The sequence below is a fragment of the Paenibacillus enshidis genome, from assembly GCF_042136365.1.
Taxonomy (GTDB): domain Bacteria; phylum Bacillota; class Bacilli; order Paenibacillales; family Paenibacillaceae; genus Paenibacillus; species Paenibacillus enshidis.
In genome coordinates this window covers 1-57671 of sequence record NZ_JBHHMI010000002.1, presented here as the reverse complement: position 1 = coordinate 57671, position 57671 = coordinate 1, and the positions used below count along the sequence as shown (strand labels likewise).

The 57671-nt window shown below is 49.9% G+C and carries 50 protein-coding genes and 4 pseudogenes (1 of these 54 running past the window's edge); 42 read left to right on the top strand and 12 right to left on the bottom strand.

From position 1 onward, the window contains the following. The 13 genes and pseudogenes from ACE41H_RS02830 to ACE41H_RS02770 all read left to right on the top strand — a co-directional run. On the top strand, positions 1-432 hold the 3' portion of the coding sequence (locus ACE41H_RS02830) for an ABC transporter ATP-binding protein (protein ID WP_375353246.1). Its footprint begins 582 nt before the window's first position; 432 of the gene's 1014 nt are visible here — the last part of the coding sequence; the start codon falls outside the window, past its left edge; the stop codon is at positions 430-432. A 16-nt stretch (positions 433-448) separates the two neighbouring features. Continuing rightward, on the top strand, positions 449-1594 hold the full coding sequence (locus tag ACE41H_RS02825) for a M20 family metallopeptidase (protein ID WP_375353244.1): 1146 nt from the start codon (positions 449-451) through the stop codon (positions 1592-1594). A gap of 12 nt (positions 1595-1606) precedes the next feature. Beyond that, positions 1607-2553, top strand: a pseudogene (locus ACE41H_RS02820) (ATP-grasp domain-containing protein). Positions 2554-2676: 123 nt separating this feature from the next. After that, entirely contained in the window at positions 2677-3222 is a 546-nt protein-coding gene (locus tag ACE41H_RS02815) for a GNAT family N-acetyltransferase (RefSeq protein ID WP_375353243.1), read from the top strand. Between the two features lie 52 nt (positions 3223-3274). After that, positions 3275-4129, top strand: coding sequence for a transporter substrate-binding domain-containing protein (locus ACE41H_RS02810; RefSeq protein WP_375353241.1), 855 nt, complete (start codon positions 3275-3277; stop codon positions 4127-4129). A 39-nt stretch (positions 4130-4168) separates the two neighbouring features. Continuing rightward, positions 4169-4957, top strand: a complete 789-nt coding sequence (locus ACE41H_RS02805; protein WP_375353240.1) for an amino acid ABC transporter permease — start codon at positions 4169-4171, stop codon at positions 4955-4957. Further along, on the top strand, positions 4954-5664 hold the full coding sequence (locus tag ACE41H_RS02800; RefSeq protein ID WP_375353238.1) for an amino acid ABC transporter permease: 711 nt from the start codon (positions 4954-4956) through the stop codon (positions 5662-5664). The genes ACE41H_RS02805 and ACE41H_RS02800 overlap by 4 nt, the downstream gene beginning before the upstream one ends. Then, positions 5661-6413, top strand: coding sequence for an amino acid ABC transporter ATP-binding protein (locus ACE41H_RS02795; RefSeq protein ID WP_375353236.1), 753 nt, complete (start codon positions 5661-5663; stop codon positions 6411-6413). Before ACE41H_RS02800 ends, ACE41H_RS02795 begins: the two co-directional genes overlap by 4 nt. A 13-nt stretch (positions 6414-6426) precedes the next feature. Further along, positions 6427-7437, top strand: a complete 1011-nt coding sequence (locus ACE41H_RS02790; RefSeq protein ID WP_375353235.1) for an LLM class flavin-dependent oxidoreductase — start codon at positions 6427-6429, stop codon at positions 7435-7437. Positions 7438-7458: 21 nt separating this feature from the next. Further along, a complete protein-coding gene (locus tag ACE41H_RS02785) occupies positions 7459-8646 on the top strand; it encodes a M20 peptidase aminoacylase family protein (RefSeq protein WP_375353233.1) in 1188 nt (395 codons plus the stop codon). Positions 8647-8702: 56 nt separating this feature from the next. Beyond that, entirely contained in the window at positions 8703-10049 is a 1347-nt protein-coding gene (locus ACE41H_RS02780; RefSeq protein ID WP_375353232.1) for an LLM class flavin-dependent oxidoreductase, read from the top strand. Continuing rightward, positions 10046-10603, top strand: a complete 558-nt coding sequence (gene ssuE, locus ACE41H_RS02775; RefSeq protein ID WP_375353230.1) for an NADPH-dependent FMN reductase — start codon at positions 10046-10048, stop codon at positions 10601-10603. Before ACE41H_RS02780 ends, ssuE begins: the two co-directional genes overlap by 4 nt. 142 nt (positions 10604-10745) lie before the next feature. After that, positions 10746-10934: pseudogene (locus ACE41H_RS02770) on the top strand (transposase domain-containing protein); the annotation flags it as partial. Here ACE41H_RS02770 and ACE41H_RS02765 read toward each other — a convergent pair. Beyond that, positions 10893-11555 (bottom strand): nitroreductase family protein, encoded by a 663-nt coding sequence (locus ACE41H_RS02765; protein ID WP_375353228.1) that lies wholly within the window; start codon positions 11553-11555, stop codon positions 10893-10895. The pseudogene ACE41H_RS02770 and the gene ACE41H_RS02765 sit on opposite strands and share 42 nt — an antisense overlap. Before the next feature lie 239 nt (positions 11556-11794). Between ACE41H_RS02765 and ACE41H_RS02760 the strand changes: the two genes are divergently transcribed. Further along, a complete protein-coding gene (locus ACE41H_RS02760; protein ID WP_375353227.1) occupies positions 11795-12667 on the top strand; it encodes a helix-turn-helix transcriptional regulator in 873 nt (290 codons plus the stop codon). Between the two features lie 118 nt (positions 12668-12785). On the opposite strand, the gene ACE41H_RS02755 is transcribed toward ACE41H_RS02760, so the two are convergent. The 5 genes from ACE41H_RS02755 to ACE41H_RS02735 are packed head-to-tail and all read right to left on the bottom strand — an operon-like array spanning position 12786 to position 17882. Beyond that, positions 12786-14015: an aminotransferase-like domain-containing protein gene (locus tag ACE41H_RS02755; RefSeq protein ID WP_375353225.1), complete on the bottom strand. Its 1230-nt coding sequence runs from the start codon at positions 14013-14015 to the stop codon at positions 12786-12788. Between the two features lie 28 nt (positions 14016-14043). After that, complete coding sequence (locus ACE41H_RS02750) at positions 14044-14820, bottom strand: ATP-binding cassette domain-containing protein (protein ID WP_375353223.1); 777 nt, start codon at positions 14818-14820, stop codon at positions 14044-14046. A 19-nt stretch (positions 14821-14839) separates the two neighbouring features. After that, positions 14840-15616 (bottom strand): ABC transporter permease subunit, encoded by a 777-nt coding sequence (locus ACE41H_RS02745; protein WP_375353591.1) that lies wholly within the window; start codon positions 15614-15616, stop codon positions 14840-14842. Between the two features lie 39 nt (positions 15617-15655). Beyond that, complete coding sequence (locus tag ACE41H_RS02740; protein ID WP_375353221.1) at positions 15656-16738, bottom strand: ABC transporter substrate-binding protein; 1083 nt, start codon at positions 16736-16738, stop codon at positions 15656-15658. 31 nt (positions 16739-16769) lie between these two features. Then, complete coding sequence (locus ACE41H_RS02735; protein ID WP_375353219.1) at positions 16770-17882, bottom strand: iron-containing alcohol dehydrogenase family protein; 1113 nt, start codon at positions 17880-17882, stop codon at positions 16770-16772. 271 nt (positions 17883-18153) lie between these two features. Here ACE41H_RS02735 and ACE41H_RS02730 point away from each other — a divergent pair, with 271 nt between their 5' ends. From ACE41H_RS02730 to ACE41H_RS02705, 6 genes and pseudogenes are all read left to right on the top strand, one after another. Then, a complete protein-coding gene (locus tag ACE41H_RS02730; RefSeq protein WP_375353218.1) occupies positions 18154-18639 on the top strand; it encodes a DinB family protein in 486 nt (161 codons plus the stop codon). 1 nt (position 18640) lies between these two features. Next, positions 18641-19183, top strand: coding sequence for a GNAT family N-acetyltransferase (locus ACE41H_RS02725; RefSeq protein WP_375353216.1), 543 nt, complete (start codon positions 18641-18643; stop codon positions 19181-19183). A gap of 42 nt (positions 19184-19225) precedes the next feature. After that, a pseudogene (locus ACE41H_RS02720) lies at positions 19226-19847 on the top strand (LLM class flavin-dependent oxidoreductase). A gap of 163 nt (positions 19848-20010) precedes the next feature. Further along, on the top strand, positions 20011-20916 hold the full coding sequence (locus tag ACE41H_RS02715) for a LysR family transcriptional regulator (RefSeq protein ID WP_375353214.1): 906 nt from the start codon (positions 20011-20013) through the stop codon (positions 20914-20916). Between the two features lie 210 nt (positions 20917-21126). Beyond that, a complete protein-coding gene (gene cdaS, locus ACE41H_RS02710; protein WP_375353212.1) occupies positions 21127-21759 on the top strand; it encodes a sporulation-specific diadenylate cyclase CdaS in 633 nt (210 codons plus the stop codon). Positions 21760-21782: 23 nt separating this feature from the next. Further along, on the top strand, positions 21783-22346 hold the full coding sequence (locus ACE41H_RS02705) for a patatin-like phospholipase family protein (RefSeq protein ID WP_375353210.1): 564 nt from the start codon (positions 21783-21785) through the stop codon (positions 22344-22346). A gap of 100 nt (positions 22347-22446) precedes the next feature. Here ACE41H_RS02705 and ACE41H_RS02700 read toward each other — a convergent pair whose 3' ends face one another. From ACE41H_RS02700 to ACE41H_RS02685, 4 genes are all read right to left on the bottom strand, one after another. Beyond that, the gene (locus ACE41H_RS02700) at positions 22447-23319 is read right to left on the bottom strand and encodes a TetR/AcrR family transcriptional regulator (RefSeq protein ID WP_375353209.1); all 873 of its coding nucleotides are present in this window, start codon (positions 23317-23319) and stop codon (positions 22447-22449) included. 23 nt (positions 23320-23342) lie between these two features. Then, positions 23343-26450 carry an efflux RND transporter permease subunit gene (locus ACE41H_RS02695; RefSeq protein ID WP_375353207.1) on the bottom strand — a complete coding sequence of 1036 codons (3108 nt, stop codon included), beginning with the start codon at positions 26448-26450 and terminating at the stop codon, positions 23343-23345. Beyond that, positions 26443-27852, bottom strand: a complete 1410-nt coding sequence (locus ACE41H_RS02690; protein ID WP_375353205.1) for an efflux RND transporter periplasmic adaptor subunit — start codon at positions 27850-27852, stop codon at positions 26443-26445. Before ACE41H_RS02690 ends, ACE41H_RS02695 begins: the two co-directional genes overlap by 8 nt. Positions 27853-28124: 272 nt before the next feature. Next, the gene (locus tag ACE41H_RS02685) at positions 28125-28796 is read right to left on the bottom strand and encodes a TetR/AcrR family transcriptional regulator (RefSeq protein ID WP_375353590.1); all 672 of its coding nucleotides are present in this window, start codon (positions 28794-28796) and stop codon (positions 28125-28127) included. Between the two features lie 140 nt (positions 28797-28936). Here ACE41H_RS02685 and ACE41H_RS02680 point away from each other — a divergent pair, with 140 nt between their 5' ends. From ACE41H_RS02680 to ACE41H_RS02580, 21 genes are all read left to right on the top strand, one after another. After that, complete coding sequence (locus ACE41H_RS02680; RefSeq protein WP_375353203.1) at positions 28937-29926, top strand: aldo/keto reductase; 990 nt, start codon at positions 28937-28939, stop codon at positions 29924-29926. A gap of 169 nt (positions 29927-30095) precedes the next feature. Continuing rightward, positions 30096-31214, top strand: coding sequence for an NAD(P)/FAD-dependent oxidoreductase (locus tag ACE41H_RS02675; protein ID WP_375353202.1), 1119 nt, complete (start codon positions 30096-30098; stop codon positions 31212-31214). A gap of 263 nt (positions 31215-31477) precedes the next feature. Beyond that, positions 31478-31792 (top strand): DUF485 domain-containing protein, encoded by a 315-nt coding sequence (locus tag ACE41H_RS02670; protein WP_375353589.1) that lies wholly within the window; start codon positions 31478-31480, stop codon positions 31790-31792. Beyond that, positions 31789-33327, top strand: coding sequence for a solute symporter family protein (locus ACE41H_RS02665; RefSeq protein WP_375353201.1), 1539 nt, complete (start codon positions 31789-31791; stop codon positions 33325-33327). The genes ACE41H_RS02670 and ACE41H_RS02665 overlap by 4 nt, the downstream gene beginning before the upstream one ends. Before the next feature lie 239 nt (positions 33328-33566). Next, positions 33567-34274, top strand: a complete 708-nt coding sequence (locus ACE41H_RS02660; RefSeq protein WP_375353199.1) for a response regulator transcription factor — start codon at positions 33567-33569, stop codon at positions 34272-34274. Further along, the gene (locus ACE41H_RS02655; RefSeq protein ID WP_375353198.1) at positions 34252-35673 is read left to right on the top strand and encodes a sensor histidine kinase; all 1422 of its coding nucleotides are present in this window, start codon (positions 34252-34254) and stop codon (positions 35671-35673) included. The genes ACE41H_RS02660 and ACE41H_RS02655 overlap by 23 nt, the downstream gene beginning before the upstream one ends. A gap of 140 nt (positions 35674-35813) precedes the next feature. Further along, on the top strand, positions 35814-36893 hold the full coding sequence (locus ACE41H_RS02650; protein ID WP_375353196.1) for an AI-2E family transporter: 1080 nt from the start codon (positions 35814-35816) through the stop codon (positions 36891-36893). Between the two features lie 59 nt (positions 36894-36952). Next, positions 36953-37117, top strand: coding sequence for a hypothetical protein (locus tag ACE41H_RS02645; protein WP_375353195.1), 165 nt, complete (start codon positions 36953-36955; stop codon positions 37115-37117). Between the two features lie 186 nt (positions 37118-37303). Beyond that, complete coding sequence (locus ACE41H_RS02640; RefSeq protein WP_375353193.1) at positions 37304-40438, top strand: efflux RND transporter permease subunit; 3135 nt, start codon at positions 37304-37306, stop codon at positions 40436-40438. A 27-nt stretch (positions 40439-40465) separates the two neighbouring features. After that, positions 40466-41815, top strand: coding sequence for an efflux RND transporter periplasmic adaptor subunit (locus ACE41H_RS02635; RefSeq protein ID WP_375353191.1), 1350 nt, complete (start codon positions 40466-40468; stop codon positions 41813-41815). Between the two features lie 475 nt (positions 41816-42290). Then, positions 42291-43247, top strand: a complete 957-nt coding sequence (locus ACE41H_RS02630; protein WP_375353189.1) for a sensor histidine kinase — start codon at positions 42291-42293, stop codon at positions 43245-43247. Beyond that, complete coding sequence (locus ACE41H_RS02625) at positions 43237-43887, top strand: response regulator (protein ID WP_375353188.1); 651 nt, start codon at positions 43237-43239, stop codon at positions 43885-43887. Before ACE41H_RS02630 ends, ACE41H_RS02625 begins: the two co-directional genes overlap by 11 nt. 121 nt (positions 43888-44008) lie before the next feature. Then, on the top strand, positions 44009-44167 hold the full coding sequence (locus ACE41H_RS02620) for a hypothetical protein (protein ID WP_375353186.1): 159 nt from the start codon (positions 44009-44011) through the stop codon (positions 44165-44167). Between the two features lie 23 nt (positions 44168-44190). Further along, complete coding sequence (locus tag ACE41H_RS02615; RefSeq protein ID WP_375353184.1) at positions 44191-44373, top strand: hypothetical protein; 183 nt, start codon at positions 44191-44193, stop codon at positions 44371-44373. Between the two features lie 197 nt (positions 44374-44570). Then, complete coding sequence (locus ACE41H_RS02610; protein ID WP_375353182.1) at positions 44571-45584, top strand: metal ABC transporter substrate-binding protein; 1014 nt, start codon at positions 44571-44573, stop codon at positions 45582-45584. Positions 45585-45719: 135 nt separating this feature from the next. Continuing rightward, complete coding sequence (locus ACE41H_RS02605) at positions 45720-47615, top strand: sensor histidine kinase (protein ID WP_375353180.1); 1896 nt, start codon at positions 45720-45722, stop codon at positions 47613-47615. Beyond that, entirely contained in the window at positions 47590-48831 is a 1242-nt protein-coding gene (locus tag ACE41H_RS02600; RefSeq protein WP_375353178.1) for a response regulator transcription factor, read from the top strand. The genes ACE41H_RS02605 and ACE41H_RS02600 overlap by 26 nt, the downstream gene beginning before the upstream one ends. A gap of 77 nt (positions 48832-48908) precedes the next feature. Next, a complete protein-coding gene (locus tag ACE41H_RS02595; protein WP_375353176.1) occupies positions 48909-49814 on the top strand; it encodes a carbohydrate ABC transporter permease in 906 nt (301 codons plus the stop codon). A gap of 6 nt (positions 49815-49820) precedes the next feature. Next, the gene (locus ACE41H_RS02590) at positions 49821-50660 is read left to right on the top strand and encodes a carbohydrate ABC transporter permease (RefSeq protein WP_375353174.1); all 840 of its coding nucleotides are present in this window, start codon (positions 49821-49823) and stop codon (positions 50658-50660) included. An 89-nt stretch (positions 50661-50749) separates the two neighbouring features. Beyond that, the gene (locus ACE41H_RS02585) at positions 50750-52084 is read left to right on the top strand and encodes an ABC transporter substrate-binding protein (protein ID WP_375353172.1); all 1335 of its coding nucleotides are present in this window, start codon (positions 50750-50752) and stop codon (positions 52082-52084) included. 48 nt (positions 52085-52132) lie between these two features. Then, positions 52133-53776, top strand: a complete 1644-nt coding sequence (locus ACE41H_RS02580) for an MGH1-like glycoside hydrolase domain-containing protein (RefSeq protein WP_375353170.1) — start codon at positions 52133-52135, stop codon at positions 53774-53776. A gap of 89 nt (positions 53777-53865) precedes the next feature. Here the strand turns inward: ACE41H_RS02580 and ACE41H_RS02575 are convergent, their stop codons facing one another. Then, positions 53866-54792, bottom strand: a complete 927-nt coding sequence (locus ACE41H_RS02575) for a S66 peptidase family protein (RefSeq protein WP_375353168.1) — start codon at positions 54790-54792, stop codon at positions 53866-53868. A 226-nt stretch (positions 54793-55018) separates the two neighbouring features. Continuing rightward, a pseudogene (locus ACE41H_RS02570) lies at positions 55019-55798 on the bottom strand (glycoside hydrolase family 16 protein); the annotation flags it as partial. Between the two features lie 524 nt (positions 55799-56322). Here ACE41H_RS02570 and ACE41H_RS02565 point away from each other — a divergent pair. Beyond that, the coding region (locus tag ACE41H_RS02565) for an NTTRR-F1 domain (protein WP_375353167.1) at positions 56323-57671 on the top strand (1349 nt) is incomplete at its 3' end.

Sequence of the window (57671 nt, the reverse complement as noted above, 5' to 3'; positions counted from 1 at the left end):
ATCCAGTCGCAAATCCTAAATTTATTAATTGAGCTTCAAGCCGAGTACGGTTTATCCTATTTGTTCGTTTCCCATGACCTCAGTGTAGTCAGGCATATTGCGGACCGGATTGGAGTAATGTATCTCGGGCATTTGGTCGAGCAAGCCACGACGGATGAATTGTTTGCCCGCCCTTTGCACCCGTACACGCAATTTCTGCTGTCCGCCATCCCGGCACCCCATCCCAAATTAAAGAGAGAGCGGATTCTGTTACAGGGGGATATCCCTTCACCTGCCAACCCGCCGTCAGGCTGCGTGTTTTATACACGCTGTCCGTATGTAATGGATGTTTGCAAGCAGATTAAGCCTGCTGCCATGGAATTATCCCAGGAACACAGTGTGCAGTGCCATTTATATCATGACGAGCTGAGAGCAGAGACTATTTTAAATTAGAAAGGAATGACAGTTCATGTCAAGTAAAGACTGGAAGCAGAAAGAAGCGGCGATGCTGCTGCTCATTGAGGAAATCGTCAATATTGAAAGCGGAACCTTTGTGAAATCAGGGGTGGATTTAGTAGCGGCCAAGCTAGGCAGCCTTTATAAAGAGATCGGCTTTCAGGTGGATGTGCAGGAACAGAAGGAAAGAGGGAACAACCTTGTGATCACTCATCCGGAGGCGCAGCATCCGGAAATTCTCATTATTGCGCATATGGATACGGTCTTTCCTGCCGGAACCGTTGCGGAGCGGCCTTTTTCAAGAGACGAGAAGTATGCCTACGGACCGGGAGTATTTGATATGAAAGCCAGCCAAATCACAACCTTGCATGCCATCAAATATTTGCAGGAGAAAGGAAGCGACAGTTATAAAAATGTGCGGATTATTCTGAACTCTGACGAGGAAGTGGGCTCAGTTCATTCCCGTTCATTGATTGAGCAATATGCGGAACTAAGCAAGTATGCTCTGATTGTCGAGCCGTGCGATGAGGACGGAACTCTGGTTACGGGAAGAAGAGGGGGCGGAAAATACTATTTGACCGTAACCGGAGTCGCTGCCCATTCCGGAGCCGAGCCTGAAAAAGGACGCAGTGCCATTGCCGAACTGGCACATAAAATCATCAAGCTGCACGCATTGACGGATGCCGAGGCGGGCGTGCATGTCAATGTTGGGGTCATCGGGGGAGGCACCTCAAGCAATACGATCGCACCGCATGCTTTTGCCAATATCGATGTGCGGATGGAAACGAAAGCACAGGCGGAAGAGCTTGACCGCAGCATTCGGGAGATTTGTTCCCGCGTCGATGTTGTAGGCACCTCCTTAGAGCTGCAAGGCGGTATTACCCGGCCGCCGATGATCAAGAATGAGCGGACTGAAGAATTGCTGAGCATTGTTCAGGAGGAAGCGCTGAAGCTGGGAGAAAAATTGCATGACAAAAAGGTCGGTTCCGGGTCGGACGGCAATATTACCTCCTCTGTGGGCATTGCAACCATCGATGCATTGGGTCCGAAAGGCGGCAAGGCGCACAGCAAGGATGAGTATCTGGTTATTGAATCGCTCGTCCCGCGAACGAAGCTGTTAGCCCATGTGATTGAACGTCTGACAAACCGTGAGCAGTGAAGGAGATAACAAATGACGAAAGCGTATATTATCCACGAAAATGAAAGCTGGATTATCCCGCTTCGGGCGGCGCTTGAGGAATTGGATGTGCCGCACGAATTCTGGCATTTGGACGAAGGTCGGCTGGATTTAAGCCAGCGCCCGCCAAGCGGCGTGTACTACAATCGCATGAGCGCTTCATCCCACTCACGGAATCATCGATACGCCCCCGAATACACCGCGAATGTGCTGGCATGGCTTGAGCATCATGGAAGAACAGTACTTAACACCAGCCGCGCACTGGAGCTTGAAGTCAACAAGGTGAAGCAGTATCTGGAGCTGCAAAAGTTCGGTATTGAGACTCCTGTTACCGTTGCCGCGGTGGGCAAAAAAGCAGTGATGGAAGCCGCGAGAAATTTTCCGTACCGAAGCATAATCGCGCGGGAAAGGGGCTCGGCGTCTATCTGTTTGACAGTATAGAAAATTTGGAGGTCTACGTAAACAGCGCAGTCTTTGAGGATTCAGTGGATGGAGTAACCTTGATCCAGCAGTACATCCAAAACGAGGATCAGGTGATTACCCGCTGTGAATTTATCGACGGCAAGTTCTACTACGCGGTCAGAGTGGATACCTCGGAAGGATTTCAATTATGTCCTGCGGATGCCTGCCAAATCGGGGAGCAGCTTTGCCCGGTTGGGGAAGGAACCTCGTCACGTCCGAAATTTGAAGTCATCGAAGGATTCAGCAATCCGCTCATAGCCAAATATGAAGCATTCCTGCAGCAAAACGGAATCAGCTTCGCCGGGATTGAATTTATTACCGATTCAGCAGGCAGAACCTATACGTATGATGTCAATACAAATACAAATTACAATCCGGAAGCCGAAGGGCTGGCTGATGTCTCGGGAATGAGGGAGATTGCAAGAATATTGAAAGGGTATCTGGAGAAAGAGAGACAATTAGCAGAGGATTCATTTTAGCATTTTTCAATCGAGGAATAGAGAAAGTCTATTAGCGCGCTCATGAAACGGATGGTACATTAGTAACACATTAATCCTCACTATGCGCATAGGAATTATAAATTTAGAAAGAGGGGTTCATTCATGAGCGAGCAATTTCGTTTGGCAGAATTGCATGATGCAGAACGGCTGCAGGTTTTAATATTTGAGGCTTATGCCACGATCCGTGAGCTGGAGCTGCATTGGCCGGCTGCAAACGTCAATCTGGAGCAGATTCAGGAGAATATTACACAAAATGAATGCTATGTGCTGGAGGCAGACGGTACGATCGTTGCAACCATTACACTTTCAAAGGGAGACGATGTGAAGCATATTACGGATCTGCCTTTCATTAAATGGTTTGCCGTTGACACGGCCGAGCAGGGCAAAGGATATGGCGGCAGGCTACTCGACTGGGTGGAGAGCCGAATCATCCGCGACAAGCTCGGCGCGTCTGCCGTAACCCTCGGTACCGCCGAAAAGCATCCGTGGCTACTGCCAATGTACGAGCGGCGGGGATATAAAAGCATCTATTCCTTTGATCCCGGCAACGGTGACGGTGTTGGCCATTTGCTGCGCAAAATTGTGAACCTTGAATTGTTCGAGCAAGCCCATAGCGGTGGACGGGAGGAAGCGATAAAGCAGCATTAAATCAGGTGCGAAGAAGCGTTTATCTAAAGGAAGTGACGGAGGGGGCAACAGGATGAAGAAAATGCGGCTGCTGTCTGCAGCACTGGCTCTTGCAATCGTGACCGCTGGTTGCGGCTCAACGGCTGACAGCAATAACGGAAGCGTGGAAAATACGGCAAATACAGCCTCGGGAAGCTCAGGAGGAGGCGCTAAGGTAAAAAAGATTATCGTTGGTACAGGAACAGGCTTTCCCCAGGTTTGCTTTATCGATGAAAACGGCAAACTGACCGGCTATGATGTCGAGCTGGTAAGAGAAATTGATAAACGCCTTCCCGAGTATGAATTCGAGTTTCAAACGATGGAGTTTTCCAATCTGCTGTTAAGCCTGGAAACGAACAAAATTGATTTTGTGGCTCATGAAATGGAGAAAAACCCGGAGCGTGAACAGAAGTATCTGTTTAATAAAGTACCTTATGCCCACTGGAAAAACAAAATTGTCGTCGCCAAGGATAACAACTCCATCCGGACGCTGGACGATTTGGTTGGCAAGAAGGTGCTGACAAGCGCGACAAGCGCCGCCGCGCAAATTCTTGAAAATTACAACAAGCAGCATGAGCGGAAAATCGAGCTTGTGTACCAGAACGGCGGCGCAAACGATACGGTCAGCCAGATTACGAGCGGGCGGGTCGTAGCCACCGTAAGTGCGGATTTTACACTTTCTTTGACCGATCCTCAGGGCAAATTGAAAACCGCAGGCGACAGCCTGTCTGAGGCGGATATTTTGTTCGTATTCCGCAAAAATGATGCCGACGCGCAGAAGCTGGCGGATGAAATCGATGCTGCGCTGGAGGAGATCAAAGCTGATGGTACGCTGGGCAAGCTGAGCACGGAGTGGCTGGGCGACGATTTTACGGCAAACGCTTCGTGACACGATACAACCTCTTTAACGGAAAGGTGAGATCGTAAGATGGAATACGGCTTTGATATCACCTATGTATATAAGTATATTCCCAAGCTGCTGGACACTTTGGACATTACATTGCTTATCGTAGCGGGAGGAATTGTGCTGGGCTTGATGGCGGGGCTGCTGGTGGCCCTGCCCCGGCTGTACAAGGTGCCTGTTCTCCAGCATTTATCGGTGCTCTATGTTTCCTTCTTTCGCGGAACACCGATATTGATCCTGCTTTTTTTGTTTTACTACGGGCTTCCGGAGGTTTTAAAGCTTGTCTCGGTTGATATTACGAAGCTGCCTGTTCTGTATTTTGTTATTTTAACGTTCGGGCTTCATGCCGGAGCCTACATTTCTGAAAATATCCGGGCGGCGGTTCTTGCTGTTAACCGCGGACAGGTGGAGGCGGCTTATGCGGTCGGAATGACGGGGTATCAGGCCTTTGTCCGGATCGTGCTGCCGCAGGCATTGGCTATAGCCGTACCCGTCTTCTCCAATCTGGTGCTTGCCATGCTGAAGGATACTTCTCTTGCCTTTACACTTGGCGTCATGGAGCTGACGGGGAAGGCGCAAACGCTTGGATCGTTAACCCAGCATTTCATCGAGACCTATCTTTCGCTCGCACTCATTTACCTTGTGATCAGCATGATTCTGGGACGAATTCTGCTCCTCGCGGAACGGAAGCTGCAGCGGCATATGCGCCAGGATGAGGGAAGCAAAAACCGGTCTGCTGGCCACAGACGATTGTCGCTCGGACGTCTATCCGCGAAGCCCCGCCCCGGGCAAGAGGGAGGTGTCCGGCTATGAACCTTGATCCGGGTTTTATCTGGACAGCGTTCGTGCAGCTGTTATCCGCCATCCCGACTACGCTGTACATTACCATCGTCTCCGTCTCTTGCGGCTTCGTGATCGGTACAGTCACAGCACTGTTCCGCATGCGTCGTATTCCGGTTCTATCCCAGCTATCGACAGCCTATGTGACTTTTATTCGTGGAACGCCAATGCTGACGCATCTGCTGTTAATTTATTTCGGCTTGCCGGTGATCGTTGATGGACTGTCGGCTCTGTTGGACCTGGGCTGGAGCTCGGCGAAAATTCCGATGATTGCGTTTGCGTTCATCTCTTTCTCGATCACGTCAGGCGCTTATATGTCCGAGGTTGTCCGCTTTGGACTGCAGGCTGTTGACCGCGGGCAAATGGAAGCGGCCTGGTCCATCGGCATGACTACTGCTCAGACCTTGCGCCGTATCGTTTTTCCGCAGGCGTTTGCGGCCAGCCTGCCGAATTTGTCCAACTCGGTCATTGGTATGCTGCATGGTTCAACGCTGGCCTTTACGGTGTCGGTGGTCGATTTGAACGCGAAGGCCCAGATCGTAGCTTCAAGCAACTGGAAATATTTCGAGGCATACCTCGCCGCGGCCATCATTTTCTGGGCTTTGACGATTCTGATCGAGCGCGTTACCGGGATAATTGAACGCAGGATCAATATTTACAGAAAAGGAGGCGTAGCATGATCCGTCTTAGCGGCATTCGAAAATCGTTCGGCCGCAGCGAGGTTCTCAAGGGAATCGAGTTGACGGTTGGGAAGGGTGAGGTTGTGGCTATTCTTGGGCCAAGCGGCTCCGGGAAAACGACGCTGCTTCGCTGCATCAATTATTTGGAACGGCCAAGCGACGGGACCATACACATTGGGGATTTTGTCCTGGACTGCAGGCATGCCGGGAAAAAGGAGATTCATGCGCTGCGCCAGCGCTCGGCGATGGTATTTCAGCAATACAACTTATTCGCACACAAAACCGCGCTTGAGAACGTCATGGAGGGGCTTATTGTGGTGAAGAAGCTGAACAAGACTGAGGCTCGGAAGCGCGGCATCCAGCTGTTGGAGAAGGTTGGGCTAGGTGCAAAGCTTGACGCCTATCCAAGTCAGCTTTCGGGAGGGCAGCAGCAGCGGGTCGGTATCGCAAGGGCCTTGGCTATGGAACCTGAAGTGATCCTGCTCGACGAACCTACTTCCGCCCTTGATCCGGAGCTTGTAGGAGAGGTGCTTGCAGTGATCCGCCAAATCGCCAGGGAAGGCATCACGATGATCATTGTGACGCACGAGATGGGCTTCGCGCAGGAGGTTGCCAATCACGTGGTCTTTATGGACGGCGGAGTGATTGTGGAAGAAGGCAGTCCCGCCGAGCTGTTCGGCAGACCGAAGGAGGAACGGACGAAGCAGTTTTTGAAACGGTTAATTCCGGAGTCAAGCTATTCCATCTAGGAGGCAGGAAGCCATGACGATTACAATAAGTGTTTTGGATCAAAGCCCGATTTATCAGGACGAGACAGGGGCAGAAGCTCTTGCGCATACGGTGGCTTTGGCGCAAAAAGCGGAAGAGCTTGGCTTCAAGCGTTTCTGGGTAGCGGAGCATCACGATTCCGAGCAGTTGGCAGGATCGTCGCCGGAGGTGCTGATCGCATATTTGCTGGCAAGAACGTCGCGCATCCGCATCGGCTCGGGAGGCATTATGCTGCAGCATTACAGTCCGTATAAAGTAGCGGAGAATTTTCACGTGCTGGCTTCACTTGCCCCGGGCCGGGTCGATCTGGGCGTCGGCCGCGCGCCGGGCGGACTGCCGCGCAGTACGCAAGCGCTGCAAAAAAATATCGCAAATCCGCTATCCTTGACGGACAAAATTGTTGAGCTGCGCAGGTATTTGGCCGTTGAGCCGGACGAAGACGGTGCGCTCGCCGGACTGAAAGCAACGCCGATTCCGCCGCTGGCCCCCGAGCTTCATCTGCTTGGTGCGAGCAGCGGCAGCAGCGAGCTGGCCGCAAGCCTTGGACTGCCATACGTATTCTCACTGTTCATTGGCGGTGACGAAGAGGCTGCCGTAGAAGCAGTGCGCCAATATCGGACCCGCTTCAATCACGGGGCGGGAAAGGAGCCGCAAATCATTTTAGCGCTGTCCGTCATTGTGGCGGACACCGATCAGGAAGCGCAGAGCCTGATTCCGCCGCAAAGGCTGGTGAAGGTTCATTTGGCCAGCGGACGCACGGTTACGGTCAGCACGTTGGAGCAAGCCGAAGAGTTCGGACGCCAATCTGGGGAGCCCTACACGATTGAGGAGAAAGATCCGTTGATCACGGCAGGCTCCAAGGAGACTGTTCGCGATAAATTGCTTGCCCTGCAGAAGGCGACAGGTGTTGAGGAGTTTATCGTCACCACCAACGTGACACCTTTCGAGCAACGGCTGCGCTCGTACGAGCTGCTTAGCGAAGCTTTTGCGGAGGTCCGAGCCTAATTAATACCGGAGGGGAAATGTATGAGCAAGGAGACGGAGCTATGGAGCGCTGCCGCTCTGGCAGGCCGTTTGACGGAAATCCGGAGGGAACTGCATCGCAATCCGGAGCTGTCGAATGAAGAGTTCGAGACGACGGCGAGAATCAGAAGATGGCTTGAAGCGGCCGGAATCCGCATTGCGGAATATCCGCTGCGGACAGGTGTCATAGCCGAGGTGGGCGGAAGACACGGAGGGCCTGTTATCGCGCTGCGGGCGGATATTGACGCACTTCCGATTCAAGAGGAAACAGGACTGTCTTTCGCCTCTGCCGTTCCGGGCAAAATGCATGCCTGCGGCCATGATTTCCACACGGCCTCGCTTATTGGGGCAGCCTATTTGCTGAAAGAACGCGAGCAAGAACTCAAGGGGACCGTTCGGTTATTATTCCAGCCTGCGGAAGAAAAAGCGGCCGGTGCCCGCCAGGTGGTTGAAAGCGGCGCTCTCGAGAATGTGCGGGCTATTTTTGGCCTGCACAACAAGCCCGATCTGCCAGTAGGCACGATCGGCATTAAACAAGGGCCGATCATGGCTGCTGCGGACGGATTTAAAGTCGAAGTGCAGGGCAAAGGTTCCCATGCCGCAGTGCCGGAAGCGGGCATCGATCCCATTGTCATCGCCTCACATCTCATTACGGCGCTGCAATCCATTGTCAGCCGTAATGTCAGCGCCCTGGATAGTGCGGTGATCAGTGTAACGAAGCTGCACAGCGGTACGACCTGGAATGTGATCGCCGACAAGGCGGTGCTGGAGGGAACCGTCCGTACCTTCGATGAGGAAGTACGCAGCCGAGTGCTGGCCCGTTTCGATCAAGTTGTCGAAGGGGTCGCGGCTGCTTTTGGAACAAGTGCAGCCGTGCGCTGGATTGAGGGACCGCCTCCAGCTATCAATGATGAAGCATTGGCGGAGCTCGGCTGGCAGGAGGCGGAGCATTTGGGACTTCTGCCGATTGTCCCCGCACCATCACCGGCTGGAGAAGATTTTGCCGTTTACCAGAAGCTTGTGCCGGGCTTGTTCGTATTTTTGGGTACATCAGGCAGTCAGGAGTGGCATCATCCGGCATTTGATCTGGATGAACGCGCACTGCCGGTCGCAGCGGATTATTTGGCCGGCATAGCGGTACGCGCTCTGGGTTATTATGCAGAAGGCTCTGACGGGAAACAGGTACTATAGCACATAACATGGAAGTGGCAGGGAACTACAGAACACATAATTGAGGAGGATGGAACATGGCGAAGCAAAAACAGCTTAAACTCGGGGCGCTCCTGCATGGAGTAGGCGGAGGAACGTCGATGTGGCGTCATCCGGACGCTCGGCCTGACGCAAGTGTTAATTTTGAATTATACAAACAATGGGTCCGGAAGGCGGAGGAAGGCAAATTTGATCTTATCTTTATTGCCGACGGCTTGTATATTAACGAAAAATCGATTCCCCACTTTCTGAACCGGTTCGAGCCGCTCACGATTCTGAGCGCATTGGCCGCTGTCAGCAAAAATATCGGGCTTGTCGGCACATTGTCGACGACCTACAGCGAGCCATTTACCGTAGCCCGTCAGTTCGCCTCGCTGGACATGATCAGCGGGGGCCGCGCCGGATGGAATATCGTTACATCCCCGCTGGAAGGCTCGGCCCTGAACTATGGCGGCAGGGAGCATCCCGAGCATGACAAGCGGTACGAGATCGCAACCGAGTATCTTGACGTCACCCGCGGCCTGTGGGATTCCTGGGAGGATGACGCCTTTGTAAGGGATAAGGAAACCGGCGTATTTTTCGATCCCGAGAAGCTGCACACCTTGAATCACACAGGCAAGTTTTTCTCCGTTAAAGGGCCGCTGAATATCGCACGCTCCAGGCAGGGGCAGCCTGTTGTTTTCCAGGCCGGGTCGTCCGAGGTCGGTAAAAACTATGCTTCGAAGGAAGCGGATGCGGTATTTACCGGTCATGAGACGCTGGAGGAGGCAGCGGAGTTTTATCGGGATGTGAAAGCGCGCGCGGCTGCGTTCGGACGAAATCCGGAGCAGGTGCTGATCTTTCCGGGCATCTCGCCGATCATCGGCAGTACGCCAGAGGAAGCCGAGCGCAAGTACCAGGAGATTGCCGGGCTAGTGACCATTGAGAATGCGCTGAATTATCTGGGCAGATTTTTCGAGCATCATGATTTCTCGCAATATTCGCTCGACGAACCGTTCCCGGATCTCGGGGATCTCGGTAAAAACAGCTTCCAAAGCGGCACGGACAAGATTAAAAAGAACGCCAGAGAGAAAGGATTGACGCTAAGACAGGTAGCGCTGCAAGCCGCGACACCGCGCAGCGGTTTCATCGGAACCCCTGAGCAGGTAGCGGATCAGATTCAGGCGTGGTTTGAAGAGGAAGCCGCTGACGGGTTTATGATTACATCCGCTGTCCCTACAGGGCTTGAGGATTTTGTGAATCAGGTTGTGCCAATTTTGCAGGAAAGGGGGATTTACAGGACCGAGTATGAAAGCGACACGCTGCGCGGCAATCTCGGGCTGCCCGTGCCGGAAAACCGCTATGTCAGAAAGAAGGCGACTGCAGGGCAAGGAGGAGCAAAATGAGCAGGATCGTTTTTATTATTGGGAGCCCGAAGGAGGGCTCCCGTTTGTTCGGACTGACAGACTATTTGGAAGAGCAGCTTACGCTTGCCGGCTACAGCGTTGCTGTCGTGTCAGCAACAGAGCTGCCTGCAGAGGAATTGCTTAGAGCTGACTTCAGCCATCCGGTCATCCAGAATGCTGTTTCCGTGATTGAGGAGGCTGATGCCATTGTTATCGCGAGTCCGATCTATAAGGCCGCTTATTCGGGGGCACTGAAAACAATATTGGATCTGATCCCGCAAAAAGGATTTGCGGATAAGCCTGTACTCCCGCTGTTCATCGGACAGTCGGTCATGCATCTGCTTGCCGTTGATTACGCGCTGAAGTCGGTGGTTGCCGCCCTGGGCGGAACCCGCATTCTCGGCGGTGTATTTTCCGTGGATCAATGGGTGGGCCGCTTGGAAGACGGTGGGTTCAAGCTAACGGAGAAACTAAAAGAGCGTCTGGATGACGCATTTGCCGAACTGGTGGCCGAACTGGGCGGATATGCCCCGAGGTCGACGTTAACGCATTAAAGGAGATGTCAGCAAGCGATTCCGGAAAAGCGGCAGCGTTCGCCTTTACCCCTGTATTTCTACAGCTAAAAGGGCCATTTTCTTTTGCTGTTTCCATCACACTGTAGATCTTCGCGCTGGCTTTGGCTCCGCGAGCTGTGCCCGCAAAAACTTCCTCTTCAGCAACACGCCGCGCGGAGCAAAAGCAAGTGCGATCATCTACAGCATCGCGGAAACCGCAAAGGCGAATGACCTGAAGCCGCAGGCTTATCTGCAGTATCTATTCGAGCAGTTGCTGCAGCTTCAACGTTTATTTCCACTCTGCAACATCGGCAATCGGCTTTCGTGTTGAAGGGCGGCCATCAGAATCTGCCTTACCGATGGATACCAGCATAACCGAAACGTAACGTTCCTTGTCCAATCCAAATATTTCAGCAATGTTCTCCTTATCATACCCACCCATGGCACAAGTGTCATAACCGTAAGAACGTGCAACCAGCATTAACTGCATAGCCACCAGTCCGCCATCGGTTAAGGCCACGTCTTTACGAAAATGATCCGGGCTATTGCTATAATGAATATTGATAGCCTCAAGGATATATTCTTTCACATTTTCAGTCATTGATCCCTGTTTTACTTCTGCATTGAAAATTTCTGGCGCACTCGCAACATGCTCTAGGTCACCAAAAATTGCAATTACAGCAGACGAAGTTACTATCTGTTGTTCATTGTATTGTTGCCCATTGAATATGGCCAAAGGCAGCAATTTGGATTTAGCCTCTTCGCTTTCAATGACTAGGAAACGCCATGACTGCAAATTATAGGACGAGGGAGCCTTGGTCGCCTTGGTTAATATATCCTTCATTTCATCGCGGCTAATCTTAACAGAAGTATCGTATTTCTTAATCGCCCTACGTTCAAAAACAATTTTGTTGAAATCGTTTATCCGATTTCCATGCTCATGTAAATTCATGCTTCTATTCTCCTTTTTTTGTTGGATTTATATTCGATTGCAGGAACATCATACCGCGAGATCTAAGGGTCAACTAGTACGGTGTTTATGCTACTATAAAAACTAGTACCTTAACTTAACTCACACGAAATCCGATAAAACAAATGCATTCGTTATAAGATTATGGTACAATCTATATTCGTTATAAGATTATGGTACAATTTATTAAGCATAGATCACTTGGAAAGGGGATGAGACTCTTGAATGACGAACTGCGCCGTAAGGAGCTTGCTGAATTTTTGAAAAACCGTCGCAACAGGACAAGACCAGAACAAGTTGGACTGAGTAACAACTCTAATTCTCATAGAAGAACTAAGGGCCTTCGCCGGGAGGAAGTGGCGGTTTTGTCAGGAATCTCAGTGTCTTGGTACACATCCCTTGAACAAGGGAGAGACGTGGGTATATCAGATAGTGTCATCGCAAGCTTGGCCCGTACTTTAAAGTTAAGTCGTGATGAAAGAGTTCATCTCTATGTCCTAGCGGATCGCAAGATCCCTCTGGAATCGGTTTCAGATGTGTCATATCTGCAAATATCCACTCCTGTGCTTCAACGCATCGTTGATCAATATATACATCTGCCAGCCTACGCCATTGACGGTCAGTGGAATCTGTTAGTTTGGAATCAGACAGCCACTGAAGTATTTGGATTGCAGTCTAACAAGATGAAAAACTGTTCGGGAAATCTGATCTGGTTAATGTTCAACGACCCCGTTGTACGAGGCCGTTATGCGGACTGGGAAGACTCGGCCCGAAAGCTACTCGCAGCTTTTCGTTACACTTTTGCTCGGCGGATGGAAGATCCCTACATCATTGAAATTATTATGAAGCTTTTGGAAGTGAACGAAGACTTCAAAAAGATTTGGGAACTCCATGACGTCCAGTGTTTTCGGGATGATAACCATTTTAAAATGCAGCATCCCTCTGCAGGTGAAATTAATGTTCGTTCCAACACGTTTTATGCAGGCGAATACGACGATGTTACCCTCGTTTTGTATACACCTGAAGACGATCTGGATGAGAAAAATTTGATGAATTTAGGAGCATTCAGGCCAATAAATTCATTGAACCCCTGATTATTTGATGATACACTGTTTGACCAGACAATTATAATCCTTGAAATTCGGGGGTAACAGCGATTGGAGGAATGCTTCGTTCTCGGAGCGTCTCACAGCTTGCGAAAGAACGCAAACACTACAGAGGCTGCTGTTTTGTCAGCCCAAAGAGTCGCTGCTCCTCATAGGCAAAATAAGCATCCGCCAAAATATTCACGCCTCGTACGATTTGCTCCTCACTCACATAGCTGAAGCAGAGCCTTGCATATGGATAGCCTTCTTGCTTTGCAAAAAAGCTTTTTCCGTCCACAAAGCTGACACCCATCTCCGCCGCATCGCGCAGAAAATCACTCGTATTAACATGCTTGCCGAATTGCAGCCATATATAGAAGCCACCTTCAGGCAAATGAAACGTCACATGATCTCCAAAGCTCGATTGCACTGCCTCCGCCATAACATCCCTCTGCTCGCTGTAATGCAGGATAAGCTGATCCACATGCTCCTGAAAGGCAAAACCATCAAGCAGCTGCGCCAAAATTTCCTGTGTAAACACGCCGATGCTTCCGCCAAGATTCAGCAGTCTTGCTTTTTCAATCACCCGTTTGTCCGCGATCATCCATCCCAGACGCAGACCGGGACCAATGATTTTGGAAAAGGTGTTCAGATAGATGACCCTCTCCGGAATCAGCGTATAGAGGGGAGGGAATTTGCGGCCGCTAAAATTAAGCTCCGAATAGGCATCGTCTTCGACAATAAAGAAGTTATACGTCTCCGCCAATTGAGCCAGCCGTCTGCGCCGTTCATTTGATAACGTGACCCCGCCGGGATTATGGTAGGTTGGCATCGTATAAATAAATTTGGGGATAGGCTTGTTATTGCGGCCTGCTTCCAGCAGGGCATTTTCCAGCAAATCGACGCGCAGACCGTCCTCATCAATAGGAAAAGAGGTGATTACTGCCTCGGCCGTACGAAAGGCCTGCAGTGCACTGAAGAAGGAGGGGGATTCTACCCATACATGATCCCCCGGATCAAGCAGCATCCTGGCCGCCAAATCAATGCCCTGAGTTGAACCATAGGTGACCATAATTTGATTCAATTCGGCCTTGATTCCGTGCACAAGCGAGCGGTTCTGTATCCATTCAAGGATTTTGCGCGGACCGCCGGAGCCGGAATACTGCAGCGCTTTTCTTCCATGCTGCGCTACAGCCTCGTAAGCGGCACGGGACAGCTGCTCAATAGGAAATAAATGCGGTGCAGCAAAGCCGAAGGATAGATGAATATGATCCGGCTTCGTGACGGTTGTGCTGCCGATGGACGGCGTGGCAGGGATTCGTTTGGCAAATGAAAATAGATCGAATGGCGTGGACATTCTTTCACCCGCTTTCGCAAAGTTATGATTAAATGGAGTAGGTCAGTTTTCTGGACTGTAAAAGTTCTGTCTCGCTTGCGTCCCTGTTTAATACCCGGTCCAGAATGAGATTCTCATAGTAGACGAAGGTGCTGTCCCGTTCGCGTGGGCGCGCCATGCTTACCTTGATGTCCATCGCGATTTTTCCATCCTCGATCAGAAGCACACGGTCCGCGAGAGTGACGGCTTCACTGACATCATGTGTGACGAGAATGGCGGTAAACCCTTGCTCCAGCCACAGCCGTTCAATCAACTGCTGCATTTCAATTCGGGTTAACGCATCAAGCGCACCAAGCGGCTCATCCAGCAGCAGTAGTCGGGGCCGGCTTACGAGCGCCCGTGCCAGAGCGACCCGCTGTTTCTGTCCGCCGGACAGCACCCTTGGCCAATTGCCCCCGCGTTCCTCCAGCCCGACCCAAGCGAGCGCCTCCGCAGCGCTTGTCTTGTCATTTCCCGTAGCGGCAATGCGCACGTTATCAAGCACCCTTTTCCACGGGAGAAGGCGCGCCTCCTGAAACAGAACACGCGCATCTTCATGCGGCGCCCCGGCGCTTTGTCCATCAAGCTGGATGGAACCGGAGGAAGGCTGATCAAGGCCTGCGATTAAGCGGAGCAGCGTGCTTTTGCCGCAGCCGCTCCGGCCCACAATGGCGATAAAATCCCCTTGCTCGATCGTCACATTCACGTCCGTTAAAACCGGATACTCGTCAAACTGTTTCGATACCTGCCGGATATGAATGTGAGATCCGTTTGTTGTCTGAGGCATGTTACTGTCTCCCTTCAGATTATCGTGCAGAATAATTCGGATTCCACTGCAGCCACCATCTCTCCAGCAGCTTCGCCGCACTGTCCGACAGTTTGCCGAGTAGTGCATAGATCAGGATGCTCAATACGATGACATCCATCTGAAAAAACTCGCGTGCATTCATGGCCATATACCCCAAGCCGGAATTGGCTGCTACCGTTTCGGCGACGATCAGTGTGAGCCACATGATGCCAAGGGCATAACGGACGCCGACAAGAATCGAAGGGAGCGCACCCGGCAAGAAAATATGCCAATAGAGACTGAAACGTTTTAGCCCATATACTTGCCCCATCTCGATCAACCCCGGATCAATCGAGCGGATGCCGTGGAACGTGTTTAAATACATGGGGAAAAATACACCAAGCGAGACCAGCACCAGCTTGGCGGGCTCCTCAATCCCGAACCAGATAATAACGAGCGGGATCAACGAAAGATGGGGAATGGTGCGAATCATCTGGATAGATGAGTCGGTCAGCTTTTCCGCTGTTCGCCAGAAGCCGTTGATTAATCCAAGCAGGAAGCCGAGGCCGCCGCCGATCAAAAATCCGCTGAAAGCACGCCTGGCGCTAATCCCGATATGCGTTAGCAGCTCGCCGGATTTCAGCATGCTGATCAAAACGTTCAATACCTGTAGAGGCTGCGGCAGCACATTATTGGCGATGATCCCCGTGCTGGTGAGCGTCTGCCAGGCGAGCATAATGAGAAGGGGAATGATCCAGGGGGCCACCCGCTGGAAGCACAATTTAGTTTTCGACATTTTCAATTGCAGTTGCTCTCCTTTCTTTAGCTCACTTCTCTACTTGGATTCGGCCGTGATTTGCTGCAACTCTTCTTCAAATTCCCTGCTCCAAATGGAGCTAACGTCCAAATCATTTTTTAAAAGACCCAGCCCGGCTAACGTATCCGCAACCTCCTGCTGGGAAGCGATTGCTTTTTCGAAGTCGGAGGAGAGTTTGGATGGTCGCTGTTCTTCCCCAAGCTTCAGCGTATTGAGTGCCTGCTCGACAGGCTGCTTGGTGTTGGCTGCCGTAATTTCGGCCCACTGCTGCTGATTATTGCGAGTCCAGGCGTAAAATTTGTTCAGTCGTGTCAAATAATCAACGATAGCCGCATGTTTGGCCGGATCATTAATGGCTTCGGGGGTTGCCTCATACAAGAAATTCCCGGATAAAATATCCTTGGCACTGGCCAGTTCCGTCGCGCCATTCTGGTGAGCGGTAATAATCGCGTTGCCGTAGCTTGCCAGCGCGTCCACCTTGCCGCTGATCAATGCGCTTAAACCGTCCGACGTGGATAATGGCACGGCTTCGATATCCGACCAGGACATGCCGGCCGCCTCCAGCATTTTCGCCAGGAAATAATGGGCCGTTGTGGCATTGACATAAGCTACCTTTTTACCCTTCAGGTCCGCCACACTTTTAATCGGGGAGCCTTTCGGAATGACCAGCTCCTGGTTCAGTGTGGTCGATTCGAAAGAGGCGATGATCTTAAAATTGCCCCCGTTTGCCGCCTGGGAAGCGAAGAGAGGGGGGATCTCACTGGTGGAGCCCAGATCAATATTGCCCGCGGCCATCGCTTCGAGCTGCAAATTGCCGCCCTGAAATACACTGTACTGCACTTTGTAGGGGGTATCACTCAGCCCTGCAGCTTTAAAGCCAAGCTCCAGATTGCTCCAGCCCGTCTGCCCGACACGCAGCGTCACTGTGCTGAGATCAACGGAAGACGAGGCTTCATCTAATCCTGCCAACGGGGCGGAAGAAGCTGTCGTGACAGCCTTCGAATCCCCCGGGGAGGAAGCATTACTGCCGCAGCCGGCGGCGAATAGAAGAATAATTAAGGAAATTGAGGCAAGGGAGGCCAATGTTTTGACTTGAAGCACCGGGATTCCACCTTTCCTGTATACGTTCGTTCTATGATTTCGCAAGAACGGCTTCCTGCTGAACACGCTGCCCCCATTGATCCGCTTGCTGGATGGCTTCGGCAAGACTGGCTTCATTCACATCAAAGCTCAGACCTTGCGTCGTATCTTCCCGCAGATGAACTCTTTTGGCGATGTCAGACGCGATATTTGGCGAGTCTTCGGTAATCCCCAGCTCACGGAGCGTGACCGGGAGCTCCAGGCTGTGAAGCCACGCCGCCAGCTCACCGATTTCGTGTTCTGCTCTCCCTTCCAGCACCGTTTGGGCAAGCAGCCCGAAAGCTACCTTCTCGCCGTGCAGTGTGCCTGTGGTTTGCGGCACAAAAGTCAAGCTGTTGTGTATAGCATGAGCGATACCGGCACGGGGCTTTAACCCCTGCACGGTTCCGGCCAAACCGGCGAGCACGATAATGTCATTGACCGTTTCCGTTAGGGCCGGGGTTACTTCCCCGCTTCCGGCCGTTTCATATGCCGTCAAAGCGTGGCGGCGCAGCCGGTCGAGAGCCAGCCTGGCCGTTTGGGTTGCGATTTGCACATCAAGCCCGTCAGGCTCGTCGCTCAAATTCACGGCGATTTCATACCATTTCACAATGGTGTCGCCAATCCCAGAGGCTAAATAACGTTTGGGAGCAGCAGCCAGCACCCGTGTGTCCGCAAGCACCAATGCCGGCGAATGCTCATTCGCCAAATACCCCGAGAAGCGCCCCAGTTCGTCATAGAGGATGGAGACAGCCGCCCAGGATGCGCAAGTAGCCGCTATAGTCGGCACGGTAACGACTGGCAGATGCAGCCTGCCGCCGATCGCCTTGGCCAGATCAAGGGCTTTGCCTCCGCCGACGCCAATGACTACATCTGTTGGCTGTGCCGCAGCTTTTGTGGTATATTCTTCAATTTCCGCTGCCGTAACCTCCCCGTCGAACAGGGCGATGGTGCGGGTAATTCCCGCTTGCTCCAGGCTTTCGAGAAACGCGGGACCTGCCGCCTCCAGAGCTTTCTGGCCTGCAACAATAAACGCTTTCTTGCCGTAGGGCGCAATCAATGAACCGCTTTTTTGCAAAAGATCGGGCTCATTCCAATAATGATGGGGCGCTTTCACGGTGAGCATATTTCATTCACTCCTTTTTCATTCGATCAACACAGAAATATAATTATTCCTATGGGTCAAGTGGAATATATTGAAACCCTATCATCAGCAGTTCTGTGACGTCTAATTGATGTTTTCAATACAAGCATAGATCGATTCTATTAGTCAGATTGGAGCAAGGCTGGTAAAGTCGGTGTATAACCAAGTAAACAGGTGGGTAAAGAAAAAAGAAGTCATTTTGGGAATGTAATAGCCAGTTCATCTCAAGGCAGAACCGATAGGAGGAAATCAAATGAGTCAGGTTGATATTCAGGCATACCTTGATACACACAATAAGCTGGTTGATGCCATAGCAGGTTTAAATAAAGAACAATTGACATGGAAGGCGGCACCGGAATCATGGAGCGTTACCGAGGTGCTGGCTCATCTTGCCGATCACAATATCGTCGTCTCTTTCCGGGTCCGTGACACGCTGGCAGGCACAACGGCCAGACTGCCGGCTTTTGATCAAGATGCGTGGGTGAGCCGGCAGAAAGCAAATGACGGCAAAGCGGCCGACATTCTGGCGTTATTCAGACACCTGCTTCAATACAACGCCCTGCTGTTTCAGCGTTTGACCGACGAGGATTGGGAAAAGACCGCAGTGAACGCCAAGGGGGAAACTGTGCGGGCCGCCGATATTGTTGCAGGTTTTACGAGGCATGTCCACCATCATCTTGGACAAATCGAGCGCATCAGACAGGCTTTCGCCGCTACACTCTCGCAGGAGGCAAACTAGCATGAGTGAGCTCATCCGTCTTGCTGTGCCGGAAGATGCCGGGAGGCTGCAATATATTATTTATGAGGCCTACGTTACGATTCGGGAGCTGGAGCTGCAATGGCCGGCTGCTCATGCCGATCTGGCTCTAGTACAAGACAATATTGTGAAGAACGAATGTTATGTGCTGGAGTTAAACGGTGAAATTGCAGCTACACTAACACTGTTGAAAGAAAAGTTCTATCTATGGGACACAGGCCTTCCTTTCCTTAAATGGTTCGCGGTGGATCCGAAATATCAAGGTCTCGGCATCGGCACAAAGCTGCTGGCGTGGGTGGAGAAGTCCATAATCCGGGATAATCTCGGCGCACCCGCTGTTACCCTGGCAACGGCAGAGAAGCATCCATGGCTGCTCGCCATGTATGAAAGGAAAGGATATGAACGGATCGAATCCGTTGACCACAACAACAGGGACGGCACGATGCATCTGCTGCGGAAGGTTGTGAACCCCGAATTATTCAATGTCTGGATTCAAAGCAAGGAGGAAGAAAGGCTTCATCATTAATTGTTCCGGCATTTACAAACCAGGCAGTCAAGGAGATCGCCCATGAAATTCGTATTGTTCAGTCTATTGATGAATATCCGAAATGCAGTTACCGGAGAAACCTTGTCGGAGCAGCAAAAATTTCAAAACATACTGCAGCAGGCCATACTTGCCGAAAAGCTGGGTTTTGACGCCTATGGTGTAGGAGAGCGGCACGGGCCTCCCTTTCTATCCTCTTCACCTCCGATCCTCTTAACGGCCATTGCAGCCAGAACGACGCGAATCCGCTTGTTAACGACGGTTACGGTGCTCAGTGTTCTGGACCCGGTGCGGGTGGCCGAGGACTACGCGACATTGGATCATCTCTCCGCAGGGCGTCTGGAGATGATTATCGGCAAAGGCAATGATCCTCGCCATTATCCGCTTTTCGGGATTACGGAGGAGGAGCAGTGAGGACAATTTGAAGGATGGGCCAATTCTGGTTGGAAGCCCTGAAAGCGTGATCGAGAAGATTTTAAAATACCATGATGCTTTCGGGCATCAGGTGCTTTCCATCAGCGTAGACGGCCTAAGTGAAGCGGAGCAGCGGGAGCAGATGGAGCGCTTTGCCTCCGAGGTCGCCCCTGTGCTTCGCCGTGAAATTCCAGGCACGATCTGGCCACATAATTTAATCACTAATATCTGATTGACATACTTGGTTATTGCGTTTAAAGTATAGAATAATCAACCGGTCAACCGGAGACCTGCAAGGCATACAACCTGTAAGATACACGGGTTTGTTATGCTTTGAAGGTCTCTTTTTGTTTCGAAACGAAAATCCTACTCTGATTCGATCAGGAGAAATGCCTATGAATATCGAAAATATTGAAGCTTTTGTCTATGTATATCATTATGGCAGCTTTAACAAGGCAGCAGAAATATTGTTCCTGTCGCAGCCGTCCGTCACTGCAAGAATTCAAACCCTGGAAAGGGAGCTGGACTGCCGCTTGTTCGACCGGCTGGGCAAGCAGGTGCAGCTGACCGAGAAAGGAAGGCAGTTTCTGCCGTACGCACAGCAGCTGCTGCAAATTTACCAAAAGGGGAAGCAGCATATTCAGAAGCAGGGAACGATTCCAAATGAGCTGCGGATCGGATGTACCGTATCCGTCTCCAACTATATTATTCCGGAGCTGCTGCCCAAGCTGAAAGCGGAATATCCGGGGCTGCAAATCAAGGTGACAACGGCCGGTACGGACGACATTGCAGCAAAAGTGTTGAACCGGGAGCTGGATATCGGTTTTGTCCGCGGTATAAGTCATCCGTATCTGCGATCCGTGAAGTATTATGAGGACCCGATTCGCCTCTACACGTCTACGGACCATCCTCTTGCACGAATGGGAGAGGTATCGCTGGATAGGATTGCTGATGAGCCGTTCGTCTTCTTTGAATGCGGCGCGCTGGATTGGCTGCGGATTCACCGTGTTTTCCAAACTCTGAACAAACCTCCGGTCATTCACATTCATACCGATAATGCGGAGACAGCGAAGCAGCTTGTACTGAACAAAGCCGGTATCTGCTTCCTGCCAGGGGTGTGTGCACGCAAAGAAGTGCGGGAGGGGCTTCTTTCGCCAATCGATGTGGCCGAAGTGACAGGGGTTGCGCTGCAGACGAATGTCATCAGCCTGAACGGAGAGCATTCGGAAATTGTGCAATACATCATCTCAAACCGTTTTTTCCAGGATGAAATGCGTGAAATCAGTGCTATCAAAGGGTAGTTTCTTAGCCTGCAGCGTTTTGTTGCGGGTTTTCTTTTTTCGGTTATATTTTGGGAAACCACGGAATGGGTAAAAAACGATCCTTACGTAACCCATCAGGCAAGGCGCTTCGAAACCATGAGTGGGAAATGGTGCATTAAACCGCTGCATCTAACCTGATCCATACGGGCATAATGAGACCAATATTGTATACCTATGAGGTGCTGCCTTATGCCCAAAAATTGCGATGCCACCCCCATAAAAATGGAGTTAAAACAATATCTGAATTTGATCGCCCAGGACATACTTCGTCTCACGGAAGCCATTGATCATGAGGGAGAATGCCATTTATCGGAATTTGAGAAAATTGGCGACTCCTACAAAAAAGCGGAGTCCCTGGCTGCATCATTTTACCTGCAGTGCTACTTATCCGCTTTTACGATGAATTATGAAGCCTTGTCCATCACCATTCAGGATCTTATGAACCGCAGGCACGGCGCTCTGATTGTCATTCAGCGCAATGATTCATTAGAGGGGATGATCCACTCAGGTATACCGATTGGCGCAACCGTTACCTTTTCTTTGTTGGAGGCTATCTTTTATCCGGGAAATCCGCTGCATGACGGTGCAATTCTTATTCATAATGATATTATTGTGTCTGCCGCCAATGTATTGCCTTTATCCAGCCAAATCGTAGGCGACCAAAAACTGGGCACGAGGCACAGGGCCGCATTGGGGCTCACGGAGCGATCAGACGCAGTGGTGCTGGTCGTATCCGAAGAGACTGGCAGGGCTTCCTTTGCTTATAAAGGAACGCTTCATCCCGTCAGCGGACTTGAGTCATTGGATGAAATCGAAATATAACGGACAACAGGATGGGATGACATATGAGAAAAATAGGCCTGATTGCGGGAAATGGGATCATTCAGGTGATAGGGGATTTGTTGGAGAAACAGAATAAAGCAGGGTTGAAAATTGAGCAATTTCCGGTCCATTTTAAAGCGATAGCGGTGGACTTGATGGAAGGCAAGCAGGTTACTTTGGATAAAGGTGATCTTGGAACGGTGCTGCGAGCAACTTCAGCTTTTCCGGGGGTGTTTGCCCCTCTAATATTAAACGACCAAATGCTTGTAGATGGCGGTGTGCTGAATAACTTGCCAATTCCGGACATGCGCAAGGAAGATGTCGATTTCATTATCGCTGTTGATGTAGCCCGTGAGCATGAAAAGAAACCTCCACGCAACATGATTGAAGTGGTCTATCGCTCTTATAGCCTGATGACGGCGGAACGCAAGCATGGCAGCCTGCATATGGCCGATCTCGTCATTCGCCCTGAAGTAGGCCAATATGCGGCCTTTGATTTTACCAAAATAAAAGAATGTATTGCTGCGGGTGAAGAAGCCGCCGAATCCTTGATCCCTGAATTAACGCGGATTATTGCAGAAGGATGAGAGGAGAAGAGGATAGAGCCATCGGAAGCTCCATCCTCTATAGCAAATTATCATTCCGTTAGGTCTTATATCCACGCATTGAAATGATGAATGCATGCAATTATGAATTTAAGACAATTTTTAACTCCTGACAGTATTCCCGCAGTTCAGCCACCTGTTCCAGAAAGAGCAATAAAGCTTTGACATGAGCGGTTTCGTGTAATGTTTCGGCCAGCTCGCTTTGCAGCTTCTCCAAGATGCTGAAGTAATCAATTTTATCCGCATCCTGCAGATTAAGTTTTTCAATAATGGTGTGCATACGATGCAAAATCGAATCCACCTGCTGCCACTTGCTCCACGGTTTTCCTTGTTCCTCCGTAGAAGGCTTCCACATGATTTCATGATGATGATCCGAATTGGTCATTTCCTGCATCAGGATGTCCGTAATGCTCATGACAAAGTCAGCCAGCAGTTGATGCTCAGAAGCGCGAAACTCCTGACCACTCATTCGTACATAACTGATGATCATGCTTTTGATGACAAAAATAATATCGTAATAATAGTCGCTCCATTCTTCCCCGTACAGATTCATCATCAGGTCCAGAATCCGGTTGGATAAACTGTTCTCCAGACTGTCTACAGCCTGCGCAATCTTCTCATCGGTCGAGCCGAGCAGCGGTACGGAAAAAAAAAGCAGATGCATCTTACTCTGGTAAACACGCTCAAGGACGATCATATAAAACTGGGTTAGCTTCTCTCGGGGAGATAGCCTGGAGTTCAGATATACCTTTTCCAGCTCCTTCTCCATATCTTCCTGAACAAAAGCAATCGTGCCCTGCAGCAGCTCTTCCTTACTTCTAAAATATTTATAAAATGATGCTTTGACCATACCGCTTTGACGGGCGATCTCATCCACAGAAGTGGCCTCATAACCTTTCTCGGAAAACAGGGAAAGGGCGGCCTGAATAATTTCTTCGCTGGTTATTTTTTTCATGGTCCCTCTCTTAAACTAAAAATTTATATAGTAACGTCATGCTGAACATTCGCAGCTTCTTTTCCGGCCTGCCTTCTCAGTTTGAATCTGGCGACAAGCAGATACAGTGAAGGCACGACAAACATGGTGAGCAGGGTGGAATACATTAAACCAAATATGATGGTATAAGCCAACGGCCTGAACAACAGCTCACCAATGGTTGCAATCGGAATCATGCCTACAATGGCCGTTACAGAGGTAAGCAGGATGGGGCGGAAACGGGCATGGGTGGCCCCGACCACCGCTTCTTCCAGATCGGCGCCTTCCCGGCGCGCGTCCTCAATGAACTCCATCAGCACAATTCCGTTACGCACAACAATACCCGCAAGTGCCGTCATTCCCAGTATACCCATGAAGCTGATCGGCATGCTTAAAATGAACAGTCCCATGAATCCGCCGGCTGCGGCCATATAAACCGTCGTCATGATGATTGCTGGCGCGGAGAAAGAATAAAACTGCAGGAAGATCAGCAGGAAAATCAGGAAAATCACGACCACATACAGCTTGGCTATTTCGGACAATATATCATTCTGGCCATCCACTTCACCGCCAATGGCCCAGCTGTATCCGGGCGGGAAGGAGGTGCTTTGCAAGTTATTTCGTATTTCCCGCATAACCTCGTTGGCGGTGCGGCCGTATAAATCAGCATCGATGGTGACCGTACGCTTTAAATTATAATGATTTATTTGCTGGGTTTCAAAAGACGGCTTCATCTCTGCCAGCTGTGTCAGCGGAATTTGTGTTCCGGCCGCATTGGTCACATTCAGCTGCTGAAACAGAACCTCAGGGTCTTCATCAGGTTTGCCCAGACTCATTTTCATTTGAATCAGATCGCTGCCTGTGTCAAATTCGCTGAATTGCAGCCCGTTGCCCAGCAGCAGCAGGGTATTGGTCAGGCTGCTGTAGCCGACTTTATAATGGTCCATAGCCTGTTTATCCACCTGGAAATCCAGGGTATAACTTTCATTTTCCATACTGTGATGTACGTTTTGCGCACCCGGCGTGTTCAACACTTCCCGTTTGACGGAATCCGCCTGGCTCTGCAGCTGAGGCAGATCATTGCCGGAAATCCGGATGGAGATCGGCTTGCCGAGCGGAAGCCCCATCTCGGGAATTTTGAGTGTGATGGACTGGCCCGGAAAACGTTCCTTCAGCTCGGCAGACCATTCCGCCAAGGCTTCATCTGCCTTGAATTTCCCTTCGACACCGACAACTGCAACTTGTCCGACCGTAGGACCGGTCCGGTCATCGGCGGTCATATCCTGAAACAGCATGGGAGCGCTGCCGCCCGCCGCATAAGTCACGGTCCGGATATTCGGCTGCTGCTGTATCCAGCCGGCGATGTCGGCCGTAATTTCCCGGGTCTCTTCAATAGAAGTGCCCACAGGTGTCCGCACATTGATGCTTACCTGCGGATCATCCGTTTCCGGGAAAAGGTCCAGCGGAATCAAAGCAAGCAGCCCGTATAACAGGGTGCTGATCAGCAATCCGCCTGCAGCATAGAGGGCGGGGCGCTGAATCACTTTCGGAATAAGCTTGCCAGAATAGAAATTGCGCATGCCGTCAATTTGCCTGCCCAGCAGCCCCGATGGGCGGGCAGTATGCTCTCTTTTCATATTGCGCCGACGTCTTGTTCCGTACCATTCCCTGAAAATAGGGATGATGGTCAGCGACATCAGCATGGAGGCCAACAGGGTAAAGATAACTGCGTAAGGCAGCGGTTTGGCAAATGAACCGGCATCTCCCGTCAAAAAGAGCAGCGGGCCAAAAGACGCTACAGTAGCCAGTGTAGCTGTTAAAATAGAGATGGCGACTTCCTTCGTTCCGCGCAGAGCCGCTTCTGCAGGAGATTCCCCAAGGGTCTGCAGTCTCCGTTCAATATTGTCATTAACGACGACCGCGTCATCCACCAGAATGCCCATGACGATAATTAAGCCGATGACAGTAACCTGGTTGAGCGTAACACCAAGCAGCGGCAAAATGATCAGTCCGATGGCGATAGAAATGGGGATGGCCAACGCCACAAACGAAGAAGTCACCAGGTTCAGTCCCAGCGTACATACAATAATAACGGAAGCGATAGCAAACATCATTTCCCGTGACAGGTGATGGAAAATATCGGCTACGCGATCCGTCTGTGAAAACAGAGTTTGCAGCTGATAATTCTGGGGCAGGGTATCTTTTAAGGCGACCACTTCCTGATTAACTGCTTCAAAGACTTTCTCCACATCTGCCCCAGTGTTGCCCATAATCGTCAGAATGACCGCAGGCTTGCCGTTATAATAAGCCAGATAATCGGACTGGCTGTGGGAGAGCAGTACAGTGCCGACATCCTCCAGATATACCGGGGTCCCATCAGCGGTTTGCTTGATCATAATCCGGTTCAAGTCTTCCGCACTTTGCGACTGGTCCACATTTAGCTGATAGGTCAGTTCATTGTAATCCAGATCTCCGAGCGGACTGCGCTCATTTTCATTTTGCACCGCCTGCATGAATTGTTCCCAGGTAATCTGATACTGCTGCAGCCGGGCTGCGTCAATCTGGATCCGTACTTCCTGATCTGGAAGTCCCTGAACGATAATTTGGGAGACACCGTCAACGGTACTGAACTGGTCTTTCCATTTCCGCACCAGATCATGCAGCTTATATAATTCTTCAGATGAACCGGCTGTGATGGCATACGAATGAATGAAGGTTTTATTCAGGTTTTCATTGATGACCGGCTTCTGTGCTTCTTCAGGAAGTGCAGCTTCGATATCATTGATTTTCTGCCTGATTTCCTCCCAGACAGCTTTGGCGTCCGCCGTGCCCTCCGTCTCAATCCGGATCGTCGATAACCCATATGCTGAGGTGGATTCGAGCGTTTTGATGTTTTCCGTTTCTCTGAATTTCTGTTCCAGCGGAATGGTAATTTCACGCTCTACCTTTTCGGGGGATGCGCCCGGATACATCGTAGTGACTTCTGCTGTTTTTTGGATAATATTAGGCATTTCCTGTCTGGAAAGCTGAGTAAGCTCGAAAATTCCAAAACCGATAGCCATAACAAAGATAAAGACGGTCAGCTTCCGTTTGCGGATAAAATATTCAATCATTGGTTTGTTCCTCCACAGGCTGCACGGCTGCACCGTCGTAAATGGAGCTGGCGCCTGTCGTAACAATAACGTCACCAACGGCAAGACCATCCGTAATTTCCAGCTTATTGCCGGACAGCTTACCAACTTTCACTACCGTTTTTACTGCCTTATCATTTACAACTTTAAATACATAAGTCTCATTACCGCTGCTAAGGACAGTTTTGGCAGGGATCAGGAGCTTCTCACTTTGCTGAGTGCTGAGACCGGCTTGGACCACCTGGCCCGGTGCCCAGTCATGCTTGGGATTCGATACAATAACCTCCACATTGATGGAGCCCGTATCGGAATTGGTAGCCGGGTATATTCTGCTGACCGTTCCTTCCCGTTCCTGACCGTACAAGGTCAGGCTCACTTTATTCCCTTTGTTCCATTGATCAATCTCATGATCCGGCACAGGCAGCAGCACCTTCAATTTGTCGATTTGTCCGATCCGGTAAGCGGTTTGTCCGGAAGGGGCCAGTTCACCGGCAGTCACGTTTTTTTCGAGAACCACGCCTGATATTGGAGATTTCAAAGAGGTTTTGGAGAGAGCTAGCTCGGCCTCCTTTTTAGCCACGATTGCTTGCTCATACTGGGCAGAAGCCTGATCATGTGCTGCTTCAGCCTGCTGCAGAGTCGCGGCAGCCGATTTTTTGGCTGCTTGAGCCTGTTCAACTCCTGATTTTGCCGATTCCAGGTCTTCCATGGTAGCTCCTTCTTCCAGCAGGGACAGGGCATTTCGCGCATCCTCAACGTCCTTGGAAGCATTCGTGAGCGCCAGCTGTGCTCGTTCCTGTTCCTCCTTAGTGGCGACTCCTTGTTCATAAAGCGATTGTACACGGGCCGCATCCGTCCTGGATTTGGTCAGTGCCGCTTGTGCTCGTTCCACCTTGGTACGGGCCTGGTCAAGCTCTTGTTGTCTTGCTCCTTTAACCGTTTTGTTTAATGAAGCAGTAGCAGAAGAAATCTGAGCCTCGGCAGAGGATATGGAGGCTTCGGCGCCAGCCATCGCGGCAGCGGCATTTTTGAGACCTGACTGAGCCTCGGCAATAGAATTGTTTGACTGCTTCAGTTGAAGCTGATAACTAGCACTATCCAATTTGGATAACACCTGATTTTGAGAGACCACATCTCCAACCGCAAAGGAAGCTTGCTCAACTAAGCCTGATAACTCGAAAGCGACGGATACTTCTTTATAAGCTTCAAGTGTACCGGAAAGATTTTTGACGACGGATCCCGATTGTTTCTGGACCGTTGTGGTTGTAACATTCGCTCCGGTCGCATCATCGGTGCTGGTTTCTGTGGAACCTGACGACGAGCATGCAGAGCTGGTTAGCAGCATTGCGCCAATCACTAAAAGGTGAAGGTTGCGTTTTAACAAAATGATCTTCCTCCCGAAAAATAAACTTATAAGTATAATAATAAACTATATAGTTTAATTAAAGAAATTATAGATTTTTGAAGGTGTGCTTGTCAACGATAAGGGGAGGGAAAGCAGAGGGAGCAATATTATTTGAGCGCTTCCATTAGGCCCCAAATAGAATTAGGCAGAAAGCTGCGCTCCTTCAGGAAATGAAGAGTCGTAGCTTTCTGCCTAGATAATGTTTGGAGATTGAATCCTCTTTTCTTTGGGCTTGGGATAATCAGCAGGGTCTAAAAGAGGTTTTTGGTTATTTTATTTGCCATATGCTCAATTTTAGGCATCATTATACCATCGTCTAAGGTTTGAAGTTGTTCGGGTTTAAATAATTGTATTTTTTTTATATTGTAGTAATCGAAAATAATGTTATAAACTGTAAGATTATTCTCCATCAAGTACTTTACATCCAGTATCTCTCTTAAAATCTCATCCTGTTTAATGATGATTTTCCCGTTTATATGGTTAAAGATTCCCTGCTGCATTCCTTCATTGAAAAAATCTAGTATTTGATTTTCGCGCATTTTTAATGTCTCTCTTAAACGTTCATATTTCTCGGGATAATTACCTTCCAGCTCTTTCAAGAAAACATCTGTGAGGTATTGAATTAACATTACTGACTGTTCGAAAATTTGCTGAAATCGAACACCAATTTGTTCTCCAGTCGTTTCATCAACGATTTCATGAATATATTTCACAAAGCTATCCACTATAAATTCCACAATATCTTCTTTAGTAGAGAAATACTTATATAACGTAGCGCGGCTGATGCTCATTATTTTGGATATTTCGTCCATTGTAAGCGATTGAAACCCGTTTTTCCTCACGTAAGGAAGCAGCTTCGTTATGAGTTTACTTCTTGTTTCATGATGGCCATCATGGATCATATTGTTGTTCAATTTATTCACCCCGTTTAATATTATAACTTTTCTGCTACACAAAATACATAATGTGCTCCGTATATGATATATACAAATTATATAATATTTGTTTACATTGTATTTTTTGTATGATACCATAGTTAGCGATAACGAAGGGAGACAAGAGAATGCAATATCGATCTTTAGGTCAACAGGGATTACGTGTTTCTGCACTGGGTTTTGGCTGCATGGGTATTTCTATAGCGTATGGTCCATCTGACGAGAAAGAGGGGATTGAGGCGATTCGCCGTGCCTATGATCTCGGTGTTGATTTCTTTGACACAGCGGAGTTATACGGTAACGGTCATAATGAGCAAGTGTTAGGTAAAGCAGTCCAAGGCATTCGTGATCAAGTTGTAATTGCTACAAAATTTGGTTTTGATATGACAGTTGAACCTGTCGGCTCCGGCTTCAACAGCCACCCGGACAACATACGTAAAGTGGCAGAGAACAGCCTGCGCTATCTGCAGACCGATTACATCGATGTTTTTTACCAGCATATCCCAGATCCGAATGTCCCGATTGAAGAAGTTGCTGGCACGGTGGGTGAGTTGATCCAACAAGGGAAAGTAAAATATTTTGGATTGAGCAATGCAGGACCGGATACGATACGCCGCGCACATGCTGTAACGCCCGTGTCCGTATTGCAAAGCGAGTATTCTATTTTTGAGCGTGAACTTGAAGATCGTAATATTCTTTCATTGTTAAAAGAATTGGAGATCGGGTTAGTGCCGTACTCACCATTAGGCAGAGGATTTTTGACCGGGTCTGTCAAACCGGCTGAGGAATATCCGGAAAACGATATGCGCCGCTGGGACGAGCGTTGGCAAGGCAGTAACTATACTTATAATTTGAATGCAGTCCAACAGCTTAGAGAACTGGCTGCAAGCAAAAATATAACTGTAGCTCAGTTATCCCTGGCTTGGCTGTTAGCCCAAAGTGACAATATCGTTCCAATTCCCGGCACACGAAGCATAAAACGCCTTGAAGAAAATGTTGGTGCCAGCCAGATTGTATTATCCGCAGAAGATCTGGGGCGTATAGCTGAAATTCTTCCTCATGGGTCAGCTGGCGGCCGATATCCCGCCGGAGTGATCGAAAATTTTACAAGAGACTGACACAAAAACAAAACAGAACTATGCCACCCGGGTTCTTATTTAGCACCCCCGGGTGGCATAAGTTTTTTTGGGCGTCTCTTGCTATAGGTCAAACAGATTCGTACGAATATTAAACTTTCTTGCCGTGTTCGCTATAATGGAGGGAGCGATTCAGGAAAGGAATGTAGTTATGAAAAAAGTCATCGTCATTGGAGCAGGAATTCTCGGGGCATCAACGGCATACCAGCTGGCCAAAATGGGTGCAGATGTGCTGATTGTGGACCGTAAAGATAAAGGACAGGCAACGGATGCCGCTGCCGGCATTATTTGCCCCTGGCTCTCACAGCGGCGCAATCAGACCTGGTACCGGCTGGCCAAGGCGGGTGCGCGTTTTTACCCCGGGTTGATCAAAGAGCTCCAGAGCGAGGGCGAAACCGAGACAGGCTATGCTCAAGTGGGTGCGCTCAGCATTCATGAGGATATGGAGAAAATCAGCAGGATGGAGGAGAGGGCACGGCTTCGCAAAGGGGATGCACCGGAAATCGGTGACATTACCCGGCTTGATGAGCAAGAAACACGTGAATCCTTCCCTCTGCTCGCGGAGAGTTATTCTTCGGTACATATCAGCGGGGCCGCCCGCATCGATGGCCGTGCACTGCGCGACGCGCTGCTTCGGTCCGCACAAAGAAACGGGGCCGTTCTGATCCACGGGGATGCCAAGCTTCAATATCAGTCCACCCGTGTCACAGGAGTCGCGGTCGGTGCAGACAGCTTCCTCGCTGACGAAGTCGTCGTTTGTGCGGGCGCATGGGCAAATCCATTGCTGCAGCCTTTAGGCATTGACTTTAAGGTTCGTTTTCAAAAAGCGCAAATCATGCATTTACTGGTTCCTGATCGGCAGGACACCAGCAGTTGGCCTGTGGTCATGCCGCCTTCCGATCAATATTTGCTGGCTTTTGATCATCAGAAAATTGTGATCGGAGCAACGCATGAAAACGAAGTGCAAGGCTATGATACAAGAGCTACGGCAGGCGGCATTCAGGAAATCGTGAATAAAGGGCTTGAAGTGGCGCCTGGCTTGGCAAACTGCACTTTTCAGGAGGTAAGAGTGGGGTTCCGGCCTTTTACGCCCGGTTTTCTGCCGGTGCTCGGCACGATTCCAGGTTGGGAGGGACTTATAACAGCGAACGGGCTTGGAGCGTCCGGCTTGACGATGGGGCCTTTTATCGGAAGCCAGCTGGCCAAGCTAGCACTGGGAATGGAACTTGATATCGATATAAAGGAATATGATATTGGAACAGCGACTTGAATCCAATCCTCTTTGGAAGAAGGGATATAACGTCCTCAATGGTATCCTGTCCATCATCATGCTTGTACTGGCGAGGCACTCCTGATCGTAGGATGGAACTGAAGTAAGGTACAGACTTGTTTGAAAAGGCTTATATTTGGTTATTGATTTGTGTATACTGTGATGGAGGAGGTGGGAATGTTTGTCAAAAAAAGCTTACATACCAATGGATTTCTGATGTACATTAGGGTACAAAGGAGGGAATTTATTTGGACAACAAGCGCATGACATACAGCGAAGCTGCCAAAACGGAGACTTTCCGCAATCTAATGGCGAAGAAAAAAAGGTTCATTATTCCGCTTTCCGTGTTTTTTCTGGCGTTTTACTTTACCCTTCCCATTTTGACGTCCTACTCCGATGTATTGAATCAGCCCGCTTTCGGCTCGGTTACCTGGGCGTGGATGTTTGCTTTCGCCCAGTTCATTATGACCTGGGTGCTGTGTTATCTGTACTCCAGGCAGTCGGTCAAGTTTGACGCCATGTGCAACGAGCTTAAGGCGCAAACAGATCACAAGGAAGAGGGGGCGCGTCCATTATGAATACAGCATTTCTCCTGTTCCTCGTAATCGTGCTCAGTACTCTTGTTATTACCTACTATGCCTCCAAAAAAACAAAAACAGCCAGCGAGTTTTATACCGCCGGAGGCGGATTGACCGGCTGGCAGAACGGGCTGGCCATTGCCGGCGATTACATGTCAGCCGCTTCCTTTCTGGGCATTGCGGGCATGATTGCGCTGTTTGGCTTTGACGGATTTTTTTACAGCATCGGCTTCCTTGTCGCTTATCTGGTTGTGCTGTACATCATTGCAGAGCCTTTGCGCAATCTGGGTAAATATACGATGGCTGATATGATTGCGGCCCGCTTCAACACGAAGAAGATCCGCGGCGTCGCCGCTCTGAACTCCATTGTCATCTCCATTTTCTATATGATCGCCCAACTGGTCGGAGCAGGCGCACTGATCCAGCTTTTGATTCCAGGCCTTGATTATACGATGTCTGTGCTCATTGTCGGTGTGCTGATGACCGTTTATGTCGTATTTGGCGGCATGACGGCGACAAGCTGGGTGCAGATCATCAAATGTGTACTCCTCATGGCAGGCACCTTTATTATTTCCCTGATTGTCTTCGCCAAATTCGATTTTAATATCGCTCAAATGTTTCATGAGATGCGGACATCCACGCCGCTGAAGGAAGCCTTCCTGCATCCTGGCAATAAGTTTTCCAACGGACTGGACACGATTTCGCTGAATCTGGCGCTGGTGCTGGGAACTGCAGGACTGCCGCATATTCTGATCCGCTTTTTTACGGTTAAAGATGCGCCTACTGCGAGGCAGTCCGTCGTTGTCGCCACCTGGATCATCGGCTTGTTCTACGTGCTGACCCTGTTTCTCGGGTTCGGAGCTGCCGCTTTCGTAGGGGAAAGTGCCATTGTTGAAGCCAATGCCGCAGGCAATATGGCTGCACCGCTTCTGGCCAAAGCGCTCGGTGGTGAATTCCTGTTCGCTTTTGTATCTGCCGTTGCCTTCGCCACCATTCTGGCGGTCGTTGCCGGTCTAGTGTTGTCCGGTGCGTCTGCCTTTGCCCATGATTTTTACGCGCATATTATCCGTAAGGGCAAGGCAGAGGAAAAGGAGCAGATAAGAGCTGCCAAACTGGCTTCTGTCGGAGTTGCCGTGATCTCCATTCTATTGGCGCTGTTTGCGCAAAAGCTCAACGTCGCTTTTCTCGTGTCGCTTGCTTTTGCCGTCGCGGCCAGCGCAAACCTGCCTGTGCTTGTTTTCACCGTATTCTGGAGACGATTCAACACTGCTGGAGCGGTTACAGGCATGCTGGTCGGTTTATTGAGCGCACTCATCCTGGTCATGATTAGTCCTAACGTATGGAACCCGGTTGCGGGCAAAGCGATTCTAGTAGGCACGCCGCTGATCCCACTTACCAATCCGGGTATTATTTCGATACCGCTGGGATTTTTGGCCGCATTTCTGGGAACGTATTTCTCCTCCGCGCGTGATGACGTGAAATTCGATGAGATTCTCGTAAAAGCAAACACCGGGATTCAGGACCTGCAATCGTAAGCCTGCGCCAAGAACTCTCTGAAATCTAAAAAACGAATCGTCACTGGAAGCGTCGCCATGATGGCGTCGCTTTCTCTTTTTTGGTGATTGGGAAGAAACTAATCCTAGACGTAAAACGTAGTACAAGAAATGATGCAAGCATCTTTAGATAATCTTTAGATTCAGTTTACACAATATTAAGAGTAAGGCCTTATACTATGCACCGTAGGCTGACCAGCTCAAAAAGAAAGTGGGAAATTATGAAATATCGTATCCTGATCGCAGATGATGAGCCTGAAATTGCAGAGCTGCTGCAATTGTATCTTGAAAAGGATTATGAGGTTACCTGCGCAGTGCATGGGCAAATGGCATGGGACATTATTCAGCGCGAGCGTATTGATTTAGCCATCCTTGACATCATGATGCCGGGGATTGACGGGCTGCAGCTGCTGAAAAAAATACGCAAGTCTCACCTGATGCCGGTGCTTTTTTTATCAGCTAGAAATCAGGCGACTGACAAAATTCTCGGTCTTAATCTGGGCGCTGACGATTACATTGCCAAGCCCTTTAATCCTCTGGAAATTGTGGCCCGTGTGGAGGCATTGCTACGACGGGCTTACAGCTTTGAAACGGTATCCAATCCTGTAGGAGAAAATAGGCAGCTGGTACTGGGCGAGCTTGCCTTGGATCAAAACCAGTGCATTCTCTTTCATCGGGGAGAACCTGTAGCTCTTACATATACAGAGTATAAAATAATGGAACTGCTAATGTCTGCGCCTGGCCGTGTTTTTACCCGGAAACGAATATATGAAACCGTATGGGAGGACTATTACGCTTACGATGACAGTACCATCATGGTACATATCAGCAATATCCGCGAGAAGATTGAACAGGATTCAAGAAAGCCGCAATATTTAAAAACAATAAGAGGTTTGGGGTATAAAATTGAAGCGCCTATGGAAATTTAGAAATAATCGGAAGCTGCAGTCCTCTCTGGTCATTGATTTTTTGTTGTTTATTCTCTTCTTTATATTGCTGATTATTGTTTTACGCTTCTCAGTCCCTCTCGGTATTAATTACATTGTCTCGAAAGAGAGGGATACCAACCTCGGGCTTGATGTGGTTGCTGCACATGACTATATAGCAGACTGGAAACAAGGGGGAGGCCTCGAACTGGACAGGCTTCAGCAAAGCGGGGGCTGGCTTGAGCTTCTTGATGCGAACAGACAGGTAGAGCAAGTAGTGGGGAACAAAAAAGATTCCTTGTACAAGTATTCGGAAGCTGCACTCTATGATCTGCTGGCAAATGATGCTGATCAGACCTACTACTACTCGATAACTGCCGTTAATGATCCGGAGGAAACGATCAAATATTTAATCGTGAAGATACCACGTGATCTGATCAGCATCTCCGTTGTGGATGACCCGTCTATAAGCCGGATCGTATCACTTCTTCTTTTTATTGCCATCAGTTCAATCTTGCTTCTGGTTTTTGTATACAGCTACTGGATTGCGCGGCGAATCAAGAAACCGTTAGCATCGATTCTGGATGGACTTCATGAAATGATTGCCGGCAACTATAACACAAGGCTGTCTATTTCCGCCGAAAAAGAATTTAATCTTATTGGGGAAACGTTTAATTATATGGCAGATGTCATCGAGAGAGCTACTTATGAGAAACGTATTGCCCAGGAAAGCAAACAGCGGTTGATGATGGATTTGTCCCATGATCTCAAAACCCCGATCACAAGCATTCATGGATACGCCCAGGCTCTTGTAGAAGGAAGGGTGGAAGACAAGCAGCGGCAAAAGAAATATTTGTTCTACATTTATAACAAGTCCACCCAGATGACACGACTGATACAGAATATGCTGGAATTATTCAAGGTGGATACGCCTAATTTCAGGCCTAATGTGGAGCGCAAAGAAATCGGTGAGTTTTTGCGGGAACGTATTGCTGATGTCTATGATGATGTGGAGCGAAATGCTTTGCTGCTGAATTTTTCCGTTCCTGACCATGAAGTGTATGCCCAATACGATCCGGAACTGCTGGGCCGAGTGATTCAAAATCTGATCGCCAATGCTTTACTGTACAATCCGGCAGGCACTCATTTACGGGTTGAACTGGTTGAGGATGATCAGGAAGTACGAATCGAAATTGCCGATACCGGTATCGGCATTCCAAAGGAGCTGTGGACTACGATTTTTGATCCGTTTGTTCGTGGTGATCAAGCCCGCACCCATACAGGCGGCACCGGACTGGGGCTGGCGATTGCACTCAAAAATACAGAGAAGATGGGCGGCACACTCACTTTGCGCTCCGGAGATGAAGAATCATCCATCTTTACGATACATCTGAAAAAATAAGAAAAACATCCATCGATGTAATTCACAGAAGACAGACCGCGTTTAGCGGAAGTTTTTCTTGAGGTTATAGAATTTGTTCAGCTCCGCTGAAAACTTATAAATTCTATAACCATAAGAATGGGTTTATAGGAGGGAAACCATTGTATATAAAGAACAAGGTTTTGCGTTTTGCCACTTTTATCATATTGGTGCTGCTGATCATCTATTTAGGCTCAAAGGTAAACTTTGTGTTTCAGCCGTTGCTCTCGTTGGTTCAGGTTGTAGCTATTCCATTATTGCTCGCGGTATTCTTCTATTACCTGATCAGGCCGCTTGTCAGATATATGACAAAGTACAGGATCAACCGGACCGCTTCGATTTTGTTGATTTATTTGCTCTTTGTTCTTGCACTGGTTTGGTTCAGTGCCAGTCAGTGGCCGCGGCTTCAGGAGCAATTGGTAAGCTTTCTGAATAATATCCCGAACCTGTTCTATGAATTGGGGGAAAGAATCAACGAACTGGAGCAGAGCGGGTTCCTCTCTTCGTTGTTTCCGGCAGGTGCCAGCCCGCTGTCTTCGGTGACGGATTACTTGAACAAGGGTCTCGCTCTTTTGACGAACTCTGTAGGAGGAATGGTCTCGTTTGTATCCGACTTTACGGTTGTGCTGTTCACGTTCCCGATCCTGCTTTTCTTCATGCTCAAGGAAGAAGGAAAGTTAGGCAAGCGGATTGCAGGTGCGGCGCCAACCCGTTTCCAAGACGAAACCCGTTCCATCATTACAGAGATTGATCAAGTGCTGAGCGGGTTTATTATCGGGCGAGTGCTGATCAACCTGGCGTTAGGGGTGTTGATGTACTTTGGTTTTATTCTTATTGGTCTGCCGTATGCCTTTTTACTGACAGCGGTAGCCGTGATCGCGAATTTTGTGCCTTTTATAGGAGCCATTCTGTCCGCGATCCCGATCGTTATTGTCGGTCTGACGCAGTCGCCATCAACGGCTATATGGTCCCTTGTTATCATACTAGTCGCTCAACAGATTCAGGATAACCTGGTGGCCCCTTATGTGTTCGGGAAAAGCCTGGACATTCACCCGCTCACGACCATCATTCTGGTGCTGGCCGCAGGCGATATTTGGGGCATTATCGGCATGATCATTGTGATCCCCCTGTATATGATTGTGAAAATCATTGCGGTGCGTGTCTTTAATTTGTTCTTCAAGAACAAGTGGATGCAGCTATAGACAAAAAATGGTCTTGATTGGATATCTGTTATTTATGGAGAAGAGAAGATGGTGAAGCCTTGAAATCAAATAAGCAGGATGAACAAGAGCAAGGTGAGTTATTCGTCTTTAAAGAACCGTTTTTTGATTTTTTTCTTTACGATTTACTTGAAAATTCCTTGGCCAAAAGTGAAGAACGGAGTGACATCAGCTCCACAGAAGTTGAAGAAAAGAAAAACGTGTAGGAAGCCGCATATTGCGGCTTTTTTTCATTTCTCCACAAATCAAAGCACTTTCTGATAAGGTATTAACTGGAAAATTGTCTTTAGGCAACCTTTAGATCGAATTTAAGCAATTTTAAGAGTGATTTCCTATAATACGAATGGTTAGAAGCCAAATCTATACATATAAAAATTCTGGGGAGTGAGTAGATGTCACAGTTTTCAATACGCCGTCCCGTAACCGTCTTTATGCTGGTTATGGCTTTATTGATCGGGGGCGGCATCTTTGTGTTCAAACTTCCGGTTGAGAAGATGCCTGAAATGGAATCTCCTGTTGTAACCGTTGTAACCAGTGTGCCGGGCGCTACACCATCGGAAGTTGAGGAATTGGTATCCAAACCGATTGAAAGCAGTCTTGCGTCGGTAGAGAACGTGGATACGATCAGCTCTCAATCGCAGGAAGGCTCATCCATGGTAACCGTTCTGTTCAATTGGGGGATTGATCTGGATCAGGCGACGATAGATATCAGGGATAGCCTGGATAGCGTCAGGGACACTTTACCGGATTCGGCCAAGTCTCCACGGATCATGAAGCTCAACGTAAATACAGAGCCAATCATTAACCTGTCTTTAACCGGGGATATAGATGTTAATATTTTAAAGCCTATTGCTGAGGATGTTGTCCAGCCGAGTCTTGAGAGAATAGCTGGGGTTGCCTCAGTAAGTGTAACAGGGGGGCAAGACCGTTTAATTCGTATCACGCTGGATCCATTGAAACTTGAAAGCTACGGAATCACACTTGACCAGGTGACCCAGGCGCTTTCAGATCATAACCTGTCGGGCTCCGCCGGGGCCGTGGCAAAGGGGAGCACTGAAGTACAGATTCGTATTCAGGGAGAATACAAGGCAGTTTCAGAAATGGAGGAAACTCCGATTCCAGTTGGCTCGGGAGCAGTCAAATTGAAAGAAATTGCTACGATCGTGGATGATTTCTCCGATGTCACTTCCATTTCTACTTACAACGGACAACCGAGTATCAACATCGGGGTCACAAAAGCGTCTGGAGGCAACACGCTGCAGATTGCCAATGCTGTGAAGGAAAACCTGGATTCAATCCGGCAGGAGCTGCCGGAAGGCAGCGAGCTTGAGCTGGTTACAGATTCCTCTGAGTCGATTAACGATTCTATGTACCTGTTAGTAGAGCATACTCTGTTGGGAATTGCTATCGCAGCCATCATCTTGATATTGTTCCTGAACAGCGTACATTCAACCATCATCGCGACCATTGTGATTCCGATTTCATTCGTGGCTACATTCATCATGATGTATTTCACACATCAGACGATTAACATCATTTCTCTTGCCGGTTTGCTGCTCGGGTTGGGTTCCTTTGTAGACTTTGCGGTCGTGATCATTGAGAATATTTTCAGACAGCGGCATGAGGGGAAAAGCATGCTGCAGGCAGCTATCGAAGGTTCAAAGCAGGTCGGCAATGCCGTCATGGCGTCTGCTCTCGCACAGATTGTGGTTTTCCTACCGGTTCTGTTTGTAGAGGGTCTTGCAGGGCAATTGTTCATACCACTAGCCTTGACGGTCATCTTCTCCCACATCGCGGCATTGGTTGTTTCCTTAATGCTTGTTCCGATGCTGAGCTCCCGCTTCCTGCCCAAAGTTCCGGATGAGTCGCTATATACGTCAGGCACTTACCGCGGCGTGAATCCGATCGTTTGGTTTAATATTGGATTCGAGAAGTTCAAACAAGGCTACAGCAACACGCTGAATTGGAGCATTAACCATAGAAAAACCGTCATCATGGCTACCCTTCTTATGTTTATAGGTGCGGGAGCAATGGTAACTCTGGTCAAGATGGAATTTATCCCAAGTGGTGATCAAGGAGAGTTCGACATATCGGTTGAATTGCCGAATGGAACGAAGCTGGAGGAGACCCAGAGGATCGTGCAGCAAATCGAAAATGAAATATTGAATATCCCTGAATTGGATAAGATGACGGCAACCGTAGGATCTGCTGGCGGGTACAGTACCGTAAATCCGACGAATGCAGCAACACTCAATGTAACCCTGGTCGAAGGGCACACGCGTTCTACAGACCAGGTTGTGTCGGAACTGCGTGGCAAGATTACCAGCCTGCCGGATGCAGAGGTTACCATCAGCGCGTCCGAAAGCTTCTCTTCCGGTGCTGCTGTGCAAGTCAACTTAAAAGGCGACGATATGGATGTATTAAGGGAGCTTTCCGATCAGCTCGTCGCGCAAATCAAAAATATTGAAGGAACAGTTAACGTTGCCAGCACACTGGATTCTGTAAGGGAAGAGTATGAAGTGACCATTAACCGCCAGCTTGCAGCCCGGTACGGACTGTCGGCAGCGCAAATTTTATCGGCTGTGCGTACTTCCTTCGATGGCTTTGTCGCTACAACGTACCGTACCGGAGATGACCAGATTGATGTTCGGATTTCACTGCCTGAACAATACAAAAAGGACTTCTCTTACCTGGAAAGGCTGCGGATTACGACAGCCCAAGGTCTTGACGTTCCGCTGTCTGCGGTTGCAGCTTTAAGCCAAGTGCAAGTACCGGACACGATTACACGTGCAGACCAGGTACGTCAGGTTAAAATTACGGGTGATATTGATGGCAGAGACGTAACTGCTGTTAGTCGGGATGTGGCCAACCTGTTAAGCCATTTGCAGTTGCCTGAAGGCTACTCTACCGACACCAGCGGCGGCGAAGAGGAGCAGATGATGGAATCATTTATAAACCTCGGTATTGCGATGCTGCTGTCTATTGTACTGATTTATATGGTTATGGCCGGTCAGTTCGAATCTCTCTTTACACCGTTTGTGATTATGTTCTCCATCCCGCCAACCTTTATAGGTGTTGTACTGGGCTTGGTGTTGACAGGAACAACTCTGAGTGTATTGGCTATTATCGGATATATCATGCTCACAGGACTTGTTGTTAACAATGCAATTGTCATGATTGATTTTATTATTCAGCTCCGCAAGGAGGGAATGGACAGGGAAAAGGCGATCATACTGGCGGCAACCGAGCGGCTGCGGCCGATTCTGATGACGATGCTTGCGACGGTTCTTGCCTTGTTGCCAGTGGCATTTTCCCAGGACCCAAACAACCAGGAAATAGCGCCTATGGCCGTGATCGTTGTATTTGGTCTTTCTTTCTCATCGATCATTACATTAATACTGATTCCTGTCATCTATATTTTGCTGGATAACATGACGATTAGACACAATAGTCGCAAAATGAAACGCCAGCAGAAAAGAGATGCCAGAAAGCAAGGCAAGCTTGAGCAAAACAGTGTACAGCCCTAAAAGCAGAACATAGTGAGGTGGGAGAAAATGAATAAGAAAAACATGACCATGATATCGGCTTTTGCTTTAGCCGCAGCGTTGGCCGGATGCTCCGGGGGAGAATCCCCCGCAGCCGCACCAGCGGAACAAGCCGCCGTATCTGTCGAAACAGGTCAAGTAAAAAGAGGCAGCATTAAAGACGAAGCAGGAATTGTCGGCACCCTGACTCCTAACAAATCAGTTCAGATTGCCCCAAAGATTAATGGCACGATCGCAAGCATCAATTTGCGTATTGGCCAAAATATAAATAAGGGGGATATCCTGTTTACGCTGGATCAGAAGGAGATTCGGGATAACATTACCCAGGCTCAGGAATCCTATAATGTGGCACTGGCCAGTCTGAAAGAGGCACAGGACAGCGCAGAGCAATCGGTACAGCAGGCAGAATCCGGCGTGGATCAGGCTAAAAGCGCCCTCGTTCAGCAGCAAAGCTCTATTGAACAGGCGAAAAGTTCCGTCGCTGATGCCGAGAGTTCTCTGCGTGACGCACAAAATATGTTGAATCGCAGCCAGCAGCTATTTGCCGCCGGAGCCGTATCGCAAACGGAGCTCGAACAGGCGCAGACTACGGCCAGACAGGCGCAAAGCGCTCTGGATAATGCCAAGCTTACGCTTAGAAATGCGCAATCTTCCCTGGAAAGCGCACAGACAACGTACAACAATGCTGTGAAGTCCCTCCAGCTTGCCCGTAACGGATCTGGAGTTGGTGTATCTCGTGCGAGCGTCAATCAAGCCCGCTCCAACCTGCAGACAACACGCAGCCAACTGGTGGACGCGACCGTGAAAGCACCCATGTCAGGCACCATCTCGGCCGTGAACGGAACAGCAGGTCAGCTTGTCAGTTCACAGGCAGCCGTGGTCACGATTGCCAATACGAATCCAGTCCTGGTGAAAGTGAATTTAGCTGAATCTGAAATGATGAATGTGAAAGTGGGTTCTGCGGTGGCGGTAGAAATTCCTTCACTGGAGAAAAGAATCAATGCCAAGATCACAGCGATCGGCTCTGTCATGGATGAAGAACTTCGTGCTTATCCTGTTGAAATTTCCGTAGACAACCCGTCCAATACGCTTAAAGCAGGCATGGTAGCCAATGTATATACCCAATCCGGGGCAGCGGAAGGGCTGCTTATTCCTCAAGGAGCTGTAACGGAAAAGGCGGGAACCAAATACGTCTATATTGTAGAAGCGAATGTTGCCAAACAGGTGCAGATCACAACGGGAGAAGAGAGTGCCAATCAGGTGCAAGTGACGGAGGGTCTCTCGGAAGGGCAGCAAATCGTTGTAAAAGGTGCCACCATGCTTACTGACGGTGCTCCGGTATCCGTCGCGAATTATTGAACACGCCCGAATTCAGGAGATGAATGAACTACTGCCCGAATATTGCCCGAACGTGCACAAGCCCTGCCCTTGTGTACGTTTTTTTTGTTGATGTTTTCCCGTATTATATAATAATGTTTGTATAGAAATGGCCATTCTTTTTGGCATAGGTGTTTTTGGAAAAGATATATAGAGGTGAAGAATGAATAATAAAAGAGCTGCCACTCCTAATGAATCGGAGCGAATCACGACTTCCAGAATCCCGGTTCTGATTTGGGTGGCCATCATATATAGCGAGGTTATGATATTTCAGCTTCTCAGTGAACCGATGCTACTGAGGAGTATTCTGTTTACCGTGGCAATGGCAGTGCATTGCTGTTTATATTGGTTTGCGGACAGACTTGTAGGGTACGGGCCTTGGCTGTATTGGTCTGCGCACAAGCTTGTAAGGTACGGACCCTGGTTATATTTTGTTCTGCAAGGAGCTATCATCTTTTTGAGCTCATATCTTCTGCCCGTCGGCTTTCCGATCGTCCTGGTTTGCCTGATTCCCGTTCTGATCGGTCAAGGAGTCGGGGTTTATTATCAACCGTTGAAAGTAACAATGCTGTTTCTGGCTCTCTATCTTCTGTTTTGTGCTGTAGTGATCTGGTTTCACAATGGGGAAAAAATCGGTATTCTCATGCCTGTCCTTACCATGCTGATTGTCGTGGTTGTTGCATACGCGCTGCTTTTTTATCAGCAGGTTCATGCCAGAGTACGGACCCAGACCTTTCTCCGTGAGCTGGAGACTGCCCATCAGAAGGTGGAGGAGCTTACGCTGGCCAATGAGCGGCAACGTATGGCGCGTGACCTGCATGATACCCTTGCCCAGGGACTGGCCGGGCTTATTATGCAGTTGGAAGCCATCGATGCACACTTGACAAAAGGCGGGACCAAAAGAGCGCATGAAATCGTGCAGCAATCCATGTCTCAGGCCAGACGCTCTCTGTCCGAAGCGAGAAGAGCCATTGATAACCTCAGATCCCAATCCGCTGTTGAAGTTGATTTCACGGAGGCCGTTCGGGAAGAAGCGCAGCGGTTCACCCTGGCTACAGGCATTCCCGTTAACCTGGAACTTGAGGTGAAGGCATCACTATCTACGCTCGTTACTGAGCATGCGAAGCACATCGTAAGAGAATGCTTAACCAACGTAGCCAAGCATGCCCATGCCAAGATTGTATACATTCGTATGATGAATATTGAACAGATGTTGCGTATGCAAATAAGAGACAATGGAAAAGGATTTAACATCCAAACCATTGGAAGAAAAGCCGGGCATTACGGATTGATCGGGATCCAAGAGCGCGTGCGATTGCTTGGGGGAAGCATGAGCATTCAAAGCTCCGCACGGGAAGGGACATCTATCGAAATTGAGATGCCATTGGCAAAGGAGGCCCGTCATGAAATGTAAAGTGTTCATTGTTGATGATCATTGGGTCGTCAGGGAAGGGTTAAAGCTTATTCTTGAAACCAACAGCCAATACGAAGTAGCCGGAGAAGCGGAAGAGGGACGCACAGCTCTCAGCCTGATCGAGGAGCTGGCTCCGGATGTCATCCTGATGGATTTGAACATGCCCGGAATGAGCGGACTTGAAACGATGGAGGCGCTTAGAGAAAGAAATAACAAGACACCTGTCATTATTCTCACGACATATAACGAAGATGATTTAATGATTAAAGGCCTGTCACTGGGAGCAAAAGGATATTTACTCAAGGATACGAGCCGTGAAAATTTATTTCGGACACTTGAATCCGCCCTGCGCGGAGAAACGCTGCTTCAACCGGAAATTACGGCAAAAGTGTTTGCAGACAGGTTGAAAAAAGAGACGCCTCCAGTTCCAGTCCGTGAACAAACCTTAATTAGCGAGAAAGAAATGTTCATTCTGCAATCGATCGCCCGCGGCTGCAGAAGCAAAGAAATAGCCTTTGATCTGGGGATTTCCGAAAGGACCGTAAAGGCTCATCTCACGAATATCTACAATAAATTGGGTGTCGATTCCCGCTCGGAAGCAGTGGCTGTTTCCGTGGAACGGGGAATTCTCCATTTGTAATAAGCTGATATATATTGCCCGGTCGTACATAAGGGTCCTGCCCCTTTGTACGATTTTTTTATTTGCTCTTTAATATAACATCTGGATAAGGAGATGTTTGAGCTCTCAAAGGGGGAGAAGCATGAATTTAAATCAAAAGGAGAAACTAACGTATCCGCTTTTTAATGATCAATTCTTCGAAAAGTTTATTCAGTATTTGCCCGAGCTGACTGAGATAGCGGCACAAAGACGGACGAACGGGCCGGTGAAATCCAAGGAAACTGCCGGAAGAAAGAAATAGCAACGTTAAAAGGAAGGGATTCAATGAATTCGATTCATAAGGAAGAACAAGAGTATCCAGGCCTTAATGAGCCGTTTTTTGATTTTTTTCTTTATTATTTACCTGAGTTTTCATACATGGAAGAAAACGGGGAAGAGGGCAAAAAATCCTCAAAAAAGAGGAAGAAGCAGGCTAACCACCTTCCCATTCCGGAGAAAATTCAATAAATCACAACCTTGGCTGGTCGCAGTCTGATACGGCCGCCAACACTTTAAACCGGTGCCTGTTTTTTGCTCCGGTTTTTTTGAATTTGCTCGTTATATGCCGGAAGTAAGGGAAAATAGGTTTACAAATCGTAATTTTTACTATAATATGTTTTATTGTTAATGTGTAATAATTACGAATAAAGAAAGGGTTTAAGAAAATGAAATTTTGGAATCATAGTTTAACTGCGTTATCTCTGTCTGTAATGCTGGTGGCAGCCGGATGCGGCTCAAGTACAAGTTCGGAGGGCAATAATAGCGCTGGTAACAGCAGTTCATCCTCAACAGGAGCATCCGCAAACACAGAGGCAACGGAAAAGCTGGAGATTAAAACGAGCTTTTATCCCATGTACGAATTTACGCGCCATGTTGCAGGTGATCTGGCCAATGTGGAAAATCTGGTTCCCGCAGGCATGGAGCCTCATGATTGGGAGCCGACGGCACAGGATATGGCCGCCATTACGGATGCCGATGTGCTCATATACAGCGGTGCGGGCATGGAAGGCTGGGCAGAACAGGTTCTCGATAGCGCGACTGGTTCCGGGCTTAAGGCCATTGAAGCCAGTCATGGGATCGAACTGTTGAAAGACGCAGAAGAAGGGCATGAAGCTCAGGGCCACGGAGAAAGCGGTCATCACCACGACCACGGGAGCTTGGACCCGCATGTATGGCTGTCTCCGGCACTGGCGGCTCAGGAGGTGCGCACCATCGAAAAGGGCCTGTCTGAAGCGGCTCCGGAATATAAAGACCAGTTCAAAGCCAATGCCGATGCTTATGTAGCCGAGCTTGAAGCGCTTGACAAGGATTTTACCGCAGCCTTGCAGGACAGCAAGCGCAAGGACTTCATCACACAGCATGCCGCCTTTGGTTATCTTGCCAAACAGTACGGACTGACTCAAGTTCCGATCGCCGGACTGTCGCCTGACCAGGAGCCGTCTCCTTCCCGGATGGCTGACATCGTCAAGTTCGCGAAGGAGCACAACGTGAAGACGATCTTTTTCGAGACACTGGTTTCTTCCAAGGTGGCTGATACGATAGCTAACGAGATCGGAGCCAAATCTGCGGTTCTGAATCCGATTGAAGGTTTGTCTGAAGAAGAGCTGGCTGACGGGCTTGATTATATTAAAGTCATGCGTCAGAATCTTGAAGCTTTACAGGCGGCGTTGAACGAATAACACATTGAATGATGATGGACCGGATACAGTATAATCATCTTGGCCTGACGACTCGCTACGATCAATTGGCGATTAAGTCAAGGCCTTTTTTTCGTACCTCCCATTTATGTTATGGGTGAGGGTTGAAGGCATCATTTGTCATGGTATACTATGGGCGTTGCCAAGGCATCCAAGTCAAGGTGTTCCTTTAAAGCCGACGAGGGAGTGACCCGTATGCTGTATTCGCTTAAAAGCCGCCTGATCACGGCATTCGTGCTGCTGTTCGTACTGTCTTTCTACGTCATGACACTGCTGTTGTTCAATGAATCACGCTCCATTATCCGCTCCTATCTTGAGTCTTCGGCACTGGAGAAGATGGACGAATACGGCTCATTCATCGATATGGCGCAGGCGCAAATGTATGATTTCTCCTCGCTCGTCTTCAACAGCGAGCTGACGCACCAGTGGGAGCTGGCCATGGCCGATCCGGCGCTGTCGGCAGGCGAGAAAAGTCTCGCGAACCTCAACTTCAGCCGCTTTCTGACCCAGACGACAAACAATTATTCGATCATCTCCTCCGTATTTCTTTACCGGGATGACGGACTGCGAATCGGCATGAACAACGAGGTGGTCAACGATCCTTCCTTCAAAGAGGAGGCGTGGTACCGGGATTTCAAGGAGCACAGCATTCGCTGGGTGCCTGCCCATCTCGATCGGTATTCGCAGCAGTACAATAACAAGCCTGTCATCAGCCTGCTGATGCCGATCGGGCACTTCGAGCCGTCTCTTGCCAAAACCATAATGAAGGTGAATATTAGCTCCTCCTATTTGCTGGACCCGCTGAACCGGATTCATCTGGGAGAGAACGGCACGATTTTTCTCGTGAATGAGCTTCTGCAGCCGATGCTGTCCCAGAAGCAATACAGCAAACATGCAGACATGCTGGACAAGGTGGGGGGGCTGCGCGCCGGAACGAACAAGCAGGGCGTTGAATATACCCCAGGCCAGGAGGAGGGAGACGAGATTCTGGTATACAAAAAGCTAGTCCGTACCGACTGGATGCTGGTAGGCTTCGTCTCGGAAGCGGATCTGTACGGCCAGCTCTTCAAGCTGCGGGACAGCATGATGACGTTCGCGGTTATTCTGCTGCTTGTGTCCGTCCTCATCGCTATCTGGCTGTCGCACGGGATTACGAGGCCGCTGTCGCGCCTTGTGTCGGCTATGCACCATGTCCAGCGTGGCGATTTCGCGGGCGCCGAAGCCAAGCTCCCCGCCGGCGGCAGCGTGCGCAATGAGGTGGGTTTCGTCACCTCAACGTTCCGTAACATGGTCAGCCAGCTTCGTACCCACATCAAAACCGAGTTTGAGCTGAAGCTGCTGCGCCAGCAGGCGGAATACAAGACACTGCTGATGCAGATCAATCCGCATTTCCTGTTTAATACGCTGGAGCTGATGAGTTCCCTTGCAATGCAGAAGCGGACGGATGATACGGTGCAGGTGATCGAAGCGCTTGGCAAAATGCTGCGCTTCTCACTCCGCATTAGCGACGATGTAATCCGGCTCACAGAGGAGCTGAAATATGTGAAGGATTATATGTCCATCCTCGAAGTACGCTTCGGGGACAAGCTGCACCTGACCATGGAGGTGGATGAAGGATTGGAAGATGCCATGATCATCAAATTTATTCTCCAACCTTTAATTGAAAACGCTGTCAAGTACAGCTTCCGGCAATCGCCTGAAGCCTGTGTGAATATCCGGGTGAGGAGAGAGAATGACTGCGTCCGGCTGTCGGTCACTGATCATGGACCGGGCATGCCTGCAGAGCTACTGCGCAAGCTGACGGACCAGGCTGCCTACGCCCAGCTTGACCAAATCCTTGCCAGCCGCAGCCGGGAGATCGGACTAGGCAACGTGCTAGCCCGCTGCAGATTGTATTATGGAAAGCTGTTCGGATTGCGGATTGAATCGGTTGCCGGAGAAGGGACCGTCATTGAACTTATTTTGCCATTCCGGGAGGAGATTGCGCATGTATCGAGTGTTGATCGTGGATGATGAGCGGGAAATCCGCCAGGGCCTAAGACTGAAAATAGATTGGGAGCAGCTTGGCCTGACGATTGCCGGAGAAGCGGGGAACGGTGCCGAAGCGATGGAAAAGCTTGCCGATGAAGGATTTGATATTGTCATCACGGACATGAATATGCCGCTCATGAACGGCGTTTCCCTGCTGAAGGCGTGCCATGAGCAGCACCCGGAGCTGCGGCTGCTCATCATTACAGGCTACGAGGATATTCATTATGCGAAGGCCGCCGTCCGGCACCAGGCCAGAGATTATTTGCTCAAGCCCGTAGCCAGAACCGAGCTGACCGAAGCGTTGACTCGGCTGCGCGAAGAGCTTGATGCCGAGCGGGCTGAGCAGGGCCAGGCATCCATCATGCAATGGAGACTGTCACAATATTACATGGAGATGAAGGAGCATTTCATCGTGCATCTCGTTAAGGAGAAGCTTGTCCAGGAGCGCGATATGCTGGAGCAGGCCAGGCTGTTCCAGTTGCATGACTGGGATGCTTGCGCCGTCCGTTTCATGACGGTCGGGCTGCGGGAGCGGTCATCCGATCTGGAAGGACAAGAATCCGTGCGCACGCCGGAAAAGCTCCGTTTACCGTTCGAGCTCGTCTGCCGCGAAAACGTGCATCCCTATGCCGAAACGGCGTGCATATTTCATGATCCGAACTATCCGGGATTGATGCACATCGTATCAACGCTGGACGATAAACGACTCGCTCACCTGAGCGATACGCTGAAAAGAAATGTGTTCGCTTACATCGGAATTGAGCCCTTTGTGGGCATCGGTCATTCCATCACCGGATTTAAGCAGTGGGGTGAAGGCTATCTGTCTGCACTGCTCACGTGGAAGGACAAACCATCGCTTATGGATGCGGTACAGCAATACATAGACGATAATTACATGTTCGACCTGAATTTAACGATGATCGCCGAACGGTTTAACTACAATCCGTCGTACTTTTCCGAGATGTTCAAAGCAAAGGTTGGCAAGACGTTCATTCAATACTTGACCGACATCCGTATGGTGCATGCCACCCGCCTGCTGGAAGAGACGAAGCTGGGTTTGTGGGAAATTGCGGAGCTTACAGGATTTTCCAATGCGAGCTATTTCAGCACCAAGTTCAAGCGCATGTACGGCATGAGCCCATCGGAGTACCGCCAGCAGCAACCCGAAAAATTTAAGAGCGAAGAGCCGAAGAAATAGAATTCCGGCGTATGCGTATCGCGGGTATGCTAAACCTATACCAACTATTATTCGCCCATAAGGAGGGTGTACACCGCATGCGCAAACTGCCAAGAGCACGGGACAATCTGACCGCGTATACGTTTTTGCTGCCATGGCTGCTCGGCTTTTTCTGCCTGACACTTGGTCCCATGCTCGCTTCCTTGTACCTGTCGCTGACCCGGTTCAATTTGTTCAGCCCGCCCGTCTGGATCGGGTTGGATAACTATGTCACGATATTTACCGAAGACAGCACATTCGCCGCCTCGCTTGCCGTCACCTTCAAATACGTATTCCTGTCGGTTCCGCTGCGGCTGATCTTTGCGCTGCTTGTAGCGATGGCGCTGAACAAAGGCATCAGGGCGCTCGGCTTTTACCGTACGGTTTATTATCTGCCATCCCTGCTCGGAGGAAGCGTAGCCATTGCGATCGTATGGCGGCAACTGTTTGAAGGAACCGGGGTCGTCAACCGGCTGTTGGCCGAACTGGGCATCGAAGGACCGTCCTGGATCTCCCATCCCGATTACGTCGTCTACACGATCGTGACACTGTCTGTCTGGCAGTTCGGCTCGGCGATGGTCATTTTCCTGGCTGGCTTAAAGCAAATCCCGGCCGATCTGTATGAGGCGTCACAGGTGGACGGGGCGGGCAAAATGCGGCAGTTTTTCCGGATTACGCTCCCGCTGCTGTCACCGGTCATTTTCTTCAATCTCATTATGAGCATCATCAACACGTTCCAGGCGTTTACGCCTGCTTTCATGATCGGGGACGGACGCGGCGGGCCGCTGGATGCAACGATGTTTTACACGCTTTACCTGTATTTGAAGGGCTTCTCCTTCTTCGACATGGGTTACGCTTCCGCACTGGCCTGGATTATGCTCATCATTATCGGAATATTCACCGCTATCGTGTTCAGCACCTCGAAATATTGGGTGTTCTACGGCGATGGCAGAGAAGGGAGGTAACATGCCATGACGAACAGGCAAAATCTGACCCGGTTGGGCAGGCATATCGTGATCATCCTGATCGGCATCGGCATGCTATATCCGGTCCTCTGGCTCATCGCCAGCTCCTTCAAGCCCAATACGATGATTTTCACCAATACGGGACTTTGGCCGGCACAGTTCACACTTGATAACTACATCAATGGCTGGCGGGGACTTAACGGTGTATCCTTCGGGCGCTTTTTCATGAACTCGGCGCTGATCTCAGTTATGAGTGTGCTCGGAAATGTCATCACCTGTTCATTCGCGGCTTTCGCCTTCGGACGGCTCGAATTCCGGTTCAAGAAGCTGTGGTTCACACTTATGCTGGTGACAATTATGTTGCCTTACCACGTTACACTTGTGCCGCAGTACATGATCTACAATGAGTTTCAATGGATCAACACCTATTATCCGCTGATCCTGCCCAAATGGCTGGCGCATGATTCTTTTTTCATCCTGCTGATGGTGCAGTTCATTCGTGGCATTCCGCGCGAGCTGGATGAGAGCGCGACGATCGACGGCTGCAGCCAGCGGCAAATATATTTGCGGATTATGCTGCCGCTGCTTGTACCCGCACTGATTACGACGGCGATTTTCACATTCATCTGGTCATGGGATGATTTCTTCAGTCAAATGATCTACCTGAGCGACATCCGGCTGTTCACTGTGCAGCTTGGCATCCGCTCCTTGTTCGATCCTTCCGGCCAGTCTGACTGGGGCGCTCTGCTGGCGATGTCCGCGCTGTCACTGCTGCCGATCACGGCGGTCTTCCTCCTGTTCCAAAAGTACTTCCTGGAAGGGATTGCGACGACAGGCTTGAAATAAGAAGTGACTTGAAATAAAAAGTTAGCAGCCTGGCAAAACGTAATTGTAAGCGCTTTATACCAATACAAAAAACAGGGGTGAGCAGTTGTATGAAAAAAACAATGCTGGCATGCACATTAGCTCTTCTGATGACCGTACTGGCGGCATGCTCGGGAGGAACGAGCGGTGGACCGCCCGGGGGAGCCGACGCTAACAGCGGAACGGCGAATACCGGATCAGCCCCCGGGCAGGTTGAGCTGCGCGTGATGTGGTGGGGGGATCAAGCCCGCGCTGACCGTACGAATGAGGCACTCAAGCTGTTTATGGAGAAAAATCCAGACATTAAGGTAATCGGCGAATTCGCGCCGAACTCCGGTTATTTCGATAAGCTGAATACGCAGCTTGCATCAGGCACCGCACCGGACGTTTTCTTTCTCGGCGGTAATGTTGTCGATTATGCGAAGAAGGGCGTGCTGCTGGATCTCGGCCCTTACGTCGGCAAGGAGCTCGACCTGAAGGATGTGGATAAAGCGATGGTGGAATACGGCACATTTGACGGCAAGCTGCAGCATATCTCGGCAGGCGCCAACGCCAGAGGCATCATCATCAACACGTCGATGTTCGAGAAAGCGGGCATTCCTGTTCCGCTGGACGGCTGGACATGGGAAGACTATGCGGCGGTCAGCAAGCAAATTTCCGATAAGCTCGGCAAAGGTTACTATGGCACATATAACTTCACCTTCGACGGCATGGATATTTACTTAAAGCAGCACGGAAAGCAGTTGTACGATATGCCGAACAACCAGCTTGGCTACACGGAAGCGGATATTCGTCCATGGTTTGATTTCTGGCAAAAGACTGCCGAAGCTGGCGGCGTTGCCACACCGGAGCTGCAGGTATCCAATCCGCCGACTGATACGGGCAAGTCGCTGATCATTACAGGCAAGGTCGCAATGACGCTGGCCGCCTCCAACCAGCTTACCGCGATGCAAGGTATGACACAGGATAAGCTGACACTCGTGCAGGTGCCACGGGGCCAGAAGGGAACCGGTGTTGTGTTCGAATCCAGTCAGGGCATGTCCGGTTATGCCAAAACCGGGCATCCGGCTGAGGTCGCCCGGCTGATGAGCTTCTGGGTCAACGATCCGGATGTGGCGAAGATTCTTGGCAACGACCGCGGCGTGCCGGTAACGGCCCCCAACCGCAAGCTGCTCGAAAGCGATGCGAACGAGGTAGACAGCATCATTTACGACTATACGAGCAGGGTTTCCAAGCAGGCTGAGAGCGAACCGTTTGCGGTCAGTTACAATCTGCCGGGATTCTCCGAATTTTCCAAGCTGGCGGAGACGACCGTTCAGGAAATCGGCTTTGGCAAGAAAACGGTCGAGCAGGCAGTTGCCGATTTTTATAGCGGGACGGTCAAAATTTTCGAAAGCAATAAATAACAGGGGTTCCTGCGCTGGTGAACCGGTAACAAACGAGGAGGAAATCGGATGAGAGAGCAGTTGTTGAAACGGCTGCGCAGTATAGACATGGTCCAAAAGGCCGGCCCGCTGAAGAAGGAGTCAGATGCCGCCGTTCTGGCTGAATGGGAGCGGTCCGGCGTTCGGTTTGTTTCGCCAGGCCCATTGGAGAACGTGTACTACCACGCGATTGGGAAGCTGCTGGACTGCATCGTTCCAACCGGCGGCTCGCAGCCGATCCTGCATGAAGGCGGCGTTTACCTCGGCTGCTGGCTGGAAAGCACGGGCACGATTAACGCAGAACTGCTGGCACGATTCATACCTTCGGTGTCGGAATCAACATACCGCGCTTTTGCGGCTCACCAGCGTGAGGATGGGCTGTTGCCCTACAAGGTGACGGCGGATGGCCCGGTGTTTCGCCAAATTCAGATGGTCACACCGCTGGCCCGCAGTGTCTGGAATTATGATGCGCTGCATGACCGGAACGACGATTTCCTGCGCACGATGTATTCCGCGATGAGCAGGCATGACCAGTGGCTGGCCGAAAACCGCAATACCCGCGGAACAGGTGGTGTTGAGGCGTTCTGCACGTTCGATACCGGCCATGATCTGTCGCCGCGCTTCTGGCATGTGCCGGATACGCCGCATCTCGGCGACCCGGCGCGCTGCTATCCGGATTCGCCGATCCTGCCGTTCATCGCGCCGGATTTAACGGCCAACGTTTACTGCCAGCGCACCTATTTGGCCCGGATCGCCGAAGCGCTTGGCGAGAACGGAGAAGAATGGCGTGTTAAAGCGGAGAAGAGCCTGCAAAGCTTGTTTACCCAGTGCTTCGACACCGAGGACTACTTCTTCTACGACCTGGATCGGCATGACCGGTTTGTCCGCGCACAGTCCGATGTGCTGCTGCGTGTAATGGCGTGCGAGGTCGGCGACCGTGCGTTTTTCGATACGATGCTGCAGCAGTATTTGCTGAACACACGTAAATTTTTTGCCAAATATCCGTTCACCTCCATGGCCATGGATGATCCGCGCTTCGATCCGTTCTCCAGCTATAACAGTTGGAGCGGTCCGTCTAACTTTTTGAGCCTGATCCGTGCCCCGCACGCCTTCGAGCATCATAGCAGGCATGTGGAGCTGACGTGGGTCATGTTCCCGATTCTGGCTGCGATGGCCAAGATGAAACGTTTTGCCCAGTGCTTAAGCCCATGGACCGGGGAGGAGGGGTTCACGGAAGTTTACTCACCGGCGATCCTCTGTGTACTAGACTACGTTGAACGGCTGTGCGGCATTATGCCAACGCCTGACGGTGAGCTGTGGTTTACCGGTCTGGTACCGTACGCTTTCGACCACGGCGAAGAGGTTGCGCCGTATACGGCATATGCCCGCAGCGTGGACGGAACGATGTATGAACTGATCAACCTGGCGGAGGGCAGCGAAATCGTGCGTGACGGGGAAAGTTATGTCCGGTTCCCGGCTGGAGTGCGGATCATTACCGACCACAGCGGCCGACTGAAGGGGGTTCTCGGCATGAGCACAAGAACGGTAAAGGGGAGCATTTGGTACCAGGGCGCAGAGCTTGAGTTCTCCGTCAATGGGAACGAATTGCTCGTGCTGCAGGGTAGAGCTTTTCAACGAAAACGTGATATCGGACTGATTTATCCAACATACTGATCGGCAGGCAGACCGAATCGCATACGACATTTGTAAAATTGATGCCTGCGGATAACGCGGGCTTTTCACTTGACGTTCAAATTGTATTTTCAAACTGCACTGATGACAGGTTCAATCACCGTAATGGAATTATTGATCGAATTGAGATTCACCATTGCGCCAATCGGCAAAGCAGCTTTGTACACACCGTGTCCTGTTGCCAGGTTCGTGATCAGCGGCTTGCCGAGGGGGACAATGAACTGGTTAATCAAATCCTTATAGGATGTGCCGTATGCCGCCTGACAACCCGTGCACTCCCCCATAATAATGCCAATACAATCATCAAATTTTCCGGCCAGCTTCAAATCATTTAGAAACCTGTAGACGGTATTGGTTGATTCATGGGTTTCTTCAATCACCAGAATTTTATCCCGTGTATCGATTTCGAAAGGTGTACCCAACGTATCGACAAAAGATGTCAGATTGCCTCCTACAAGTTGCCCCGTTGCGTTGCCCGGAACTCTGCTCATCAGTGGAATGCCGGGTGGATTCAGAATCCGTCGGTTCCATGAAAGCAAGGATGTCGCGGAAAAAAACTGCTCGAAATTATAAGCAGGCGTTTCGTTTTTAAAGTCTATAAGCAGCAGACTATGAAATGTGATTAAATCTGCAAATTGATACAGTACGTTTAACAGAACAGTTATGTCGCTGTAGCCTGTAACGATTTTAGGATTATTTCGGATCACATTATAATCAAGGTACGGCAGAATGCCGGCCACTCCTGTGCCGCCTCTTGTGGGCAGGATCATTTTCACCTGTGGATTTTGAAACATCATCATCAAATCGGATGCGCGTTGCTCGTCTGTGCCTGCCAGGAATCCGTTGTGTGCATATACGTGTTGTCCCAATACGACATTGAACTCCATGGCTCTCAACACTTCGATCCTTGCATTAATGGTGCTTGCATCCAAAGGGCTGCCCAAGGTCACAATTCCAATGGTATCGCCTCTTTGCAATATTGGCGGACGTATCGGCATTTCCTGATCCTCCTTCCCTGAATATAAGAAGAAGCTGTCGTGATTTCAAGTCATTAGATTATATTTATAAAGCCAGCTGCACAGTACAAAAACGAATCTCACTGGAGCTTAAAAAACATGGGAAAGTCGAGTTCCGTTCAATGACAGGAATAATAAAGAGGGGCCGCCCGAAGCCATCGTCGATGACTTTGGACAACCCCATAGTGAAATGGTTCTACAGTCAGCTGTTTTTATATACGCGCACGTAGTCGACCAGCATTTGTGACGGGAACGGCGTCGAGTTATTGGGAGGTCCCGGCCAGTTTCCACCGACCGCCATGTTCAGGAGAACAAAGAACGGCCGTTGAAATTCTTCGGTGTTCCCGGTTGCGTTCTCAATATAAAATTCATTAAACTGCTGTCCGTCGACAAACCAGCGGATATATTTGGAGTCCCACTCGATGCTGTACACATGGTATTGGGAAAAATCCAGATTGCCCGACACGCGCCCGTACTGAGCGTAACCTCCCGCATCCCAATGCACAGTGCCGTTTACATAAGGATTATTATTTACCCGTTCCATAATGTCGATTTCTCCGCAATACGGCCAACCGACCGAGCTGATGTTGCTGCCAAGCATCCAGAATGCCGGCCATAACCCTTGACCGGATGGCAGCTTGATCCGCGCTTCCACTTTTCCATAAGTAAAGGTTTGCAGGTTTTGGGTTTTGATTCGGGCCGAGGTGTAATTCATTCCGCCGTAAGCTTCTTTTTGTGCCGTAATCACCAGATTGCCGCCGGTTACCTGCAAATTTTGCGAACGGTCGGTATAGTACTGCAGCTCATTGTTTCCCCAGCCGCCGCTTCCGGTGCCGATTTCAGGGGTCCAATAGGACCGGTTTAACGAGTTTCCATTAAATTCGTCGCTCCAGATCAGAGTCCAGTTCGCTGCGCTTGCTTGTTTTGCGGGAAACAGAGCGACCAGGAGACTGAGCAGCACAACCGCACATATTCCTTTTCTTAACATATTATTCCCTCCCTCAAATAATATGAAACCTGGATCTTGGACACTTCCGGACGGCAACAGGCTTATTGGCCACTGAAAAGGGGATCACCTCTCTTTGTACTTTTCTCTTTCCGGACAGCACGTAAAGCAGAAAGTAGATAGGTTTATACCAATAAAGCGCTTACAATCATAGTATAATGGGAATATAATCCATATACAAGCTGTATTTTACAGAAAATCTGCAGGTAAGCATGCATCTTCTTTGTTCCTCACGATCATACATAAGCTCATAGTCTGCAAGGGCTTCTATTCTATTGATTATCGTTAAAGTTTTGAGGTAATGTATTCAGATTTTTATAGATACAACACCGGGGGGAAGGAGGAATTAATGCAATCTTCGAGGGGTACAGCAAACATATTAGGCATTATAGAATAGCAAATGCCGTTTCAAAGAGGAACACTATTTAATAGTATAGAGCAGGCTTTACGTTTTTGGTTTTAAGAACGCAAAGCTGAGTTTAAGATAAGAGAGTGGTGAAATATTCTTGGCAATCTTGAATCGTATTGTAAACGGTGGTTTTGAGACGGGGCTTTTAACTCCTTGGGTCTCATCCGGAACCGTTGCAGTAACAGGTGCGTTCAGTCATTCAGGAACTTTTAGTGCACAGTTAACCGGTGTTGCCTCCATCACACAGACTCAGTCGGCCACACCTGGGGAAAACTTTGAATTTTTTGTATCATTGGCTGCACCTACCGCAGGTGGAAGTCCGGCTGTCGACTTAGTTGTCGACTATTTGAACTCGGGTGTACTTGTGCTCAATGGTTTGACAGCAAATATACCTGCAACTCGGGTGCCATTAATTGATACGAATAATGCCTGGCTGGAAGTTTATTTGACAACTGCAGCAGCAGTACCGCTTGGAGCGAATGAAGTGCGGGTAACGATCTCTGTTCCTGTAGCCGGCGTTTCGGATCTGCTAGTTGATGATGTCGCTCTTCTGATAGACAGCGGCGTTACAGGCGCAACTGGAGCGACAGGAGCGACGGGAGATACTGGAGCGACAGGAGCAACGGGAGACACAGGAGCGACGGGAGATACCGGAGCAACAGGAGCAACGGGAGCGACAGGGGCAACTGGAGATACCGGGGCAACAGGAGCGACGGGAGATACTGGAGCGACAGGAGCAACGGGAGCGACAGGGGCAACTGGAGATACCGGGGCAACAGGAGCGACGGGTGATACTGGAGCAACCGGAGCAACGGGAGAGACCGGGGCCACAGGAGCGACGGGAGACACCGGAGCCACGGGTGCGACAGGAGCAACGGGAGACACCGGGGCCACAGGAGCAACGGGAGATACTGGAGCGACAGGAGCGACGGGAGCCACAGGTGCGACAGGAGAGACCGGAGCAACAGGAGCTACAGGTGCGACAGGAGAGACCGGAGCAACAGGAGCTACGGGTGCGACAGGAGAGACCGGAGCAACAGGAGCTACAGGTGCGACAGGAGAGACCGGAGCAACAGGAGAGACCGGGGCGACGGGAGCGACGGGAGATACTGGAGCGACAGGAGCAACGGGTGATACTGGAGCGACAGGAGCAACGGGTGATACTGGAGCAACCGGAGCGACGGGAGAGACCGGGGCAACAGGAGCAACGGGTGATACCGGAGCGACAGGAGCAACGGGTGATACTGGAGCAACGGGAGCGACGGGAGACACCGGAGCCACGGGTGCGACAGGAGCAACGGGAGACACCGGGGCCACAGGAGCGACGGGAGCAACAGGAGCCACAGGTGCGACAGGAGCAACGGGAGCCACAGGTGCGACAGGAGAGACCGGAGCAACAGGAGCTACGGGTGCGACAGGAGAGACCGGAGCAACAGGAGCTACAGG

Bases quoted from the DNA above. Each gene is read 5' to 3' on its own strand.
- ACE41H_RS02615 (WP_375353184.1), top strand. From the start codon at position 44,191: ATGAATTCGATTCATAAGGAAGAACAAGAGTATCCAGGCCTTAATGAG.
- ACE41H_RS02600 (WP_375353178.1), top strand. From the start codon at position 47,590: ATGTATCGAGTGTTGATCGTGGATGATGAGCGGGAAATCCGCCAGGGC.
- ACE41H_RS02695 (WP_375353207.1), bottom strand. From the start codon at position 26,450: ATGATTGAATATTTTATCCGCAAACGGAAGCTGACCGTCTTTATCTTT.
- ACE41H_RS02785 (WP_375353233.1), top strand. From the start codon at position 7,459: ATGAGCAAGGAGACGGAGCTATGGAGCGCTGCCGCTCTGGCAGGCCGT.
- cdaS (WP_375353212.1), top strand. From the start codon at position 21,127: ATGCCCAAAAATTGCGATGCCACCCCCATAAAAATGGAGTTAAAACAA.
- ACE41H_RS02790 (WP_375353235.1), top strand. From the start codon at position 6,427: ATGACGATTACAATAAGTGTTTTGGATCAAAGCCCGATTTATCAGGAC.
- ACE41H_RS02585 (WP_375353172.1), top strand. From the start codon at position 50,750: ATGAAAAAAACAATGCTGGCATGCACATTAGCTCTTCTGATGACCGTA.
- ACE41H_RS02610 (WP_375353182.1), top strand. From the start codon at position 44,571: ATGAAATTTTGGAATCATAGTTTAACTGCGTTATCTCTGTCTGTAATG.
- ACE41H_RS02745 (WP_375353591.1), bottom strand. From the start codon at position 15,616: ATGTCGAAAACTAAATTGTGCTTCCAGCGGGTGGCCCCCTGGATCATT.
- ACE41H_RS02660 (WP_375353199.1), top strand. From the start codon at position 33,567: ATGAAATATCGTATCCTGATCGCAGATGATGAGCCTGAAATTGCAGAG.
- ACE41H_RS02810 (WP_375353241.1), top strand. From the start codon at position 3,275: ATGAAGAAAATGCGGCTGCTGTCTGCAGCACTGGCTCTTGCAATCGTG.
- ACE41H_RS02675 (WP_375353202.1), top strand. From the start codon at position 30,096: ATGAAAAAAGTCATCGTCATTGGAGCAGGAATTCTCGGGGCATCAACG.
- ACE41H_RS02825 (WP_375353244.1), top strand. From the start codon at position 449: ATGTCAAGTAAAGACTGGAAGCAGAAAGAAGCGGCGATGCTGCTGCTC.
- ACE41H_RS02700 (WP_375353209.1), bottom strand. From the start codon at position 23,319: ATGAAAAAAATAACCAGCGAAGAAATTATTCAGGCCGCCCTTTCCCTG.
- ACE41H_RS02595 (WP_375353176.1), top strand. From the start codon at position 48,909: ATGCGCAAACTGCCAAGAGCACGGGACAATCTGACCGCGTATACGTTT.
- ACE41H_RS02575 (WP_375353168.1), bottom strand. From the start codon at position 54,792: ATGCCGATACGTCCGCCAATATTGCAAAGAGGCGATACCATTGGAATT.
- ACE41H_RS02620 (WP_375353186.1), top strand. From the start codon at position 44,009: ATGAATTTAAATCAAAAGGAGAAACTAACGTATCCGCTTTTTAATGAT.
- ACE41H_RS02580 (WP_375353170.1), top strand. From the start codon at position 52,133: ATGAGAGAGCAGTTGTTGAAACGGCTGCGCAGTATAGACATGGTCCAA.
- ACE41H_RS02715 (WP_375353214.1), top strand. From the start codon at position 20,011: ATGAATATCGAAAATATTGAAGCTTTTGTCTATGTATATCATTATGGC.
- ACE41H_RS02670 (WP_375353589.1), top strand. From the start codon at position 31,478: ATGACATACAGCGAAGCTGCCAAAACGGAGACTTTCCGCAATCTAATG.
- ACE41H_RS02765 (WP_375353228.1), bottom strand. From the start codon at position 11,555: ATGAATTTACATGAGCATGGAAATCGGATAAACGATTTCAACAAAATT.
- ACE41H_RS02635 (WP_375353191.1), top strand. From the start codon at position 40,466: ATGAATAAGAAAAACATGACCATGATATCGGCTTTTGCTTTAGCCGCA.
- ACE41H_RS02665 (WP_375353201.1), top strand. From the start codon at position 31,789: ATGAATACAGCATTTCTCCTGTTCCTCGTAATCGTGCTCAGTACTCTT.
- ACE41H_RS02755 (WP_375353225.1), bottom strand. From the start codon at position 14,015: ATGTCCACGCCATTCGATCTATTTTCATTTGCCAAACGAATCCCTGCC.
- ACE41H_RS02725 (WP_375353216.1), top strand. From the start codon at position 18,641: ATGAGTGAGCTCATCCGTCTTGCTGTGCCGGAAGATGCCGGGAGGCTG.
- ACE41H_RS02795 (WP_375353236.1), top strand. From the start codon at position 5,661: ATGATCCGTCTTAGCGGCATTCGAAAATCGTTCGGCCGCAGCGAGGTT.
- ACE41H_RS02735 (WP_375353219.1), bottom strand. From the start codon at position 17,882: ATGCTCACCGTGAAAGCGCCCCATCATTATTGGAATGAGCCCGATCTT.
- ACE41H_RS02805 (WP_375353240.1), top strand. From the start codon at position 4,169: ATGGAATACGGCTTTGATATCACCTATGTATATAAGTATATTCCCAAG.
- ACE41H_RS02590 (WP_375353174.1), top strand. From the start codon at position 49,821: ATGACGAACAGGCAAAATCTGACCCGGTTGGGCAGGCATATCGTGATC.
- ACE41H_RS02680 (WP_375353203.1), top strand. From the start codon at position 28,937: ATGCAATATCGATCTTTAGGTCAACAGGGATTACGTGTTTCTGCACTG.
- ACE41H_RS02625 (WP_375353188.1), top strand. From the start codon at position 43,237: ATGAAATGTAAAGTGTTCATTGTTGATGATCATTGGGTCGTCAGGGAA.
- ACE41H_RS02750 (WP_375353223.1), bottom strand. From the start codon at position 14,820: ATGCCTCAGACAACAAACGGATCTCACATTCATATCCGGCAGGTATCG.
- ACE41H_RS02800 (WP_375353238.1), top strand. From the start codon at position 4,954: ATGAACCTTGATCCGGGTTTTATCTGGACAGCGTTCGTGCAGCTGTTA.
- ACE41H_RS02705 (WP_375353210.1), top strand. From the start codon at position 21,783: ATGAGAAAAATAGGCCTGATTGCGGGAAATGGGATCATTCAGGTGATA.
- ACE41H_RS02640 (WP_375353193.1), top strand. From the start codon at position 37,304: ATGTCACAGTTTTCAATACGCCGTCCCGTAACCGTCTTTATGCTGGTT.
- ACE41H_RS02730 (WP_375353218.1), top strand. From the start codon at position 18,154: ATGAGTCAGGTTGATATTCAGGCATACCTTGATACACACAATAAGCTG.
- ssuE (WP_375353230.1), top strand. From the start codon at position 10,046: ATGAGCAGGATCGTTTTTATTATTGGGAGCCCGAAGGAGGGCTCCCGT.
- ACE41H_RS02815 (WP_375353243.1), top strand. From the start codon at position 2,677: ATGAGCGAGCAATTTCGTTTGGCAGAATTGCATGATGCAGAACGGCTG.
- ACE41H_RS02780 (WP_375353232.1), top strand. From the start codon at position 8,703: ATGGCGAAGCAAAAACAGCTTAAACTCGGGGCGCTCCTGCATGGAGTA.